Genomic DNA, 53801 nt, shown 5'->3' with positions numbered 1-53801 from the left:
TGGCGTGACCTCGGTCTATGTGACCCACGATCAGGTCGAAGCCATGACCATGGCGGATCGCATCATTGTGCTGAACGCCGGTCGGGTGGAACAAATCGGCACCCCGACCGAAATCTACGAGCATCCCGCCTCCACCTTTGTGGCCGGGTTTATGGGCGCCCCGCCGATGAACCTGCTGACCGCGCAGATCACCGGTGGCAGCTTGCAGCTGGACGCGCAGACAACCCTGCCGATCACTGCGCCGGCGGCGGCCAATGGCAGCGTGCTGGTCGGCTTCCGGCCCGAAGATGTGCAGCTTGGCGGTGATGGCTCCACCGTGTTGCATGTCGAAATCATCGAAGAGCTCGGCGCCAATCGTCTGCTGCATGGCACCGTCGGCGGTCAGGCCTTCTCGCTCAGCGTTGGCAAGGATGAACAGGCCAGCACCGGCCCGCAGGCGATCACCCTGCCCGAGGATCGCGTGCATTTCTTCCAGCCCGACAGCGGCACCCGGATCTGAGCAGTCATCCACGACTCAAAAAGCCGACCGCAGCATATGCGGTCGGCTTTTCTGTTTGGAGCGAGGGTCTTCTTCAGACCTTTGCCGGCGGCGGGCCGAGTTTCTTGCGCCATTCCGCGATCGCCTTGATGCGGGTGGTCATTTTCCCATTGAGATCAAGCATATCCTTCATGGTCTTCATCTTCTTGACGTCCGCTGAACCGGCCCCTTTGGAGGCCCAATCCGACATCGCCTTAAAGATTGCATCGGCTGTTTTCTTCTCGGTGCTGCCGGCGGGGTAAAGCTTGGCGATATTGCCCACGTTCTGATTGATGTCGCGCGCGGCCTTGAGGATGTTTTCTGAGAAGAACTTCAATGCCTCCGCCTCGTCGCCGTTGGAATTGCGCTGGTTCTGGGCCACAAACAGCGCGCCTTTCTTCAGCGTTGCATCCAGGTTCTTGCCCAACACATTGAGCGAGCGCACCGCGTCGGTCATCTCCTTGCCTTGTTTGCCGACGATCTTCTTGTTGAGGTTATATTGCGCCTCGCCACTGCTGACGATCGCCTCCAGATCCTTTTCCAGCACGTTCAGACTGTCGAGCTTCATCTTGGATCCGGTTTTCTTCAACTCCGCCTTCCAGGCCGTGTCGATCACCTTGACGTAAGCCGCGCAGGATTTCTTGGCCGCCGAGAGCGCCTTGCTAAGATCTTCCAGCGCTTTCAACTGCTTGTCCAACGGGTCCTTCTTGTCCCGCTTGCCAGCAACATAGGCGTCAAAGGCTTTGTCCATCGCCTTGAAGCTACTGGCGGGTCCGCTTTGACCGATGGATTTCATGAATCCGTCGCTTGGTTTTTTTGACTTGGTGTTCTTTTCAAACGCTTTTTTCGCGCGATCCCACTCCGCGGCCCAATGTCCTGCTTCAACAGCCATCCTGTTCCTCCTTAGCGATGTCCTGAGGGCTGACCGAGGCGAAATTGCCCCGCGCCGTCCCATGTCTCGGCAAGTAGTACGAGCGGCGCCTGCGTTTCCGTCGCGGCGCTTTACGAAAAAAGATCACGTCCGACGAAAGCAGGCGATGGGTACATGATGCGCGGCGGCCACAAGAAAAGCCGGCGGTTTTTCAACCAGCGGCTTTCTCAAGCAAAACAATGCTTTGCGATGGTACCCAAGGCCGACCGAAATCTCGAACGGCTCCCAGCGCGTGACCGTGACAAGGTTCGGCTGACCTTCCCGAATTTCCTCGCTGATAGTGATCACCCGATAGCCAACCGAGACGTGCTGCCGGACGCCATCGACGATGTCTTGAAAGATCTCGCTGGCGCGGGCGCTCTTGCCGAACCGAACAACAGCGCGCCCGACGCCGTCGGAATCGACGCGCGCAATTTGCACAACGCCGACCTGATCGTCCCAATTGTGCCCGACCAATACCGCACCGCCGTCAAGCAGACGGTCGAGAACCACGGCATCAGCGTCATGGGAAAGCACTTCATCGCCAAACCAGCGCCGCACCGGCGTCGTGCTCGAGAAGGCAAGCTCGACCGTGCGCGCCTCGACGTTGATTTCGCGCACCTAACCCATGCGGCGCATCGCACCGCCTTCACTGCGCGCGTTGATTTGCTCGGCAGTGACTTCACGGGTCAAAGACCGTCCGATAACGTCACTCGCCTTTGTCGGGGTCTGGGTCGGCGTCTGGATCGGTTTCTCCGGTGCCGGTTTTGGCTGGCTGTCCCCTGCCCTGACCTGCCCCGCATGGTTTTGGGCGATCCCGACCAGCTAAACATAAGGAACCCGCCGGGGTAGCTCTTCATTCGCTGATTGTTGACGCCATGCCGCGCCCGGGGCTTGGCGAGCACCTCAGCCAAGCCGTCGTTTTCCTCGACCAGCGGATTAAATTTGGTCTCGAGCCACGTCGTCAAGTCGCCCTGGCTGGGCTGCATCATCATTTGGGAAACAGGATTGAACCCGATCCGAAACGCCTGTGCGGCAAGCGCGGTCTGCGTCTTGCCAACCTGCGCGCCCCACATGAGCGAGATCCGATTGCAGCGCGGATCTGCCGTCATGTCGATGACTTCGCGCTGATACCGCGCGTTGTCGAACCGCATCGGCCCCGGCACCGCATTGCCGATGGGAATTTTGATATTCTGTTCAGCCCACTCCGACGGCTTTAGGTCAGGTGGCGGGCGTAGAAACGCCCGGGCGCGCCGGGTGCTGCGGACAAGCGCCCGCGCATTGGAGAAATCAGCCCGGGCGTTCACTCACTGTCCGCCCCCTCGTCGCCATCTTCCTCGTCGTCTTCGACTTCAAGATCGGTTTCGTGGAGCAGGTCGGAATCCGACAGAACCAAGAGGATCTGATCAACTTCGTCGATCAGCACCTCTTTCATCTTGGTCTCGTCGCTCTCGCCGATCAGGCGGCGCGCGGCACGGCTGGGCAGCACATTGCGAAATCCCGCCCGCACTTCGCCAAATGCCTTTGTCATGGCGCGGTCGAATTGATCGACGGGCACAAGCTCGTTTCGAGCCTTCGATAGATCAAGCTCGGCTTGCTCGGTCTCGGCTCTCAGCTTGCGTAGGATCAATTCGTCTTTCGTGGCCGGACCAGACTCAACAGCCTGTGCGTGAATATCGTCGTCGCGCCAATTCCGAACCTTGGCAGTGTTGAATTGCCAAGCGCGCCCCCGCGCGCCGCGCTGGATCACCGGGCAACCACGGCGCACCCAATCGTCAATGGTCGGCAACGCAACGCCGTTGATGTTGGCAAGATCAGCGCGGTTTACTACCTGCCCCTTATATTGCTTATTATTATCAGACACTTGAGGCCCTTTCGGTAAATTTCAGCCAAACCTCGGCACGGGTGCCGACTTTATGTCTCAAAGCGAGTTTGTCGTTTTCACTCAATCGCTTACGCGATCTATATAATAAACAACCCCATCACCCGGCGGCACGCACACATAAATTTCGGCGCATCTGCATACCCACAGACGTCACCCCCCGGGGAAGGACCCGCGAAAGGGTCTGGAGACCAGAGCAAACAGCCCGGCGCCGATCTGTCCTGGCGTCGGCATCAGCCAGCCCAGCAGGGTCACAAGCAAGAACCACGGCGGCGGATCTTCGCGGACAATGATGGTCTGGACGCTCTCAGTCCTGACACGGGTGTCACCTGCGCTCTGCTCGATCGTGCGTGCTTTGGTGCCTTCGATCTGTTGATCCGTGACGGTTGTGCGCCCGACGGTCTGGGCATTGGTGCGCCCGGCCTGGACGTTCGCGGCAATGCTGGGCCCGCTGCCGATTGCCCCGCCCACGACCCCGGCAACTTTGGAGCAAGAGCCCAGAGCAGCGCAGATCAACAGAAGGGACAGCCAGCGCATCAGGTCAGCCCCTTGAGGCAAAGCGCTTGTTTGCTGTCGGCGCGGCGATTGGCGAGCCCGCGCACACGTTGGCCGCCTGCGATGACCCAGCGGCGCAGTTCATCACACGCGGCGCGATACCTGCCCGCATTGGCAAGCCGCATCATGGTCGAGCGACAGACAGACGGCGCACCAACGTTATAGGCCAGTTCCAGCATGGAGGCCTGAACGCCTGGCGGGATGTTCGTGTTTGTCATGCAAGGCCGGATTTCGGCATAGAACGCGCGAACGTCACGCTCGAGCCGTTCGACACAATCGGCCATGGTCGCGGTGTCGCCCATCTGGACGCCATGCGTGTCGCCAAAGCAGATCGTCGGCACGCCCACGATATCGCGGTAAGCCTCGAGCCTGACGCCTTCCCACTTGGCGACGAACGGCGTCGCAAGGGCAAGGACAAGCGCACCAACTCCAAGCCCGACCGCTGCCCGTGATCGGATCGCGCCGCTTGTGTCCCGCCGGAACTCTGCCAGCATGTCCGACAGCCCCGCCTGTGCGATCAAACGTGCCGGAATTGCAAGCGCGTTGACCACCAAAGCCCCCGCCGCAAAGATCACCGGATCGATACCCAACAGGCCCGGTGAAACAAACGATAGGAACACCGGCACCGCCGACAGAAGGCAGGCCAGGACAATCAATCTGATCGACCACGCACCTTTCGCGGTTTGTTTCCAGTTTTGAATGAGTTGCATGGCAAAATCTCCTTTCGCCCCAGATCGGGGCACTACCCCGGTTACCTGCGGTGAAGGATGTCGCGGATCTCGCGCACGTCCGTTCTGACGTCTGCGAGTGCCTCGCGGTCTTCGTCTCGCTGCCGGTCACGATCTTCCAGCGACCGTTGCAGCATTTCGATCTGTTTTTGATTGGTGAAGATACGGCGCACCAACCAGATACTGCCGGACGCCACGCCGGTGATCCCAGTCACCGCAAGCCCGGTGGATGCCTGTTCAATGCGTTCGATAAGCGACATGCGCGACCCTCTGCCCGTTTTGGGCAACGTCGCGCGTTTAGATCGTCGGTTCCTCTGGCGGTTTTTCTTTGGCTGTGTTCGTAGTGCTTATTGAAATGAAAGAGCTCGAATCGACTGGTCACACGCAAGGGCTTTGATGCTGTCACCGCCCCGCAGGCATCGCTGTGTTAAACAGATTGGTCAAAAGGGAGTTCGGACCTGTAAGAAATTCATTATCAAATACAGCACTGCGCATGAGGCAAAGGTTTGACAAAAGGATTTAACTCTCGATCCCTTCAATCCTTCTTGTGTTTTGCACCTTTTTCAGGATCGGCCCATGCACTTTTTGCTATCAGTGACTCGACTCTTTTCTCTACCACTTTCAAACGTTGCTCTTGCTCGCGCAGCATATCTTGAAATATTTTCTGTCCAGCAGATCTCATCCCTTTAAGTTCATTGAACACTAGGACGTCATCATCGGATACAATAGATGGGGGCATATCTTTGTGTCGAGGTTCGTGAAGATCGTAACCTGAGCGATTTAGTAGTTTGCGATCACGCTCAATGTCGCGTGAAAAATAGGCAACATCAGTCAAGATTTCCTGAACCTTTTGCCTTACGGGTTCTATCGGGCGGACTCGACCGTCATCTTTACAGTATTGAATTGGCCTATCTACTGTGTTGTCAAACTCACTCGCTTTGCCCCGAAGGTATTCTATTCTCTTTATTGTTGAATAATGATCGAAGAGGTTGTGGAATCCATTTCTAATCACATCGACTTCTTCTAAAAACGGAGCCATTGCTTTGTTTTGTATATCTATAGCTCGCAACGATTCAACCTTGTGACCGAGCCAGATAAAGAAGAACGCGGCGAGTATCAGAGCAACTTCCACGAGAGGTTGGTCCAAGAAATGCCCCACAGCTCTGGCAGCTTCATCAACTAGATGCCCAATCGTCCTGCTCTCACCAGAGCTAAGGTTACTAACGATTGAGTCGGCAGCCACAGTCATTAGCAGAAACGCGATACCAATGGGTATATTGATCGGCTTTCGCAGCACTGAAAGGAGCTTGTTCTTAAGAAATTCAACCATGCGATTCTAATCCCACAAATAGCTTACTGGTGTCCATAGGCATGAGGTGCCCCTCAGTGTTCAGAGCCAATATCGAAGGGAAACTGCGGCAGCCCACACTACCGGGTTGCTAGGGTCAGGATTCATAACCAATAAATGACGAGAGCCGCGAGCGCGATGGCAGAGAGAAACACCTTGGGGCAGCGGTCATAACGGGTCGCGACACGCCTCCAATCCTTAAGCCTACCGAACATGATTTCGATCCGGTTGCGACGCTTGTATCTGCGCTTGTCGTATTTGACCGGCGTTTTGCGTTTCTTCCTGCCTGGGATGCAGGCGCGTATCCCCTTGTCCTGTAACGCTTCTCTGAACCAGTCAGCATCATAGCCGCGATCCCCGAGCAGCCATTTGACCTTTGGCAGGCCGCGCAGCAGGGCCCTTGCGCCGATGTAATCGCTCACCTGTCCGGCGGTAACGAACAGGTCGATTGGTCGTCCCTTACTGTCGCAGATGGCGTGTAGCTTGGTGTTCATGCCGCCTTTGGTCCGACCGATCAGGCGGCCACGCCCCCCTTTTTGGCGGCCATGCTGGTCGCTGTTCGGTGGGCCTTCAGGTATGTTGCGTCGATCATCACGGTCGTTTTCTCACCGTGTTCCGCCGCCAGTCCGGCCATCATCCGCGCAAAGATGCCCTTTTCGCTCCAACGCTTCCAGCGGCTATAGAGCGTTTTATGCGGGCCATATTCCCGCGGCGCATCCCGCCAGCGCAAGCCATTGCGATTGATGAAGATAATCCCACTCAACACCCGTCTGTCATCGACCCTTGGCTTTCCGTGCGACTTTGGGAAGAAAGGCGCAAGTTTGCCCATTTGCTCATCGGTCAGCCAGAAAAGTTCACTCATGTCACCACTCCTTTTCGGAGCCGTGAATCATGCAGAGAGGCCGAAATCAATGCATCCTGACCCTAGATGATGATCGCAGGTCATACCTCGCTGGTGGGGATGAAATTCCTTATGCCTACTTCGCAAGAACAGCTGAGCATAACTGCAACGCTGGCAAAGGGTCTCAAATTTCGAGCCGCCTGCGCCAATAATCCGCCTGATCCAGCAGCCCTTGCGCGGTCTTTATTTCGATTCCCATGTCACGACCGATCTCGGCAACGGATGCGCCGGCGTCCCACTGGCGCAACGCGTGATCAGCCATGTACGCCTTGCGCAGCCCGTGGCAGCTCGGCAACTCAAGGATGCAGTTTGCGTGGCTGTGGCTGAGCTTTAGCGCAGTCTCAATCCCAATCATGGATGCGATCCGGTGATCCTCGGGGATGCTGCCCGGAACATAGAGCTGACGCCGCCATTTCCGCGCGCCGGTCGCCCGGGTGCCCTCGACCAGGCGCACCGCATTGCGGCGCCCGATAACCTCGGCAATCTCATGCACGCTCTCGGGTAGCGGCACATTGCGGCCCCGGCCGGCGGCAAACTCTGCCAGAGGATACCGGACCACAGCGGGTAAATCGGGCTGATACACCGCGGGAACAGATGCGGCGGGTTTCCTCTGCCCCGCGCGTTGCGCCTGGTCGAGCAGTTTGCGCAGGTTCGCCACTTCGTGTTTCAGATCATCGACAGTACCCATAGCTCAAACCTTTGCCCGTGTGACAAGGATCTCCATGCCCTGCGCTGCCAAGATCGCTTTCTTGAGCTTGAACACGTCAGTTTCGTGGCCTTTGCGATCCTCGATCACGGTCACGCCGAGGCGGTTGTCGACATAAACAAAGTCTGCGCGATAGACGCGCTGCTTTGCCCCGCTGTCGGTCATGATCGGGCCGTCACGTCCGGTCAGGCCGATATCGACCTGGCGACGCAGACCGCAGATTTCGCCTGCCTCCTGTAGCAGTTTCAATTCCTGCCAACGTTGGGCCTCTGTCTTGCTGTCATGGGTGATACCGTCTGCCGTGGTGGTCCGTTTGGTGCCGCGCACCCGGCGTTTATCTTCCCCTACCGAGGGGAGTTGGGCGTCCCTGTATTCCTCTGCTGTCATGCGTTTCGTCATTGCGATGCCTTTCTCTTCTTGGCCTCTGCCTCCATTCGTTCTCGAAGATCCTGCTCGAAGAACTGCGCGAGCGAGATTGTCTGAACCCACCCTCCTGTTTTGCCCGTGTCGGTGCTGCGCGACCGGCGCGGCAAGCCCATGACGCCGGCACGTGATCCAATCGCAGAGCGGTGCGAGTGTCCGAAATGCTGCGCCATTTCTGTCGAGTTGACCCCGGCGAGCCACATCCGGCGAAACGTCTCGTTGTCACAGAGCTGTTTGCGCACTTTCGCGCGGCTGGGCAGACCAAGTGTGCGCGCCTTGGAGCTGACCGCCTGCCGGGTCACGCCCAGCGCCTGGGCAATGCGTTCTGTTGGGATATCCTCGCGAGCCCATAGCGGAGCAAGCGTTTCACGGGTGATGTTCTTGAGGGGCTGTGCGGTCATGATGGTCACCCCATGCCCAGACATTCTTTGTACATATCGAGTACCGCCTCTTCCTCGGCGATATCGTTTTCATCGCGCTTGCGCAGGGCAATCAGCTTGCGCAGCACCTTGACGTCGTATCCACGCCCCTTGGCCTCTGCCATGACCTCTTTCTGTTGCTCGACAATGGCCTTCTTCTCTTCGTCCAGGCGCTCGAACCGTTCGACGAATTGGCGCAGCTCAGTCGCATTGGCCCGATAGGCGTTATCCTCGGCATTCTCCCTGACGGTGCGGTCTTCGGCGGTCTCCCGCATGTGGGTAACCTTCTGCCCAGCAATCTGGTCAGCAGCCATGGCGAACAGACGCGCCGGCACCTCGGTGGCGACGATCTCACGGCGTCCGACGTGATCAGATGCGGTCACCACGCCCAGCGCCTCGAGTGCCTCTATCAGGCGGGATGCTTTGTTGTACCCTATGGCGAGAGACCGCTGCACATGTGTCGTGCTGGCCTTTTGGTCCTCTATGAGGATCTGAGCCGCTTTCGCCAGGAGCGCGAAATCAACCGGGGTCTTTTGCAGTTCCTTGTATGCGTCAACCACGGCGCTTCCTTTCCTGTTCTGCTTTCAGGAGCTGACCGGCGAACTTAAGCGCGCTTGCCATATCTCCGGCATGTGGGTGTTGTTGTGGTTTCCGGCTCAACCAGTTCTGCGTTTGATGGGCCGCATAGATCTCATCGAGCGTGTTGAGCCGCGTCTTGCGCTCGACGGTAGACACCGGGCCTTTGCACGGTTGCGGGGCACGGATCATGCAATCACCGGCCACAAGGTCGACCGTGACAACCACAGCGCCGAAACGGTGCCCGTGTGTGGCAGGATCAGCGTGCACACTCATTGCGCCACCTCGAGCATTGCCCGTGCGTCTGCATCCGAAATCTCGAGCCCAGCGCGACGGCAGTCCTCGGCGGTCACGGTACGGGCGGCGAGGCACTTGGTGACCGTGTCGCGGCTGATCTTGCCGAACATGAAATGCCCGGAACCAGCCTTGCCAACCTCACGGATCGTCTTGCCCCACTGCTCGGCGAATGCAGCCGCGTCAGCGCTGGGCGTGGATTTCTGGGCCGGGATGTAAGCCCGCCAGAAGTCATCCGCGAAGAAACGCTCGCTGCGCCGGATGTACCTCGGATCATTGCCCTGCTGCTCGGCGGCATAGGCGCGGGCAGCGTCGAGGATCTGGTCAGATGTGGCACCGTTGGTCAGGGCCTTGCTGATCGCCTTGTGAGTTGCCTGCGCTGTCCCCAGCTTGGGAAACACGCGCTCGAACTCCTTCAACAAATCATCAAGCGTGGGCGCGGGTTCAGCCGCGCAACTTGTTTGTTTTTCTTTTTGTTTGTTGTTCTTTCTTATGGGGCCGGTTTTTCCGGCGGGCGGGGTCAACCGGCGGGCGGGTTTTTCCGGCTCACGGTGAGAGGGTTCGACCGGCTGCGCACCGGTAGCCGGTTTTTCCGGCTCACGGTGATTTCCGCTTTCCCCCGCATCTTGTGGCTCGCTGCCCCCGGCTGACACTGCATCTGGTGCCTGCGGTTCGTCGAACACTTCCCAGATATAGCCCTCCAAGCGCCCGTTTTCGCCGTTCCTGGCGTGAACGCGGAGATAGCCCGCCTCGATCACCTCGCGGCGGATGCGCTGCCACTTGTCTTTTTTGCAGCCAAGAATCCGCTGGCATTCGGAAACGTAGAACGTCCAACTGTCGCTGCACGACATGATGTAGCAAAGCAGGAGCCGCGCCTCTGGCGAGATCTCCACGTCGCGGATCAGAGCGTTCGGGATTGTCGAGAATGCGGTACGGCGGCGAATGCTGACCGATGCCTCTTTCCTGGCCGTCATGACCGCCCCCTGACCTGCGCCCAGATCTGCGCCCAAAACCGAAGGGTGAAAGCGCGGTGATCCCGCGCCGACTGAGGTTTCGGCGGATCTCTCAGGATGCCGTGTGTGATCTCTCGCGCGCGCATCGTCGCGGCGTTCTCAAGCCGGGTGTCGCGCCGCTCCTTTGCGGCCTTCACGGCTGCGCAGGCCTGCTCTCTGGGATTCATGCTCATGCCCTCCCTATAAATTCGGTGCGCCCGTGGTCCTCTGCTGTGAACAGATGCCAGGCGCAGTTGTCTTTTCCGGTGTGCTTGCTGCCCTCGATCCATTTGACCCGCCCGACCGAGACGATCTTGCGGCAATGGCGCAGGTAGGGCTTTGCCTGCTGGGTGTGGCTCCAATCCGCATCGAACAGCAGCCACGTCGGGCTGATCTGAACGCAACGCATGATCAGTGGATGCAGGATCTCGCGCGACCAGGGCGGGTTGGTGATAATGAAATCTAGGGGTCGCAGCGGGCGTTGCAGGGGCAGCCAACACAGGGCGTCTCCCTGCCCTACGTCCCCGCGCCCCGGATTGATATCGACTGCCTCAGCGCACGCCCCGCCGATCCTCCGCAGATGGTCGATCAGCTTGCCGTTGCCGGCGCAGGGCTCAGCGAACCGAAACCGGGCGGGCAGATGATGCTTAAGGACCGGGACCGCGTTCCAGGGCGTGCGATACAGATCGTTCTTGCGGCGTTTGAAAGAGCTGCGCTTACCCATGGGCGGCACCTCCTGAGAATAGCTGACGGTGACGGGGTGGCCCGCCTCTGGCGCCCGCCCGCGCCCCGGTGAACGTGCTTGTCAGGCTCCAATTGACCCTCAGGCCGCGCCGGGTCCTGACGCCAGCACGTTCTTGGTGTTCCGCTGTCCCGTGATGTTCAGCGGGGAAGTATCCCGGCGCGCGTTCGCAATTGATGGAAAAACCGCCAGAGGCGCAGGTAAACGAATCGCCGGATGCTTGGGGTTCGTGCAATCGTGGGATGCGCGGCGGGGTTGCAGCCCCACCGCGCGCATTCATCCCGCCAACAGAACAGGAGACAGCAGGATGAAAGCTGTTGAACCGCGTGGAGCGGCATTCAAAACCATTAATCATTTGCGCCAGCCCCCTCGAAACGAGGCAGGACGGACGCTGGCCACGTACACCTCTCGCGCGAAGGATGCGAGCTGATGGGTATCACGCTGGACACCGCGAAAGCCGCGCTGGATCTTACGACTTCTGGCGCAACGACAATCCAAGCGATCTTCGGAACTATCCGGGCGCTCGAGAAGAACGCGCAGACGCCGCAAGCGACACCAGAACCGGAGATCGCGGGTGCCCTCGAAACCTTGAAAACACAGGTACTCGAGGCGCAAGAGCAGAACATAGCGCTGCGCAAGGCGGTACTCGAACTTGAGCAGGAGTGCCTCGAGCTGAAACGCGCAACGGACAAGTTTAAGGGCTACGAACTGTGGAAAACGCCCGCTGGGCATCTGGTCTACAAATCGGGCGCAGGCATAGAGCCCGTCCACTACCTTTGTCCCAGCTGCTATGACGCAGGAATTAAATCGATCCTGCACGGCAATGGCGCATTGAAGGCCTGCAAGCACAACTCGCATCATGGCAGCTTTCGATTTGAGCCGCGAAACCCAAATTCGGGCTGGGCTGCAAAACGGCGCAGGTGACCGCAGCCCGCTCATGCCGCCACCTCGGTAGCCTGCGCAAAAAACTCAGGCGCGCCGGGGTCAGTCAGCATGACGAGCAACGCGATATGACTGGCGGGGGCTGTGACGGCACCCCACCAGTTCAGTGCGGTTTGAAATGATACATCGCAGAACAGCGCCACCTCGCGCGGGCTGTGGAACCGTGCACGGAAGTATGACGACCAAAGATCAGGCGCGCTGACCTTTAGGGCGTGGGGGTCAAACTGATTTGACCAAGACTTTTGCCCAGCGCCACGCACATCATCACCGCATGGCACATCATTGTTCACAATCAGAGTTAGCCGCGGGCGGTTCATGCGACCACCTCTGGTGCGTCCGCAGGTGCGGGATTGTCGGCCATGTAGCGGCGGATCTTGTCCACGGTGTGCAGCGTCGGGCTGGACTGCCCCGCCTTCCACGCTTTCCACTGGCGCCAGTTGGCGCCGATGGCTTGACGCAGGATGTGCTGCGGGCTTCGGCCAACAGCAGCCGCATAGGCTGTGATCTCTTCGAGAAACTGTTCCATGCCCCTTAATGGGGTTTATTTACCCCATCAGTCAAGGGTCATTTTACGCCATGCGCGACGCTCAACAATGGGGTAATTTACCCCTCATGCAACAGACGTTTAGGGACGCATTTCTTGCGGCGATCAAAACCACCGGCAAATCTATGCGACAGGTCGCTCTGGACGCAGGCGTTTCCTATGAGCAACTCAAAAATCTCTCGCAGGGCAAGAGTAAGTCAACCAACGTTGACGATGCCATCCGCATAGCTGCATCCTTTGGGGCCAGCCTCGAAAGCTTCTTGGAAGGGAATACCGCCCCCTCTGTTCGCCCTACTATCGCCATCGCGGGCACAGTTGGCGCGGGAGCGCAGGTTCCGGTGTTCGATGCCTACCCGAAAGGTGGTGGCCCGCAGGTGGAATGCCCTCCAGGCCTGTCCCCGCATGGCATCGTTGCTGTTGAGGTTGAGGGAGACAGTATGGAGCCGGTTTATTCGGACAGGGACTTGTTGTTTTACAGCCGAAACGGTCACGACAGCGTTCCATCGGACATCATCGGACATCGCTGTGTCTGCGAAGACGAGGACGGCATGGGGTGGGTCAAACAAGTAAAGGCCGGAGACGAACCCGGCCTATTCCATCTTATCTCATTGAATCCCGGCGCGAACAATATCTGGAACATACGCCTAAAATGGGCAGCTCGGGTCCAGCTCCACTGGCCAGCCGACTTGGCCAAAAAGGCATGAAACATCCCTTCATGCGTCACGTCTAGATCGAGCTGCTTGGCGGCTATGCGCAGTTAGCGAAATTTGCAAAGTCGCACTACTGCTTGGATCCTTTATTGACTGCTTGGATAATCAATGCACTAAAGAAGATTTTTGCATTGGTTCGCATTTTTTATAATTTCTGAGATTGGTCAACCTTAACGCTGGAGCAGACTGTTATTTTTCAGTGACCGGATTTACCTATCCAAGATCGAACCCAGTTGCCATCGGAATAGAGCTTTCAGGTGCCCGCCATGTTATTTTTCTCCCTGCCTGTGGAACATGCAAGGAAAATGACGTTTCATTCCCCCCTAAATTCACAGTGTATGCCCCTTCATCCGGCTTATTCCAGAGCCATTTTACCGTTCTACCCTCGCTCCCAACTTCATTAGCACTCAGCGGCTTCCGAAAGGACTTGAGATACGTTCCAAATGTTCGATAGTGCCGAGTTATCAGATAGGGCAAAGCAAAGCCGCCTACACCGTTTCGATTCTGAAGAACGACTTCAAAGAAGGCGTCCAGATTTGAGGCGTATGTATTGGATGTTTCGGGCCGCCCCTCTTCACCCATCCACACAACACCCATTTGCATGTCGAATGTCTCTTGGGGACCAGCATGTTTGACCTCCTGGAAACTCTCGAATGCACTCTTGCTGCCGATCCAGCAAGAGTGCTTCTGTCGAACAACTTGACCATCTGCAATCTTGTAAAGTTTGAATTCACTTTGTGAAGCTAGCAGGAAATCGACCGATTTTCGTTTATTCTTGTGGAACTCCAACAGATATTTTTTCACATCTTCGACGGAGGCGTTACCATACACATGTTCAATGGCTTCATACCCGAACTTGACAACCCCTGCGAAAGCAATTGTTAGATCTGAAGAAATTGGCAACACCTTGAGGGTAAAGTTTGAGAAATTGTCGGCCTTCACGTCCAGTGGGTCAGTGGATTTGGTATCAGAAAAAAATGATATTTGCGCCTTCTCTCTAGTTGCATAAATTAGAGTCATTCTTTTCTTCTCTTTCATTAATTCTGGCGGTTACTGGAGGAAGAGATATTCCTCTAGATGTCCTGAACATTGGTTTTGTCGAGGTAAGCGTGACGGCCCTCGTGTGTAAAATACCGCGAAACTTCTATGTCGGCACTACGAAAAGCTCAGGGTTATTTCCCATTCGCTTCATGCTTACAGACCCATTAAGCGTGCGGTTCGCAATATGTATGCTAATTTGATCACTGGCAACACGGTTGATGTCGCGGCGTTTCCATCAGATCCAGAATCTGACGTTGCAGGGCTTCTGCGGGAAGGTCAGCTCAGGGCTGGAACAGCCCACCCCGGCTCTTGATGAGTCTGCAAGCATCGAGTGGGGTTTTTTTACCCCGGGCACCTTGACGGGGTAATTTTACCCCATTACGGTCACTTCATCAACCGATGGAGGATTGAATGCAAGACCTTACCCAAACCGCTCGACAGATCGCCGGCTCGCCCGAGGAGCACCTCGACGAAATCCACCTGTTCACATCCGCATGGGCCACGATGAAGGCGGCGCGCGGCCAGGGCTTCAACCCTGCGCGCTTGCGTCCCCAGCATCTTATTGAACGCCCAGCGCCCACACCAGAACCGACCGATATGGTTCTGGATCGTGTCGGCCAGAAGGTCCGCGCGATCATGGATGAACGGGGTATCCTGCCGCACCGCCGCCATGCGGCGTAGCGCCCGGCGTTCCCGAAACGCCCCTCCGTTCTTTGCGACCTGCGCGGCGCATATCGGGCAACCCCCACGGGCACCACCCGCCCCACCCTGATACAGAACGCGGCAAGGATTTGAGGATTGGCTTTGCCGCGCATTCCAGAGGTTTCGCACCCGTCTTGCGGTGCGGATCGGGCGCGGGCGGTTCAATCCTCCAAATTGCACGCCGCCCGCGCATTTTCCCGAGAGACAGCATGACTCCTTACACTGCCGCACAGACGCTCAACGCAACGCCTCTACTCGACCGCGCCCGCACGTTTCGTGATCTTGGCGGCAACATCTGGCGCCCTGATCATGACCCTTGGGTTTATGAGGAAATGCTCTGGATGGTGGAGTTGCTCGGCATCCGCGTCGACGCTCCCACAAGGGGGCAGGCGATTTCGCTTTGGATCAAGACGGCCAAAGACCGCGTCACCAAGCGCGCGACCGACGGTCGCCCAGATTGCCCCTTTAACGGCCAATGCCCAGCGCCAGACAAGATCCCCGTCGAGGCGTGAAACCTGCCTACTACGAACTGACGGGGAGTTCTGCCTCCCCGTCCCTTTCTCACACCCTGTGGCTTTGGCCACAGCGGCCGGGGCTGTCTCCGCCACTCACGCAAACAAGCGCGCCCCGGGCAAAATTACAAAGGTGATCCACATGGCAAAGATTCTGATCGGTTGTGAAACCAGCGGCATCGCCCGGCGCGCCTTTGAGGCCCGTGGCCACGACGTATGGTCTTGCGACATTGAAGCGGCAGAGGATGGCTCGAACCGACATATCCGCTGCGACATTCGCGACGGCATCCTTGACGAGGGCTGGGATCTTTTGACCGTGATGCACCCGCCCTGCACACGCCTTTGCCGCTCTGGACGCCGATGGATGAGCGGCCCCGGCAAGTGGACACGGCCCCGTCAGCTCCCCAAGGGAAAGACCTGGCAAGATATGCGCAACGAGTTCGAGGAGGGCGTCAGCATCTTCACTGCTTGTTGGCGCGCTCCAATTGATCGGGTAGCTATCGAAAACCCGGTTATGAACGACCTTGCCAAAGATCGAATGCCCACCGACTTGCCAGAACCGCACCTTGTGCAGCCGTTTTGGTTCGGCGAGCCGATCTACAAGGCAACGGGATGGTATCTGCGGGGCCTCTCCCCCTTAGTTGCTACCGACCACCTTATTGAGCCTGAGCGGGGCTCAGAGGCCTGGAAGGAGTGGAGTCGCATCCACCGCCTGCCGCCCAGCGCTGAGCGCGCGCGCCTCCGAAGCCGCTCCTTTCCCGGAATGATGCAGGCCGCCGCCCATCAATGGGGCGATGAGGCATCCGCACGACATGCCGCAGCTGCGGCTTAGTTCGATCGAAGTCTATGCGATCTGCGTCAACTGAAACGCCTAAGGAGACTTGCCCATGGTAAGCTTTGCACCTGCCGCCCTGCGCGAGGCCAATGCCGCTGCATATCTTGATCTTTCGGTCTCGAAATTTCGTAGCTTGGTGAACAACGGCGCGCTACCTGCGCCAGTGCGATTGGCCGACGGCATCGAGCGCTGGCGGTCTGGCGATCTATTGGCAATTCTCAATGGATCCGCCGACAAGCCACAAAGTGAAGACATGGAATGAAACCGCCAAAGCCCCGGTTAACCAAGCCCAAACTCAAGTGGAAGCTGAACCGACGCGGAACTGCCTGGATGGCCCTCTATAGGGTGACGTGGACTGAGGCAGGAAAGCGCAAGGAAAAGACGATCACGCTTGATTGGCAAGGCGACCCGCAGCGCCTCGATGATCTGTATTGGCAATGTGCCAGTGGCAGGCATGAGGCACAGGAGCGACCCGCCAAGCATACTTGGGGCGAGATCGTGAGGCTATGGCGAGAGGACCCCAAAGTTCAAAAGCGGCTGGCAGATGGGACCAAGCGTAGCTACCGCCGAGAAATGGATAGTCTATTAGACAAGAATGCCGGCAAGGAAATGCGAAACACCACTCGCAAGGGTTTGCGGTCTGTGCATGGCAAACTTGCGGAGACACCGCGCAAGGCTGATTGGCGGATCCAGATCGTTTCTCTGCTGTGGAATTACGCCAAGAACAAACAGGACTGGCCCCTCGGGGAAAACCCAGCCTCCGGTTTCGATCTTTATGGTGTCAGTCGGCCATTCGAACCGTGGCCGGAGTGGATGGTCAAAGCCGCGGAGAACGCGCCACCGGCTGTCAAAACCGCCGTGTATGTCCTTCGAGGAACTGGTCAGCGTCCCAGCGCGGCGGTATCCATGCGCTTCGACCAGTTTGCAGGATCATACATGACGGTCACCGACGAAAAGGGCGATCAGTCTTTCGAGATATACTGTCCCGAATCCCTACGCTTCTACATCAGCGGATTGCAGAAGGCCGGCGCGCACCTCATGGCTCGGAATTTGACGCAACCCCTCGGGTATGATGCGGTTCAGAAACAGTTCGCGTCTTGGCGCAAGAGTTTGGGTGAAGAGGCCAAATCGTACACCCTCCATGGCCTCCGAAAGCTCGCGATTATCGAACTGGCTGAGGCTGGCGCGACTGATGCCGAGATCCAGGCGGTTACGGGGCAGAGTGCTGAAATGGTCGCCTACTATCGAAAGAAAGCAAGTCGAAAGAAGCTCAGCCGCACTGCACAGAAGCGTCGGGACCAGAACAAGAACGGAACGTGACTGTGGGTATCACGTGTGGGTAACACCGGGACACACGTCGCCCAAAGAAAAACCGCCGATCTTGCGACCGGCGGTTTTCTCAAGCGAAAGCAATGCTTTGCGATGGTACCCAAGGTCGGACTCGAACCGACATGATGTTTCCATCGGGGGATTTTGAATCCCCTGCGTCTACCATTCCGCCACTTGGGCCTGCGCCGTTTCCTAGCGTTGCGCGACGATAAGGTCCAGAGGCAAAATCACGCAAGAGTGCAGAAATGCGCCACAGGGATCAGTGTTGAGTTGACGCCCGGATGGTGCCATGCGACCTGATCTTGAACGATCTCCGACAGGATAATTGACCCCGAGATGTTGCGCCCCCTTTACGACCGGACCATGGCTCTTGCGGATCATCCCCACGCTTTGTGGTGGCTGGCTGCTGTATCCTTTGTGGAAAGCTCAATCTTTCCGATCCCGCCCGATGTGCTGATGATCCCTATGATCCTGGCCCGCCCCTCGCGCGCCTGGCTGATTGCACTGGTCGCGCTTGCGGGCTCTGTTGCCGGAGGCATGCTCGGGTACCTGATCGGCGCGGTGTTTTATGACAGCATCGGCCAGCCGATCCTCGAATCGCTGGGCAAGGCCGACAAGATGGCTGAGTTCAACTCGCGCTTTAACGACTTTGGCTTCTGGGCTGTGCTGGTCGCGGGGATCACGCCCTTTCCCTACAAGGTCATTACCATCATGTCGGGTTGGACCGGCATGCCGATCCTCACCTTCCTGGCGACCTCGATCCTGGCGCGGGCGCTGCGGTTTTTTCTGGTGGCCGGTTTGTTGTGGAAATTCGGCGCGCCGGTGCGGGTGTTCATTGAAAAACGGCTTGGCCTGATCTTTACCGTCTTTTGCGTGCTGCTCTTTGGCAGCTTTCTACTGCTGAGGTATCTATGACATTCAGTCGATTTCTTGTTCTTCTGGCGGCGGCGGGCTCCGCAGCGCTGCTGCTGGGGGCCTTTGGGTTTCAGTATATTGGCGATATGGCGCCTTGCAAAATGTGTCTCTGGCAGCGCTACCCCCATGGGGTTGCGATCGGCATCGGCGTGCTTGCGCTGCTGATCCCCGGTGCATTCCTGCCTTATCTTGGTGCCCTGGCCGCGCTGACCTCAGCCGGCATTGGCGCATTTCATGCGGGGGTGGAACAAGGCTGGTGGCCCGGGCCGACCACCTGTACCTCCGGTCCGATCAGCGGGCTGAGCGCCGACGAGTTGATGAACCAGATCATGAACGCGCCGCTGGTGCGCTGGGACGAGATCGCCTGGCAGATGTTCGGCCTCTCCATGGCCGGATGGAACGCGGTGATCTCGCTGGCGCTGGCGGCCATCTGGTTTGCGGCGGCGCGCCATTCACGACGCGGCTAAGGTCGGACGTCGGACACACTTCCGGGGCAAGGCGGAGGCGCCCTGCCCTCTACACCCGGCTGTCCTTCTTGGTCGCCAGGAGCAGATTGGTCTCGCTGCTCACCACACCTTCGAACATGCGGATCTTGGCCAGGGCTTCGTCCAGGGTTTCCAGCGTTTCGGTGCCAAGCTCCACAATCAGATCCCAGCGCCCGTTGGTGGTGTGAATGGCGCGCACCTCCGGCAGGCCTTGCAGCTGTCGGGTGATCCGCGTGGTGCCGCGCCCCTCGATGCCGATCATCATCAAGCCGCGCACCGGATCACGCAGCACGTCCTCCTTCAGAACCACGGTAAAGCCGATGATATCGCCGCGCGCTTGCAGCCGTTCGATTCGGCTGCGCACCGTGGTGCGTGACAAATTCAGCTGGAGCGCCAGATCAGAAAGAGAGCTGCGCGCGTCGTGGCGTAAGGCCGCCAGAAGCCGTTCATCCGTTTTGTCCATGCGTTGATCCGTTTTGAGCGTTCATTGCGCACTATGTGCAAAATGAACGCTGTTTTCCACCTCAAAACGGCGGAACATTCTGGGAATAGCTGTATTGGAGCCGCATCTATGTCTATCCGTCACTGTCTTCTTGTTGGGGCGCCCGTCGATAGCGGCAAGCGCCGTACCGGTTGCCTCATGGGGCCGGACGCCTATCGCACCGCCGGGCTGGCCGCCGCGTTGGAGGGGCTCGGACATACTGTCGAGGATCTCGGCAATATCCGCCCCGCGCCGCATGCGCAGGATGTGGAGGGCGGCAAGCTGCATCAACCCAACCTGACCCGCGCCTGGACAGAGAGCCTGTCGGAGGCGGCGGAATCCGCAATGGCGCGCGGCCTGCCGATCTTTCTGGGCGGCGATCACGCGCTGGCGCTTGGCACCGTGCGGGGGGTGGCCAACCATGCGGCTGCACTGGGACGGCCGCAATTCGTGCTCTGGCTGGATGCCCATAGCGATTACCACACGCTGGAGAGCAGCGATTCTGGCAATATCCATGGCACCCCGGTGAGCTATTTCACCAATCGCGCGGCGTTTCCCGGCTTTCCGCAGGTGCCCCATCCGGTGCCGCCGGAAAACGTCTGCATGATCGGCCTGCGGTCGGTTGATCCGGCCGAACGCGCCGCGATGGAGCAGGTTGGCATTCGACGCCACGACATGCGCGACATCGACGAGAATGGCATCGTGCGTCCGCTGACCGCGTTTCTGAAAGATGTCGCGGCGCAAAACGGCTTGCTGCATGTGTCTTTGGATGTGGACTTTCTCGACCCCAGCCTCGCCCCCGCCGTCGGAACCACGGTTCCGGGCGGCGCCACCGTGCGCGAGGCGCATCTGGTCTGCGAGATCCTGCATGACTCCGGGCTGATGAGTTCGATGGATCTGGTAGAGCTGAATCCCTTCCTCGACGAGCGTGGCCGCACCGCCCATCTGATGGTCGATCTCTGCGCCTCTGCGCTGGGGCGCCGGGTGTTCGACCGCCCCACGCTCAGCTACACCACATGATCATATGAAAGACGCGACATGACCCAACCTTCCAGCAAAGCGCTCGTGCCTTTTGTCAGTGTCGACAATATGATGCGGCTCATTCATCACCTTGGCATAGAGGATATGCTGCGCGATCTTGCCAGCTATATCGAGGCCGATTTCAAACGCTGGGAGCTCTTCGACAAGACCCCGCGCGTCGCCAGCCATTCCGACGTCGGAGTGATCGAGCTGATGCCGACCTCGGACGGCGAGGCTTATGGGTTTAAATACGTCAACGGCCACCCCAAGAACACGTCGGAGGGGTTGCAGACCGTCACCGCATTTGGCCTGCTCGCGGATGTCTATACCGGCTATCCGGTGCTCCTGACCGAGATGACGCTGCTGACCGCGCTGCGCACGGCGGCGACCTCGGCGCTGGTGGCAAAACACCTCGCGCCCAAAGGTGCGGATACCATGGCGATGATCGGCAATGGCGCGCAATCGGAGTTCCAGACCCTGGCGATGAAGGCCATTCTCGGCCTCAAATCCGTGCGTCTTTATGACAAGGACCCCGCCGCGACCGCCAAATGTGCGCAAAACCTTGCGGGGCTTGGCCTGAACGTCACCAAGTGCAACACGCCCGAAGAGGCGATCGAGGGCGCGCAGATCCTCACCACCTGTACCGCCGACAAGCAATGCGCGACGATCCTCAGCGACAACATGGTCGGCAGCGGCGTGCATATCAACGCGATCGGCGGGGGTTGTCCCGGCAAGACGGGACTGGCGCCGGGGGTCCTGGAACGTGCCGAGGTCTTTGTCGAATATCCGCCCCAGACGCGTGTCGAGGGCGAAATTCAGCAGATGCCCGAGGATTTCGCCGTCACCGAGATTTGGGAGATGATCGCGGGCCGCAAGACAGGACGCCGTGACAGAAGCCAGATCACCCTCTTCGACAGCGTTGGCTTCGCGATCGAGGATTTCTCGGCCCTGCGCTACATCCGCGACCGGATCAAGGACACCGATTATTTTGTCGATCTGGATATGTTGGCGGACCCGGACGATCCGCGTGATCTCTTTGGCATGGTGCAGCGGGCGAAACCCTGACCTCGCCCGGCGGGGCTCAGGCCTCCAGCTCGCTGTCCCAATAAAGGTAATCCATCCAGCTTTCATGCAGGAAGCCGGGCGGGAATTTCCGCCCGGTGTTGCGCAGCTCCTCGGCACCGGGGCGGCGGGGTGGCTTGCGCAAGGACATGCCGGCACGGTGCAGCGGCTTGGAGCCCTTCTTCAGATTGCATTGGGAGCAGGCCGCAACCACATTCTCCCAGCTGGTCACACCGCCTGCGGCCCGTGGCACCACGTGGTCAAAGGTCAGATCCCCCCGCGCGCCGCAATACTGGCAGCAGAATTCATCCCTCAAGAATAAATTAAAGCGCGTGAAGGCCACGCGCTTTTGGGGTTTGACATAATCCTTGAGTACCACAACCGACGGTATTCGAATTTCGGTGCTCGGACTATGCACCACCTCGTCATATTCCGCCACGATGGCGACCCGATCCAGCCAGGCGGCCTTGACCGCGTCCTGCCAGGACCACAGCGACAAAGGGTAATATGACAAGGGACGATAATCCGCGTTAAGCACCAGCGCCGGATGCTGTTTCAGAGCGCCCGGCTCCCTTACGAATTCAGTCCTGAAGTCTCCGTCCATAAACGTCTTCCTCGCCCTGCTTGCCTCATGCGGCACCAGAGCGGGGAACCCGCCCCAGCATATGATAACTATATCTCGTGGTAGAGAGCTGACAAGCCCCAATGCGTCACCAGATATCGTGTGACATAGGATGCTTTCGTTACAGCAGCGTGACAGTTATCCACAGCTGCATTTTTAGGCAACTCGCATCGCCCCCGGAGGGCACGCCCTTGCAACGGTGCTTGCGCCAGCGGGGCCAGCGGCTTAGGACCTCTGCCATGGCCCGATTGATCCGCTTCAACAAACCCTTTGATGTCCTGCCGCAATTCACGGATCAGGGCAGCGAGGGCAGCCCGCGCCCGACGCTCAGCGCCTATATCGACTGTCCCGGCGTCTATCCCGCGGGCCGTCTGGATCGCGACAGCGAGGGTTTGATGTTGCTCACGGACAATGGCCGCCTGCAAGCCTGGATCAGCGATCCCAAGCACAAGCTGGAGAAAACCTATTGGGTGCAGATCGAAGGCATCCCCGCTGACGAGGACCTGAACAAGCTGCGGCAAGGTATTGACCTGAAAGACGGAAAAACACGCCCGGCCAAGGCGCGTTTGATTGCGGAGCCAGAGGGGCTCTGGGCGCGAACCCCGCCGATCCGGGAGCGCAAATCGGTGCCAACCAGCTGGTTGGAGTTGAAAATCTCCGAGGGCAAGAACCGGCAAGTGCGCCGGATGACGGCGGTGATCGGCTATCCGACCCTGCGTCTTATCCGCGCGGCCATCGGGGCCTGGACGCTGGAGGGGCTGGCGCAAGGCCAATGGGACGATCTGGAGGCGCCGCGTGTTCCAGGCCCGCCGAAACCCTCGTTGAAACCGCCGCGCCGCAAGGCGACAGCCAAAGCCGCGCCACGCAAAACGGCGGCAAAAACAGTTGAAAACGGCGCGGCGAAACCGATGTCACCACGCCGTAAACCGCGTTCAAAATCAAACCGTTGAGGTTACAAGCTCAGCTTGTCGCGCATGAATGCCAGTGCCACGCTCAGCCCGTCCGGCGCGATGCCGTGGCCGGTGCCTTTCATGACATGGGCAAAGACGTCCTGAAACCCGGCCTCTTGCAGCGCTTCTGCGGCGGCAGGCAGCGATTGCGGCGGCACCACATCGTCCTGATCGCCATGCACCAGTAGTACCGGCATGCGGCTCACCACCTCGTCGCTGAAGGTTTCCGGCGACAGCAAGCGGCCCGAGAAGGCAACGATCCCGGCGACGGGATCCTCGCGGCGCGGGGCGACATGCAGCGACATCATGGTGCCCTGGGAAAAGCCAAACAAAACAACCTGTTCGGGCAGCAAGTCCTCGTCCACCATCAACGCATCGAGAAAGGCGTTGAGGTCATCCACCGCCGCCATCATGCCGCGCATTGATTCTTCCTCGGAGGAGCCATCAATCCACGGAATCGGGAACCACTGAAAGCCCATCGGCGCGCCCGCGCAGGATTCGGGCGCGTCGGGCGCCACGAACAATGTGTCCGGCAGATGCTCCGCCAGCGGATCCGCCAGCCCCAGAAGATCGGCGCCATTGGCCCCGTAGCCATGCACAAATACCACCGCCGAGCGGATATCACCGGAGAGCGGCTCTTTGCGGCCGGCCGTCAAAACACGAGTCATCGGATCCCTTCCCTGTCCTTTGCCACATGGTAATAGGCCCACAAGAGCCGCGCCGCAACAGAGCGCCAGGGCGACCAGGCCTGAGCCATCTCGCGCAGCGCGCGTTCCTTGGGACGCTCGGGCAGATCAAACAGCAGCCGCGCGCTTTCCTGAAGCGCCAGATCGCCGGGGGCAAAGACATCCGCATGGCCCAGTGAAAACATCGCGTAGATTTCGGCGGTCCAGATGCCGATGCCGGATACCTGGGTCAGCTCGGCAATGACATCCGCTGTAGGAACATCGCGCAAGGCTTTGAAATCAATACGGGCCTCGGCCAACGCGCGGGCGTAGCGGATCTTCTGACGGCTGAGCCCAGCTGCACGCAGATCCTCGTCACTGGCCCAGAGGATCTTGCGCGGACCGGTGAGCTTTGCCGCCTTGAGCCGGGTCCAGATCGCATTGGCCGAGGCGACCGAGACCTGCTGGCTGACGATCGCGCTCAGCAGTTGCGCAAAGCCATCAGGCTTGCGGCGCAGGGGCAACGGACCGGTCAGCTCCAATGCGGTGGCAAAGCGCGGATCCTGCGCGGCAAGCCATGCCGCGCCCTCGGCCACGCAATCGGGCGTCTGGATGATGCGGCCAGCGCCCATCAGACCGCTCGACTTGAAATTGTATCAAGGCATATCACGCCGCTTGTTCCTTCACCTGTTCAGGTTTACGCAATTGCCATGACTATGACCGCTCACGCCCCGAACGACCAGATTGCCAAGCGCAATGTTTTGATTCTCGTGCTCGCACAGGCTTTCCTGGGCGCGCAGATGCCGATGATCTTCATCGTCGGCGGGCTTGCGGGGCAGTCGCTGGCGACCAACCCCTGTCTCGCGACGCTGCCGATCTCGCTGATTGTTGCGGGCTCGATGCTCTCGGCGACGCCGGTCTCTGCGATCATGCAGCGCTACGGGCGCTCGGCCGGCTTTGCGCTGGGGGCTGCCGGGGGCGCGCTTGGCGGTCTGATTGGGGGATATGGGCTCTATCTTGGCTCCTTCCCGGTGTTCCTTCGGGGAAGTTTGCTCACAGGTTTGTACATGAGCGCGCAGGGATTTTACCGTTTCGCCGCCGCCGATACCGCCTCTGATGAATTCCGGCCCAAGGCGATTTCCTACGTCATGGCGGGGGGCTTGCTGGCGGCTGTCATTGGTCCGCAGCTGGTGAAACTGACAAGCCAGGCTTTTGTGATTCCGTTCCTCGGCACCTATATGGCGGTGATCGCGGTCAATATCCTGGGCGTCGGGTTGTTTGCCTTTCTGAAAATTCCCCGTCCGGTCGCCCCGTCCGAGGATGCGCCCAAGGGCCGCAGCCGTATGGAGCTGATCAAGACGCCAAAAATCGCGGTGGCGGTGATTTGCGCGATGGTGTCCTACGCGCTGATGAACCTGGTGATGACCTCGACACCGCTGGCCGTGGTCGGCTGTGGCTATTCGCAAAATAACGCCGCCGATATCGTGACCAGCCACGTCTTGGCGATGTATGTGCCGTCCTTCTTTACCGGCCATCTGATCGCGCGTTTCGGGGTGGAGAAGGTGGTTGGCGCCGGTCTGGTGATCCTCGCGGCCGCCGGGGCTGTCGCGCTGCAAGGTGTTGAGATCGAAAACTTCTTTATCGCGCTGATCCTGCTGGGGCTGGGCTGGAACTTTGGCTTTATCGGTGCAACCACCATGCTGGCGGGCGCCCATGAATCCTATGAGCGCGGCCGGATGCAGGGGCTCAATGACCTGATGGTCTTTGGCGGTGTGACCGTGGCATCCCTGGCCTCAGGCGGGTTGATGAACTGCTCCGGCGGCAACCCGGTCGAGGGCTGGTCGGCGGTCAATATGGCGATGGCGCCCTTCCTGGTGCTGGCGGGCGGAGCGTTGCTGTGGTTTGTGCTGAAACCCGAGGCGGAAACCGCCTGAGCCGATCACCAGCGCCCGGTTCCGGCCTGCCACATCAGCGACAGGCGTTTGCGAAATTCGCTCACGCCCAGGGCGCCGGCGGCAACGCGCTGAGGCTCCGCCCTGGCCTGTTTCAAAATCGCCTCTGCCTGCCATCCGGCCAACAATGCCGGACGCGCGCCTGGCGAGATCAAGGCGCGCGCGCGCCGCGCGTCTGACAGCCGGTCCAAGCCCCGTTCCGCCAGGGCCCGGACCCCGGCGCTGGAGCCATCCAGCAAGGGTATGCGCTTTTGTGCTTCCAGCTCCGGCACCGCTGAGAGGTAATTGGCGAGCCCCGCCGCATAGGCGTAATCGCGCACCACGCGGTCCTGAGCCGCGCCGATCGAGGCCGCCGCCATCCACATCAGGCCGCCAGCGGTTGCGTCGATATAGGCGTCCAGCGCAGCGTCATCTTCAAACGGCTCGCGGTAGATATCCCAGCGGCGCGCCTCGGCCATGGCGTCGATCACCTGTGCGGCCTCGTGGTTCACCAGCCGGGCCAGCGGCGTGGCGACATAGTGCCGCCGCACCGGCCCGCCTGCGGTGATTTCCGCACCGATATCGCGCCACCATTGCACCCGCATTTCGGCGATCATGCTCTCTTGGCTGGCCCAGGGCGCGCGCGAGATCTCGACGTTAAAGGCATAAAGCGCGAACAACAGCGGGCGCGCCTCAACCGGGGCCGCCATCGCCGCCATAAAGCGGTTGGGGTCGCTCTTCTGGACGGTTTCGGCGCAGGCGATCAGGTCGTCGTCAAACTGCATCCGCTGCCTCTGCCGCGTCGCGCAACAGCTTCCAGTTCATCGCGTCAAGCAGCGCATCAAAGGAGGCATCTATTATGTTGGCGCTGACGCCCACCGTGGACCAGCGCCGGCCGCTGGCGTCTTCGCTGTCGATGATCACGCGGGTCACCGCTTCGGTGCCGCCCTGGGTGATCCGCACCTTGAAATCGACAAGCCGCATATCATCCAGCATCTGCGAATAGCGCCCCAGATCCTTGCGCAGCGCCTTGGCGAGCGCATTGACCGGCCCGCGGTCGCTGCCGGTCTCGTCCAGCGATTCGCTGACCGAGAGCAGCTTGTTGCCATCGACCTTGACCACCACCACGGCCTCCGAGAGGCTGACCATCTTGTTGTACTTGTTTTTTCGCCGCTCCACCGTGACCTTGTAACGCTTCACTTCAAAGAACTCGGGCATCTGGCCCAGCTCCTCGCGCGCCAGCAGCTCAAAGGAGGCCTGCGCGGTGTCGTAGGAATAGCCCTCGGATTCGCGGATCTTCACCCGGTCGAGGATGCGCCCCAGCGCCGGGTCGCCCTTCTCGATCTGAAGCCCCGCCTCGGCCAGACGTTTGCGCAGATTGGACTGCCCCGCCTGGTTCGACATCGGGATCACCCGGGCGTTGCCAACCAGCCGCGGTTCGATATGCTCATAGGTGGAGGGATCTTTCAGGATCGCGCTGGCATGCAACCCGGCCTTATGGGCAAAGGCGGAGGCCCCCACATAGGGCGCCTGTTTCTGCGGCACCCGGTTCAGGATCTCGTCCAGCATGCGGCTGATACTGGTGAGCCGCTCCAGCGCGGCCAGATCTACGCCGATGTCGAACTGGCTGGCATAGGGCTCCTTGAGCAACAGCGTCGGGATCAATGTGGTCAGGTTGGCGTTGCCGCAGCGTTCGCCCAGACCGTTCAGCGTGCCCTGAACCTGCCGCGCGCCAGCCTCGACGGCGGCAAGCGAGCAGGCCACGGCGTTTTCGGTGTCGTTATGGGTGTGGATGCCCAGATGATCGCCGGGAAGCCCCGCCGCGATCACCTCGCCGACAATGCGATGTACCTCGCTGGGAAGGCAGCCACCATTTGTGTCACATAGAACAATCCAGCGTGCCCCGGCCTCCAGCGCCGCCCGGCAGGCCGCCAGCGCATAGTCAGGATTGGCCTTGTAGCCGTCAAAGAAATGCTCCGCGTCAAACAGCGCCTCACGTCCCTGCCCGACAATATGTGCGATGGATTGGGCGATATTGTCGAGGTTTTCCTCCAGCGAGATCCCAAGCGCCGCCGTCACATGATAATCATGGGACTTGCCCACCAGACAGACCGAGCCGGTTCCGGCGTTCATCACCGCGGCCAGTACCTCGTCATTGGCGGCGGAGCGCCCTGCCCGTTTGGTCATGCCAAAGGCGGTCATCTTGGCGCGGGTGGCGGGGGCCTCGTCGAAAAAGGCGCTGTCGGTGGGGTTCGCCCCGGGCCAGCCGCCTTCGATATAATCCACGCCGAGAGCATCAAGCGCCTGAGCGATCTGCTTCTTTTCCGAGGTGGAAAACTGCACGCCCTGGGTCTGCTGCCCGTCACGCAGGGTGGTGTCGTAGAGATAGAGCCTCTCGGTCATCACAGCCCCTCCAGTTTGGCAGCGTCAAAATCGGCACCGGGCATGAGGTCTACACCGGTCTTGGACATGCGCACCTCGACCCCCGCCGCAAGCAGCGCGGCCTTCATTGTATCAACGGCGGAGAAATCCTTCGTCTCCATCGCGGCTGCGCGCAGCCCGGCGAGCTTCTCTGCAAGGGGAGCAAGATCAACGTTCTGAACCTCCCACCCCGCCAGGTCTGCTGTCAGCAAGCCCAACAGCTGCCCCGAAGCCAGCAGACCGGCGGCGTCGCCCGAGGTTGCCAATTTATGCATCTCAGCGATTGCACCAGCGGTATTCAGATCATCTGCCAGCGCGTCAATGACCGCGGCAGCAGCGCTGGCGGCGGGTTCGATGCCCGCCGTCAGCGCACGCCACTTGCGCAACGTGGCCTCGGCCTCAGCGGCCTTTCTCTCGGTCCAGTCCATCGGCTTTCGGTAATGGGTGCTGAGGAAGACAAAGCGCACCACCTCGCCCGGCACACCCTTCTCCAGCAGGTCCCGCACGGTAAAGAAATTGCCCAGCGACTTGGACATTTTCTTGCCCTCGACCTGCAACATCTCGTTATGCATCCAATAGCGTGCGAAGTCTCCCTTGGGATGAGCGCAGCAGCTCTGGGCGATCTCGTTTTCATGGTGCGGGAACATCAGATCATTGCCGCCGCCGTGGATGTCGAAGCTCTCTCCCAGGAGATCATAGCTCATGGCCGAGCATTCGATATGCCAGCCCGGACGCCCGCGCCCCCAGGGGCTGTCCCATCCCGGCAGATCCTCGGAGGAGGGCTTCCACAGCACAAAATCCATCGGGTTTTTCTTGTATGGGGCGACCTCGACCCGGGCGCCTGCGATCATATCATCGACCGAACGACCGGACAGCTGGCCATAGCCCTCTTTCCAACTGTCCACCGCAAAGAGCACATGGCGCTCGGCCGCATAGGCGTGTCCCTTGGCGATCAGCTCCTCGATCATGGCGATCATCTGCGGGATATAGGCCGTTGCGCGCGGCATATGGGTGGGCTCCAGCGCGCCAAGCGCCCCCATGTCGTCGAGAAACCACTGCGAGGTCTCGGCTGTGATCTCGGAAATCGGGCGCCCGCTCTCTTTGGCACGGGCGTTGATCTTGTCATCCACATCGGTGAAATTGCGCGCATAGGTCACGTGATCGGCGCCGTAGACATGGCGCAACAAGCGAAACAGCACGTCAAAGACCACAACCGGGCGCGCGTTGCCAATATGGGCCCGGTCATAAACGGTCGGGCCGCAGACATACATCCGCACATTGTTGGGATCAATCGGCGCAAAGGCCTCTTTCGTCCGGCTCTTGGTGTTGTGCAGTTTGATCGTCGTCATGTCAGCTCCTTCGACAGCAAGTCGGCCCGGCAGGTCAGCCCATAGTTCACAGGGACCAACAGCACTGCGCGCAGCGCGGGCTTAGCAACTTGTCACATGGAAGGGAACGACAGAAACCAGCCCGCTGAAATTCAGCAGGCAATACAGATGGTAATGAGGGTTTCAGAATACGCCATGACTTGACGATAGCACGATTGTGTTCTCCGGCCAAGCCCTGATGGGGTCAGAACCGAAAGGAGGCGGTGAGCGCCAATTGTCGGTACTCGGGCGAAAGGGAATATTGCCCGTTCTCGTCTTCTCCGCTCAGCAGGCTGCCACGCAGATGCAGTTGCGGCGTCACCGCCATATCCCAGCCGATCCCGATGGCATAGCTGGTCGCCTGCCCGGCAGCGGAGCCAATCTCCGGTGCGGCCACAAGACCGGCGAAGGTGATGGCGCCGGGCGAAACGATCAGCGTCGGACTGCGAAGGGAGAGCGGCTGCGCATCAGTGTTCGAAACGGCGTTTGAAACGGCGGAAAAATCGCCCAAGCTCTCGCCAAGACCCGGTACAGTTGCAGGGTCAGAGGTCGCAGCCGTCATTGGCACGGCGACAGCATCGCTGCGCGGCTGCGCTGCCATCGCCTGATGGGGTGTAATCATCTGCGCGCCGGCGGTGCGCTCGTCAAAATCCACCGGTGCAAGAAAACGCCGGGACCAGCTTTGATCCTGCGCCTGCACCGTGCCTGCTGCCAATCCCAACAGCACAGAAATCAACCGGGCGCTGCTTGCGGAAGTATACCTCATCGGTGCAGTTAAAGACATGGCTTGCGCCCTTTGATGAGGCGCCTGTGCGCCGTTGTTTCCCGGGGTGAAACGCCCCGTATTCCCTCCTCTTCATTCTGTCGGATCATGATTAACAATGCGTTGATTTGCCCTCTAGATGGTGACGAAGCCGCACGAATTTATGACTGGATATCGCTGCGCGCTCAAAGCTGTGGCCAGATGGGGCGACGCGGGATTATAGGGCGCGGCGCATACGGCGCGAATGCAGGCGGGCCTCCGCATTCACGTCCTGCGCCAAGGTATTCTTATAAAACGAAAAAGACCCCCTCCACATCGGAGGGGGTCAGGTTCGCCGATCAGGCTCTTCTCATTGACCGCCCGGTGTTTTTTCTTGCCTGGTCCTTCTCGGCGTATGGGGTGAGCGCACCCACCCCAGACAGGTGTCAAAGGCCCGGGATGTGCCTTTGATCCATGCCAGGGCCGACCCGCAGATCTTGCCCTGTGTTTCGTCGGGGAAAGAGACCCACTGGGCCTCCATCCCCTGCGCATCTTCCCCCGAGGTGGCTTTGATGCGGTGTCGTGACCGGCGCGGCGCGCCGGTGATCCGTTAGCTACACCCCGAGGTCGATCCGCAGGTGTTGCATTTCATGCAGGTGCCGTTGCGCACCAGCGTGTAGTTGCCGCATTCGCCACAAGGATCGCCCTCGTAGCCCTGCATCTTGGCCTTGGTGCGCGCATCCAATCCGGTCGGTGCAACGGAGTCGGAGGTTTCCGGCACCAATGTTTGCAGCGCCGAGACCGGATCCGCGCCGCCCTTCAGCGGAGCCATCGCGCCGCCGCCTTGCAGCACCACCAGCTCTTGCGGCAGGCGTTTGCGCAGATAACCGGTGGAGGAAATCTGCTTCAGCACCTCCAGGGATTTCGAAGCCGCGCTTTCGCTCACTTCGGAGAGGTTGGAAATCCCCTCCTCCGCCTCGCCCCTTCCCAGATCGTCAAAGCTGGCGCCTTCGGGTTTGACATGCGCCAGATCGGTACGGTCGAGATAGGACACAGCCAATTCACGGAACACATAGTCAAGGATCGAGGTGGCGTTCTTGATCGAGTCGTTGCCCTGCACCATGCCGGCGGGCTCGAACTTGGTGAAGGTGAAGGCGTCCACGAACTCCTCCAGCGGCACGCCATATTGCAGACCCACGGAGACGGCGATGGCGAAGTTGTTCATCATCGCGCGGAAGCCTGCGCCTTCCTTATGCATGTCGATGAAAATCTCGCCGAGGTTGCCATCCTCATATTCACCGGTGCGCAGATAGACCTTGTGCCCGCCGACAACCGCCTTTTGGGTATAGCCCTTGCGGCGCTGCGGCATCTTGGTGCGATGGGATTTCATCACCTCCTTGATGACGACCTTCTCGACGATCTTCTCGGCCAGAACCACGGCTTTTTCCTGCGGCGTGCCGCTTTCCAGGATATCTGCGGCCTCGTCGTCATCCTCGACCAGCGCGGCGGCCAGAGGTTGGCTCAGCTTGGAGCCATCGCGATAGAGCGCATTGGCCTTGACGCCCAGCGACCAGCTCAGTTCGTAAGCCTTCTGACAATCCTCGATGGTGGCGTCATTGGGCATGTTGATGGTCTTGGAGATCGCCCCGGAGATAAAGCTCTGGGCCGCGGCCATCATCTTGATATGGCTGTCAACGCTCAGATAACGCTTGCCTTTCTTGCCGCAGGGATTGGCGCAATCAAAGATCGCGTAATGCTCCTCCTTCAGATGCGGTGCGCCTTCCAGGGTCATGGTGCCGCAGACGTGGTCATTGGCGGCCTCGATATCGGCCTTGGTAAAGCCAAGGTGGCGCAGCAAATCAAAGGTCGGATCATTGAGCTTGGTCGCCGGAATGCCCAGCACGCCGGTGCAGAACTCTTCGCCCAGGGTCCATTGGTTGAACACAAAGCGGATATCAAAGGCGCTCCCCAGCGCGGCATCCACCTTGGCCAGCTCGTTGGGGCCAAAGCCATGACCGGTCAGCGAGGTATGGTTGATCCCCGGCGCATTGCCGATGGAGCCATGGCCGACCGCATAGGAAACAATCTCTTCGATCTGGGCGGAGGAATAGCCCAGCCCCTCCAGTGCGCCGGGCACAGAACGGTTGATGATCTTGAAATAGCCGCCACCCGCGAGTTTCTTGAATTTCACCAGCGCAAAATCAGGCTCGATTCCGGTGGTGTCGCAATCCATCACCAGACCGATGGTGCCGGTGGGCGCGATCACCGAGGTCTGCGCGTTGCGATAGCCGTATTTCTCGCCAAGGCTCACCGCCTCGTCCCAGGCGCTCCGCGCCAGGTCGGTCAGTCGCGCATCGGGGCAGCTCTGGATATCCAGCGGCACCGGTTTCACGGTCAGCGCCTCATAGCCTGCAGTGGCGCCATAGGCGGCGGTGCGATGGTTGCGCATCACCCGCAGCATATGGTCGGCGTTCCGAGCATAGCCCGCGAAGGGCCCCAGCTCGGAGGCGACCTCGGCGGAGGTGGCATAAGCGACGCCAGTCATGATCGCCGTCAGCGCACCACACAGCGCGCGCCCCTCGTCGCTGTCATAGCCATAGCCCATGTTCATCAACAGCCCGCCGATATTGGCATAGCCGAGACCCAGCGTGCGGAAATCATAGGACAGCTGCGCGATTTCCTTGGAGGGGAACTGCGCCATCATCACCGAGATTTCCAGCGTCAGCGTCCACAGGCGGCAGCTGTGCATGAAGTCCTCGGCCTGAAACACGCCCTCCTTGAGGAAGGTCAGAAGGTTCAGCGACGCCAGGTTGCAGGCGGTGTCATCGAGGAACATATATTCGGAACAGGGGTTGGAACCCCGGATCTCGCCATCTGCCGGGCAGGTGTGCCACTCGTTGACGGTGTCGTGGAACTGGATGCCGGGATCGGCGCAGGCCCAAGCGGCGTGGCCGACTTTTTCCCAAAGATCACGCGCCTTTACCGTCTTGGCAACCGAGCCGTCGGTGCGGTTGATCAGCGCCCAGTCGGCGTCCTTTTTCACCGCATGCAGAAACGCATTGGTGACCCGGATGGAGTTGTTGGAGTTCTGGCCGCTGACGGAACTATAGGCTTCGGAATCCCAATCGGTGTCATAGGTCGGGAATTCGATGCTGTCATAGCCCTGCTTGGCGTAATCCAGCACCCGTTTGACATAGGTTTCCGGGATCGCGACCTTCTTGGCCTCGCGGATCGCCTTTTTCAGCCCCTCGTTCTCGGCCGGATCATAGGCATCCTCGGCCAGCCCGTCCCAGCTGCGGATCGCGGTGAAAATGCCGTTCAGCATCTTCTCGTGCATCTTGGAGCCGGCAACGATGGAGGCAACCTTCTGCTCTTCCAGCACTTTCCAGTCGATGAACTGCTCGATATCGGGGTGATCGGCATCGACGATCACCATCTTGGCCGCGCGCCGTGTGGTGCCGCCAGATTTGATCGCGCCCGCAGCCCGGTCACCGATTTTCAGGAACCCCATCAGGCCGGAGGATTTACCGCCGCCCGAGAGTTTCTCGCCCTCGGCCCGCAGATGGCTGAAGTTGGTGCCGGTGCCGGAGCCATATTTGAACAGCCGCGCCTCGCGCACCCAGAGATCCATGATGCCGCCGTCCTGCACCAGATCATCCGAGACAGACTGGATGAAACAGGCATGCGGCTGCGGATGTTCATAGGCGCTGTCGGATTTGGTCAGCTTGCCGGTCTTATAGTCCACATAGTGGTGCCCCTGCGCCGGGCCGTCGATGCCATAGGCCCAATGCAGACCAGTGTTGAACCATTGCGGCGAATTGGGCGCGGCGCGCTGCGAGGCCAGCATGTAGCGCATCTCGTCGAAATAGGCGCGCGCGTCTTCCTCGCTGGAGAAATAGCCACCCTTCCAGCCCCAATAGGTCCAGGCGCCCGCGAGCCGGTCAAAAACCTGCTTGGAGGAGGTCTCGCCGCCGAACTCGACATCCGCATCGGCAGGCACGGATTTCCACAGGAACTCGGGCACGCCTTTTTCGCGGACTTTTTTCAGGCGCGAGGGAACACCGGCCTTGCGGAAGTATTTCTGCGCGATGACGTCGCTGGCCACCTGGCTCCAGCTGGAGGGCACTTCGATGCCTTCCTGGCGGAACACGATGGTGCCATCGGGATTGCGGATCTCGGAGGTTGCCCCGACAAAATCCAAAGACGCATATGCATCCTGTCCCGCTTTTGTAAAACGACGTTCTATCTTCATGGTTACACCTGTTCCCAAGAGTCCCGATTTTGTTTTCGGTGCCACGGCACCAGCCTTGATCGCCGCCAGCGACCTGCGCAAATACCGTTGGCTCGGCGCAGGTATATCCTACGCTCGCGGATCCTACACCGATCCGATATTAACGGTTTTGCGCAAAGCACTGTGGTTGGAAAGGCGGCTCACTCATCACAAGATTTAGTGGCTCTCTCCAGCGGCACCCACAATGTCGCGTAGATTGACCCAGAGCGTCAACGTCAAATTTAAAATTTTACGGAGCAGATTTGTATTGACGGTTTTAACGCTTTCGAGGGTCAAAACCGCGCTGTGATTCATCCACAGCAGGGCTGCGATAACTGCAAATTCCTGCATGAGTTAACCAGGTCTAAAAACTGACGATCTGAGAGGGGCTTGCTGCACCAAGGGCGCTCGCCGCCCTGCGGCACCGCCCGATCTGAGGCGCCGACGGGAGGAGTTATCCCCGCCGCGTCGGGCGGGGATATACTGCGACACTCTGGCAACGTCCTGGCATGACGCAGGGCCCCAATCGCAAAAAAAAACAGCGCTGGCCTTCGCGTTCCGACGTTAAATCACGTCAAAGGGTAAGCAAAGGGTAAATACAACATCTGGCGGTGACACAACAGGCGCCCGCAAGCCCTCGAAGTGATTCTAGAAAGCTGCCGCAAAAGGAGAGTGTTCATACGTCAATTCCCCATAAGTAGGGGGAGAGCCACCGACCGTATATCGGCAGAGGCACCCCAAGAAGGGGGGGGTATTTATGACATGGGAAGGAAGGAAAAGAAGTGGTCGGGGCGGCGAGATTCGAACTCACGACCCCCTGTACCCAAAACAGGTGCGCTACCAGACTGCGCCACGCCCCGGACCGTGCGCCTTCCTATCTGCGATGATCTGGTTTGAAAAGCCCTAACAGGGCCAAATTGCGTCCTGGGATGAAAAAACTTCATGGCGCATCTGGCTGCCCAGGGTGATGCCGTATTTGCGCACGATCCCCGCGTTCACCTCCAGCACCACGAGCACGTCATCGCCGCCCGGAATCGGCGTCAGATCGCCCGGCACCGCGCCCTCGTGGATATGGGTGACCGTTCCATCCGCGCCCAAGAAGATCATATCAAGCGGGATCAGTGTGTTCTTCATCCAGAAGGCAACACGCTGGGGGTGTTCATAGACAAAGAGCATACCATTGCGCTGGGGCAGCGCGCGGCGATACATCAATCCCTGCGCGCGTTCTTCGGCACTATCCATGATTTCGACGCGAAACTGCGCCTGCCCCCAGGGGCCGCGCAGATCCACCGCATCTTTTTGACAGGCCGCCTGCACCGGACCCGCCGCAAGCGCCAGCAGCGCAAACCCAATCGCGGAAAGGGTGCGCCGAACCGGGGTCACTCTGAGGCGTTCCGTTCAGCTATGGCCATTTCCCAGGCCAGGACTTCCACCGCCATGCGGCCCCGTTTGCCGTCCACGACCCGCATGGCCAAGGCCTCGCCGGATTGCAGATCGGCGAGGCCGGACTGGCGCAGGATTTCCACATGCAGGAACACGTCTTCGTTGCATCCAAACAGATTGGCAAAGCCAAAGCCCTTGGCCTTGTCGAACCATTTGACACGCGCCGGCTCCAGCGGGCAGCTGCTGATCTCGGCCGCGTCCATTTCGGCAAGGTCGCTCAACAGCGGCGTGTCTTCCCGCTCCGGCGGGGTGATCGCGATGACCTCCACCGCCTGGACGCCGCGGTCGGTGCGATGGGTCACAACCTCGATGCCAGCACCATCGGCGATGGAACTCTGACCAAAGTTTCTCAACACATTGATGTGCAAGAGAATATCTGGCCCACCATCGGGCGAGACAATAAACCCGTACCCTTTGGCCGGATCAAACCACTTCACTAGTCCATGGACATGTTGCAAGCTGCTTAGATCTTCGGCCACTTGAGAATACCACCGATTTTAGTTCGTTCGTGTTAGCGATGCCTATTTACCTGCGCGATTTTACGATCGGATTTCAAGAGCAAAAAAGTCAGGAGATGCGGAAATCGTTAACTGACCTTATATCGCTAACAATCATGGGCACAGCCGCTGAACCTGCCAGTCCTCTTCGGCCGTGGCGCGGCGCCAAACGAAGCGATCATGAAGGCGAAATGCCCCATCTGCCCAGAATTCGATCTCGATCGGAGTGAGTCGGAAACCTCCCCAGAAATGGGGACGTTTGGGATTCGGTCCCTTTTGCGCCGTGACCTTGGCCACATCGGCCATCAAAGCGCTTCGGGACGACAATGGTTGCGATTGACGCGACGCCCAGGCCCCCAAACGGCTTTTTAGTGAACGAGACTGAAAGTAAGCATCGGCCTGCGGTCCCTCCTCTTTTGCAACGTGGCCGCGAACCCGAATTTGGCGGCGCAGAGATTTCCAGTGCATGACGAAAGCGGCGGTGCCGCTCGACGCGATTTCCTGGCCCTTGGCACTCTCGTAATTGGTGTAGAACACAAAGGCAGAGTTTTCGATTTCCTTAAGTAAAACCATGCGCGCATTCGGCATGCCCGAGGCATCCACAGTGGCCAGCGCAATCGCGTTGGGGTCGTTGATTTCGCTCTTTTCGGCTTCCGCGAGCCAGCGGCGTGCGATGTCAAAGGGATTGTCGCCCGCAAAGAGTCCGTCGTTGTCAGCCATGTGCCTGCTCCTTCTGGTTTGCCCGGAACTTAGGAGCCTTTGGGCGCGAATGAAAGCCAGCACAACAGCGTCCACCCTTGATGCAGGGGTCACGGCGGGCTAAAGGACATTCCATTCAACGATCACAGGCGGAGAACCTGCATGTCTAGTCAACTGATGGCCGGTAAGCGCGGCCTGATCATGGGCCTTGCCAATGACAAATCTATCGCGTGGGGCATTGCCAAAGCCTGCGCCGAGGCCGGGGCGGAGCTTGCGTTCTCCTATCAGGGCGACGCGCTGAAGAAGCGGGTCGATCCGCTTGCGGCGCAACTTGGCAGCGATATCGTGCTGCCCTGCGATGTCTCCGACGAGGCCTCCATGGATGCGCTCTTCGCGGCGCTGGCGGAAAAATGGGGCAAGCTGGACTTTATCGTTCACGCCATCGGCTTTTCCGACAAATCCGAGCTGCGCGGCCGCTATGTGGATACCAGCCGCGACAACTTCACCATGACCATGGATATCTCGGTCTATTCCTTCACCGCCGTTGCCAAGCGCGCCGAGAAGCTGATGACCGAAGGCGGCTCCATGCTGACGCTGACCTATTACGGCGCCGAGCAGGTGATGCCGCATTATAACGTCATGGGTGTGGCCAAAGCCGCGCTGGAGGCTTCGGTCAAATATCTGGCGGAGGATCTGGGCAAAGACGGGATCCGCGTCAATGCGATCTCTGCCGGCCCGATCAAGACGCTGGCGGCTTCCGGCATTGGTGACTTCCGCTACATCATGAAATGGAACGAGTATAACTCGCCCCTGCGCCGCAATGTGACCACCGATGACGTGGGAAAATCCGCGCTCTATCTGCTGTCGGACCTGGCCTCCGGCGTCACCGGCGAGAATTTGCACGTGGATGCGGGCTATCACGTGGTCGGCATGAAGGCCGTGGATGCCCCGGATATCGAGAAAGGCTGACCCAGATGAGCACCAAGGACACAAGCCGCCTGCCCCATGAAAAAGGGTTTCACATCTCCTGGGACCAGATCCACCGGGACAGCCGCGCGCTGGCCTGGCGGTTGGATGGTCTGGGCCCGGACGATGGCCATTGGCGCGCCGTTGTGGCGATCACGCGCGGCGGCATGGCCCCGGCGATGATTGTCGCCCGCGAGCTGGACATTCGCACCGTCGATACCATCAGCGTCAAATCCTATCACTCCGGCGGTGGCAAGGCCGATCAGCGGCGCGAAGCGGAAGTGCTGAAGAGCCCGGATGCCGCGATGATGGGGGATGGCACCGGCATTCTGATCGTCGATGATCTGGTTGACTCGGGCAAGACGCTGGAACTGGTGCGCGAGCTTTATCCGCAGGCGCATTTCGCCACCGTCTATGCCAAACCGCAGGGCGAGCCGCAGGTGGATACCTTCATCACCGGCGTGAGCCAGGACACCTGGATCTTTTTCCCCTGGGATATGGCCCTGCAATATGTCGAGCCCTATCGCGGCACCGATTGATCCGCTCAAGCGTCTCACCCTGTCAAAGCGCGCCCCAACCGGCGCGCTTTTTCTTTGCGCGGCGGGGCCTTGTGCCCCTTGCAAGTGTCGCGTGAAATCGCCCTAATGCCGCTGGCCGAACGGCTTGCTCTCGCCCCAGATCAAAGGATGCCCCCGATGACCCGCACCAGAACCGAAGCCACTTTCGTCTCGCCGATCGTGGAATCGCGGCGCTGGCTTCAGGGGCTCGCCTTTCCCGAGGATCAACCGCTCTTGAACCTCAGCCAGGCCGCCCCGGCGGATCCGCCCCCTGATGGTCTGCGTCAGGCCATGGCCGAGGCCGTGCTCACCCAGACCAGCGCGCATCTTTATGGGCCGGTGCTGGGCAATGATGATCTGCGCGCGGCATTGGCTGGGCAGATGCAACGCCACTATGAGGCGCCCTTCACGGCGGCAAATATCGCCATCACATCGGGCTGCAATCAGGCCTTTGCCGCCACCATCCAGAGCATCTGCGGCGAGGGCGACGAGGTCATCCTGCCGACGCCCTGGTACTTCAATCACAAAATGTGGCTGGACATGCAGGGCGTCACCACCCTGCCCCTTCAGGTCGGCGGTGACATGCTGCCCGACCCTGCCCAAGCCGAGGCGCTGATCACCGCGCGCACCCGGGCCATCGCCTTGGTGACGCCGAACAACCCTTGCGGTGTGGAATACCCCGCCGAGCTGCTGGATGCGTTCTTTTGCCTGGCGCAGCGTCACGGGCTGACCCTGATCGTGGATGAGACCTATCGCGATTTTGACAGCCGGAGCGGGCCGCCCCACCACCTGTTTCAACGCGAGGATTGGCCCGGCACTCTGGTGCATCTCTATTCTTTCTCAAAGGCTTATCGCCTCACTGGTCACCGGGTTGGTGCGATTGTGGCGGGGCCGGAGCGGTTGGTCGAGATGGAGAAGTTCCTCGACACCGTCACCATCTGCCCGGCGCAGCTCGGCCAGATCGGCGCGCGCTGGGGGATCGAGAACCTCGACGATTGGCTGGCCGGTGAACGGGTCGAGATTCTGGACCGGCGCGCCGCTATTGAGGAAGGTTTTGCGCCGCTCGCGGCAAAGGGCTGGCGGCTTCTGGGCAGTGGCGCCTATTTTGCCTATGTCGAACATCCCTTCACGCAGACATCGGATGAGATCGCGCAGCGCCTGTTGCGCGCCAAGGGCGTATTGATGCTGCCCGGCAGTATGTTCACCCCCGAGGGCGCGCCGGAAGGGCAGCGCCAGTTCCGCATTGCATTTGCCAATGTGGATCGCGACGGCATCAAAGAGATGCTCGCCCGTCTCGCCGCGTTTGACGGCTGAGCCAACAGCACGAATACTACATATCCGCCGCCCTCTCTGCTTGCCCCTCGGCAGGCAGACGCGTATTCAGGGCGGCGACAGGACATAGCCGATCCGCTCGGCAGAACAGGGCCGCCCGGGCCGTCGAACGCTCCGGTGCGCCGCAAAAAGACGACACAAAGGGCCGCAGGCATGAAAAACCTTTCCAAGACCTTCGTTTGGATCCTCATGGGTCTGTTGTTCGTGGGGCTTGCCGGCTTTGGCGCGATCAACGTGACCGGCACCAATCGCACGCTCGCCACCGTTGGCAGTGCCGAAGTCACGGTGGACGAATATGCCCGCGCGCTCCAGCAGGAACAGCGCGCCATTCAGGCGCAGTCCGGCCAGGCGGTGCCGCTCTCGCAGCTGATCACAATGGGCGTTGATCGCGGCGTGCTGGCGGGGCTTGTCTCTGCCGCGGCGCTGGACAACGAGGTGCATAATCTGGGCCTCTCGGTCGGCGATCAGACCCTGCTGAAGGAAATCACCCAGATCCAGGCCTTTCATGGCCCCGACGGCAAGTTTGACCGCGACACCTATAAATTCGCACTAGATAACGCCGGTCTGAGCGAGAGCGGTTTTGAAGCCGACATCCGCTCCGAGACCGCCCGCACCCTCGTGCAGGGCGCCGTCACCGGCGGTGTCAAAATGCCGGCGATTCTGGGCGAAACGCTGACGGATTATATCGGCGCGCGGCGCAGCTTTTCCTATGTGCGCCTCTCCGCGGATGATCTGGCGCTGACCACCGCCGAGCCGGGCGACGAAGAGCTACAGTCCTATTATGACACCCATAGCGACATCTTCACCCTGCCGGAGACCAAGGTGATCACCTATATCACTCTGCGCCCCGATGCGCTGGTGGATACGGTCGAGGTGGACGAGACCGCGCTGCAAGATCTCTATAAAAAGCGCGACGCGGAGTTCAACATCCCCGAGCGCCGCCTGGTTGAACGCCTGGTCTTTGCCGATGAGGACGCCGCCAAAACCGCCAAGGCACAGCTGGATGTCGCTGGCACCACCTTTGAAACCCTGGTGCAGGACCGTGGTCTGACCCTCGCCGATATTGATCTCGGCGATCTCTCCAAAGAGGCGCTCGGCGCGGCGGGTGATGGCGTGTTTGCGGCTCAGATCGGTGACGTCGTGGGCCCGTTCCCCACGGATCTGGGACCGGGGCTGTTTCGGGTGAATGGTGTTCTGGAGGCCAAGTACACCTCTTATGAGGATGCGCTTCCCGAGCTGCGCGAAGAGCTGGCGCTGGACCGCGCCCGCCGGGTGATCGAGAGCCGCTCCGAGGAGATCGACGACCGGCTCGCGGGCGGTCAAACCCTTGAGGAGCTCGCCGCCGAAGAGGAGGGCGTTGAACTCGGTCGCATCGACTGGACCGCCGACAGCACCGACGATATCGCCGCCTATGACACCTTCCGCGAGGCGGCTCAGGCGGTCACCATGGATGATTTCCCGGCCGTCGCCTTTCTCGACGATGGTAGCCTCTTCGCGCTGCGCCTCGACGAGGTGCTGCCCCAGCGTCCGCAACCCTATGACGCCGCCCTGCCCGCCGTGACCGCCGCCGTCAAAGCCGAGCGCGTCGCAGAGGCGCTCAATGCCGAGGCCGAGGTGCTGAAGGACGCCGTCGACGCCAATGACGGTCAATTCCCCGAAGACCGCGATGTGGTGACCCAAACCGGCCAGACCCGCACCGCCTATATTGACCAGACGCCGGTGGATCTGATGACCGAGGTCTTTGAGATGACCCCGAACGAGACCCGCGTTGTCTCTGATGCCGAGGCCACGGTGGTCGTGCGCCTCGACGAGATCCTGCCGCCCGATACCAGCGATGACATGACCTTCCTGTCGCAGGCGCTGAGCGAGCAGCTCGATCAATCGCTGTCAAACGAGATCTTCACGATCTACATGCAGGCGGTGCAGGCCGAGGCCCGTCCGCAGATCAATCAACAGGCCGTGAATGCCGTTCACGCGTCCTTTCAGTAACCCCTCAAGTTCTAGGCGCACCCCCTATGGCCCTGATCCCCGAATTTGACAGTTTCGCCGCCGCCTATGAGGCCGGTGAAAACCAGGTGGTCTATACCCGGCTCGCCGCCGATCTGGATACGCCCGTTTCCCTGATGCTGAAGCTCACCGGCGCGCAAAAGGATGCCTTCATCCTCGAGTCGGTGACCGGCGGGGAGGTGCGCGGGCGCTATTCCATCATCGGCATGAAGCCCGACCTGATCTGGCGTTCCCGGGGCAAGACGTCAGAGCTCAACCGTCAGGCGCGCTTTGACTCCGAGAGTTTTGAAGAGCTTGCCGGCAATCCCCTCGACACGCTTCGCGCGCTTCTGGCCGAGAGCCGGATGGATCTGCCCGACGATCTGCCGCAGGCCGCCGCCGGGCTGTTTGGCTATCTTGGCTATGACATGATCCGCCATGTGGAGCATCTGCCCAACGTGAACCCCGATCCGCTTGGCCTGCCCGATGCGGTGATGATCCGCCCCTCGGTCGTGGCGGTTCTTGACGGGGTCAAGGGCGAGGTCACCGTGGTCTCCCCCGCCTGGTTCAGCGATGGCCAATCGCCGCGCGCCGCCTATGCGCAGGCCGCCGAGCGGGTGATGGATGCTGTGCGCGATCTGGAGCGCGCCATGCCCGCCGAGACCCGCGACCTCGGCGATGCACTGGAGGCCGGTGCGCCGGTGTCCAATTTCACCAAGGACGGCTACATGGCTGCGGTGGAGAAGGCCAAGGACTATATCCGCGCCGGTGATATCTTTCAGGTGGTGCCTGCGCAGCGCTGGACCCAGGACTTTCCGCAACCGCCCTTCGCGCTTTATCGCTCACTCCGGCGCACCAACCCCTCGCCCTTTATGTTTTATTTCAACTTCGGCGGCTTTCAGGTGGTTGGCGCCAGCCCGGAAATCCTGGTGCGGGTCTTTGGCAATGAGGTCACCATCCGCCCGATCGCCGGCACTCGCCCCCGTGGCGCGACGCCCGAGGAAGACAAGGCGCTGGAACAGGACCTTCTCGCCGATAAGAAAGAGCTGGCAGAGCATCTCATGCTGCTGGATCTGGGTCGCAATGATGTGGGGCGCGTGGCCAAGATCGGCACCGTGCGTCCGACCGAAGAGTTCATCATCGAGCGCTACAGCCATGTGATGCATATCGTGTCGAATGTGGTGGGCGAGCTCAACGAAGACAAAGACGCGCTGGATGCCTTCTTTGCCGGCATGCCCGCAGGCACCGTATCCGGCGCGCCCAAAGTGCGCGCGATGGAGATCATCGACGAGCTGGAGCCGGAAAAACGTGGTGTCTACGGTGGCGGTGTTGGCTATTTCAGCGCCGGTGGCGATATGGATATGTGCATCGCCCTGCGGACCGCCATCGTGCAGGATCAAAAGCTTTATATTCAGGCCGGCGGCGGCGTTGTCTATGACAGCGATCCAGACCGTGCATAAATCCAACGCCATCCGCCGCGCGGCCGCAGATGCCGCCCGTTTTACCGGCAATGGCAATCGCTGACGGTGAACGCCGCAGGCCCTGATGCGCTGAGGGATTTTGGGTCTTTCCGTAAAACCGCTCCGCAGGATCTGCGCAGCGGTTTTGCTTTGTTGGCGGTCTTATCGTGCCCTGATGATCACGCGCTCTTGACGATGGGGGCGCCGCTTTCGGCTTCGAGTTCAAGCCAGACCGTATCCTGTTTGTCCTCGGCGCTGCGCAACTTGAACTGGCCAACCAGATCGGCGAGTTGAACGGCCTCGCGATTCATGACCTGGATGGCCTGGTCGGAGGTTTCGACCATCGACACATTTTCCTGGGTGACCTGATCCAGTTGCGACACCCCGATGTTGACCTCGCTGATCCCCTGCGCCTGTTCCGAGGCTTCGTTGGAGATGCCTGACATCAGTTCTGTGATATTGGTGACATGGCTGATCACCCCGGTCAGCGCCTCGCCGGTGCCATTCACCCGTGCGACACCTTCCTGCACATGGTTGCTGCTGTCCTCGATCAAGGTCTTGATTTCATTCGCCGCATCAGAGGCCCGATGCGCCAGCACCCGCACCTCCGAGGCGACCACCGCGAAACCGCGCCCGACCTCTCCTGCGCGCGCGGCCTCGACCCCGGCATTCAAGGCCAGCAGACCGGTCTGAAAGGCGATATCGTCAATCACCCCGATGATCTGAGAGATCTTCTCGGAGGAGGCTTCGATCGCATCCATTGCAGTGACCGCCCCTTGGACGACTTCGCCGCTGCGCTCCACTTCGCTTCGGGCCTGTGCCACCGCGCCTTCGATCTGTTGTGCGTTCTCCGCAGATGTACGCACGCTGGCTGTCATCTGTTCCAACGCGGCGGCGGTTTCCTCCAGCGTGGCGGCCTGGCTTTCGGTCCGGCGCGACAGGTCATGGGAATCTGCGCTGATCTTATCCGATTGCGCCCGAATCCGTCGGCTGGCATCGACCACGGCGGCAACCAGTTCGTTCAGGCGATCCACCGTTTCATTGTAATGGATGCGCAGCGGGTCATAGGTTTCGTTGAACGGTTCTTCGATGCGGTCACCCAGATCACCGTTGGAAAGGCGCTTGAGCCCATCGCGCAACCGAAGGATGATCTTTTCGCCTTGGCGGCGCTGTTCGGCCTGCTCTTCAAAAGCGGCAAGCACCCGATCTGACACCGCATCAATATCGCGCGCAATGTCGCCAAAGTCATCACCGCGCATGATGTCAGCGATCTTGAGGCCGAAATCGCCCTCGGCGACCTCCTTGAGTGCTGCCCGCATGCGTTCGATCGGCTTGGTGATACTATTGGTGATATTGCGCACATTCAGCAGCATGATCACAATCATAAATCCCGAAAACAGCACATTCCCGAGCAACATCGCATCGTCGTGTTTTTTCGCTTTCTGCGCAGACGAGGATGCAATGCCCTGAATTCGCTCGCTCAGCGGCGCCAGGTCGGCTTCGAGCTTATTGAAAGCGGACATAAAGTCCGGGAGTGCCGCAATCGCCTGTTCTTTGTTTTCAAACGACAGGTTGGTGATTTTTTTGGCGTGGTTAATGAAAATCGGGAAGTCCTTTGCCACCACGTCGATCTCTTCGCGCAGCTCATCGCTCATGTTGATGGACTGGAGATTGTTCAGTGCGCGGGTCAGCGTATCCGCATCCTCGTCAAGCTGTGCAAGGATCGCCGCCCGTTGTTCCGGCGGCGTAGATTCGCCAAGGACCAGGGCCTGAAACACGGTTGCCTCAATGGCGTCGTGGAGCATGTCCATCGACATCTCTTTCATCAAGGTCTGGCTGAGGCTGATCTGTTTGACCAGTTCTTTCTCGCTTTGCCAGAGGCTGTAGATCGCCATGGCTGACAGCACGAGAACCGCAAAAATACAAACAATGCCGGATACCATCAACCGGACTTTCATGTGGATGTGGCGAAACATGCGGGCACCCTTCAAGAGTCAATTCATGCCGCCAAGATTGTCAAAGCGCCTTAACAAATGGAGAATGGAATTTCTTATTTGCGATTCAATATTGGTATCCGCGCGAAATGGCGCGAAATACCCTATTTATAAAGATCTGCGGTTATTTTGCAGATTATTCCGCAGTCGGGTTTTGCAACCGTTTCAGGCTGGCGGAGACCGGCACCAATGTCACCCGCTCGGCGCGATCCTGAAGCCCCCAGATCAGCAGCGCCGAGATCGTATCCGGTTTCAGCCGCCCCAGCATGATCACCGCGCCTTCCTGTCCGGCCCGAAAGGCCGCCTGATCGAGAAAGCGCCGCATCGCGCGGGGATCCTGGCCGGCACCATCAAAGTCGCGGAACACAACCCCGGCGGGCACGCCATCACGCAGCGCCATTTTCTGCACCGTATTTAGCCCGTTGTCCTGCAACACCAGCCCATAGCCGAGATCGCCCGCAATATCGGACACCTGGTCAGCGAGGGCGCGATTGCCCTGAACGCCGCTGGTGACCCCTTCGAGCAGGCCGATCGTCTCTGGCAAACGATCAAACCAGACCGGCAAGGCGGTCTCTGCGTCCTGGGGACCGGCATCGCGGGGCAGATCCGCCAGTACCATGACCTCGAAGCCATCGGCGCGCCGCTCTGCCATGCGTTTGGCGGCCATGGGATCGCTGGGATCCACCGCAAAGGTCAGCGGATAGGGGAATTCCGCCAGGGCTTCCGCACCAACCGCGCCTTCCTCTTCGATCAGGACGATCGACATCAGCGGCAGGCCGGGCGTCACCGCCGCCGGTTCGCTGTTGCGCTCAAAGGGCGTGCTCTGCGGATCGGCGAGCGGCAGGGCACTGGTGTCGCGTTCGGTCAGGGGCACGACGCGGGTGCCGATCCGGGGCCCCTCTTCGGCGCTGTCGCCGGTGGCCTGCGGCAGGTCGGCGATGCGCAGATCCTTCTCGTCGGTCGCCAGACCAGAGTCGGCCTCGGCATCCGTCTCGCCCTGGTCCGAACGCAGGACCGGCGGCGCTGCGGGGGTCGTGATGCTCGGCGGCAGGGTTGCCTCCGGCGCATCAAAGGTCTCGGGGAGCAGGGAGCCGGGCAGCTCGACCTCGGCGATGGGATCCGCATCAGAGGACGGCGACTGCGCCGCGGGCAACTCGGTGCCTGCCTCCGGCGTCGGCATGCTGGGCTCCGCCACTGTGTCCGTCAGAGTGTCCGCCGGCGGCGCGGCGGGCGCTGTGGGGACCTCTGGTGTTTCGTCCGTGCCAGGCTCTGGCAGGGCGGCGCGCTCTGCGGTTGCGGGGGGCTCAGCGGTATCGCTGGTGTCGGCGGCAATTTCTGGCGCGGTGCCGGTGCTTTCATCGCCGTCCACATCGGCCACGCCCATGGTGGCTTCTGGCTGGCTGGCGCTTTCGGTGACGATATCAGCGAGGGAGCCTTGATCCTCGATCCCGTCGGAGGAGGGACCAGAGGGGCCAGTCGGGGCTGTTTCGACCAGATCCGCATCATTGCGCGGGGCGCTTTCCGGGGTCGGCGTGTCCTGTCGGGGCGTCAGAACCAGATCGGGCACCTCGCCCGCAACGCCAACCACCGGCAGCGGTGTTGACAGCGACCAGACCGCCGCGCCGGTCACCGCGACCAGCGCTCCCGCACTCACGCCACCCAGAAATCCTCGCATGCCTGTTCGCCTCTTCTTGCCCGTTCTGCGCGTTTTTTGGATGGTCGGCCCCGGATATGCATGATCGCATATTGGATGTGCTCTTGACGCTGCCGCGCATCCCTGAACATGTATGGTTCCGTTCACTATATCTCGGCGCGGTGCCTGCCCGCCACCCATAAAAGACCCTGACAAGAGCGTTCCAAGATGTTGCTGCTAATCGACAACTACGACTCCTTCACCTACAACCTCGTGCACTATCTTGGCGAGCTGGGCGCCGAGATCGAGGTCTGGCGAAACGATGCGTTGGATGTGCAGCAAGCCATGGCGATGAAGCCCGCGGGCATCTTGCTCAGCCCCGGACCCTGCACCCCCGATGACGCCGGCATATGCCTCGCACTGACCGAGGCCGCTGCCGAGACCCGCACGCCCTTGATGGGTGTTTGCCTCGGCCATCAGACCATCGGTCAGGCCTTCGGCGGCAAGGTCGTGCGCTGTCATGAGATCGTGCATGGCAAGATGGGCACGGTACAGCACCACGATATCGGCCTGTTCAAAGGGCTGCCCTCTCCTTTTGCCGCGACGCGCTATCATTCGCTGGTGGTGGAGCGCGAGAGCCTGCCCGATTGCCTGGAAATCACCGCCGAGCTGGAAGATGGCACCATCATGGGGCTTCAACACAAGGAGCTGCCGATCCATGGCGTGCAATTCCACCCGGAATCGATCGCGTCTGAACATGGCCACGCCTTGCTGCAAAATTTCCTGAACGATATGAAAGTCCCGGCATGACGGATCAGCTGAAACCTCTGATCGGCATTTCAGCCGACCGCCCGCTCACCCGCGCCGAAGCCGAGATCGCCTTTACCGCGCTGTTTGAAGGCGAGGCCACCCCGAGCCAGATCGGCGGGCTTTTGATGGCGTTGCGCCCGCGCGGGGAAACGGGGGGTGAATATGCCGCCGCCGCCTCGGTCATGCGCTCCAAATGCAACAAGGTCGTGGCGCCGGCGGGGGCGATGGATATCGTCGGCACCGGCGGCGACGGCAAGGGCACGCTCAACATCTCGACCGCCACGGCCTTTGTGGTGGCTGGCACCGGCGTGCCCGTGGCCAAACACGGCAACCGCAATCTGTCGTCCAAATCCGGCGCCGCGGATGCGCTCAGCGAAATGGGCATCAAGGTCATGGTTGGCCCCAAGGTGGTCGAGGCCTCGCTGCAAGAAACTGGCATCGGTTTTATGATGGCGCCGATGCACCACCCGGCGATTGCCCATGTGATGCCGACGCGGCAGGAACTCGGCACCCGGACGATTTTCAACATCCTCGGCCCGCTGACCAATCCGGCGGGCGTCAAACGCCAGCTCACCGGCGCCTTTAGCCGTGATCTGATCCACCCGATGGCGGAAACGCTGGGCCAGTTGGGCTCCGAGAAAGCCTGGCTGGTGCATGGCTCCGACGGCACCGATGAGCTGACCATCACCGGCATCAGCTGGGTCGCCGGGCTGGAAGAGGATGGCAGCATCCGCGAGTTCGAACTGCACCCCGAAGAGGCCGGCCTGCCGGTTCATCCCTTCGAGTCGATCGTCGGCGGCAGCCCTTCAGACAATGCCCAGGCGTTTCGCGCGCTCCTGAATGGTGCCCCGTCTGCCTATCGCGACGCGGTGCTGCTCAATTCGGCCGCCGCGCAGGTGGTCGCGGGCACGGTTGCGTCGCTCAAGGACGGCGTTGCCCGCGCGATCGAGAGCATCGACAGCGGTGCCGCGCTGAACAAGGTCACCGAGGTCGCCCGGATCACCTCCGAGGCCGCGTAATGGGTCAGGCCCAAACGCAGATCTCCCCCGAGGTCGCACTCGGGGGCTGGGCGCAGCTGCCCTTCTTTTCCGAGCGCTGGCCCGGGGTGCAATCCGCACTGGCGCAGGAGACCCGGCAGATCCTGCCCCCGGCCCCGCAGCGTTTCGCGGCGCTGGAGCTGACCCCCCCCGAGGCCACCCGCGTGGTCATCCTGGGCCAGGACCCCTATCCCACCCCGGGCCATGCGCATGGGCTGTCATTCTCTGTCGAGCCGGACGTGACGCCGCTGCCGCGCTCGCTGAGGAATATTTATCAGGAACTTTCCGACGATCTGGGGCGTTGTCCCCCGAATGGAGATCTGCGCCCCTGGGCCAGGCAGGGCGTGCTCTTGCTGAACACGGTGCTCTCGGTGCCGGCCGGCGCGGCCAATGGTCACAAGGCGCTTGGTTGGCAAGAGCTGGCCTATCAGGTGCTCGATCATAGCTCTCGCCGTCCAACGGCCTATGTTCTTTGGGGCAATCAGGCCCAGGCGCTCGCCAAGCATATCCGCCCCGGCGATCACCTGATCCTGAAGACGGCGCATCCGTCTCCACTTTCCGCCCGGCGCGGCTTTTTTGGCTCGCGCCCGTTCTCACAAATCAACGGCTGGCTCGCTGAACGCGGTGAGCCACCCATCCAATGGACCCCCTGAGGAGCAGCCGCAGATGACACAGACAATTCTGGACAAGATCAAGGCCTACAAGCTTGAGGAAGTCGCCGCCGACAAGGCCGCAAAACCCCTCAGCGCCGTCGAGGAGGAAGCCCGCGACGCCTCTCCGACTCGCGGCTTTGCCGAGAAGCTGCAACAGGCCACCCATGAGGGGTACGGGCTCATCGCGGAGATCAAGAAAGCCAGCCCCTCCAAAGGGTTGATCCGCGACGATTTCAACCCCGCGGAGCTGGCGCAGGCCTATGCCGCAGGTGGCGCGACCTGCCTTTCGGTGCTGACCGACACGCCGAGCTTTCAGGGCGCCAAGGAGTTTCTGATCGAGGCGCGCGAGGCGTGCGACCTGCCCTGCCTGCGCAAGGATTTCATGTATGACACCTATCAGGTCGCCGAGGCCCGCGCGCTTGGCGCCGATTGCATCCTTATCATCATGGCCACAGTCTCGGATGAGCAGGCAGCCGAACTGGAAGCCTGCGCTTTTGACTGGGGCATGGATGTGCTTTTGGAGGTGCATGACGCCGAGGAGCTGGACCGCGCCTGCCTGTTGAAATCGCCTTTGATGGGCATCAACAACCGCAACCTCAAGACCTTTGAAACCACGCTGGACACCACCCGGGATCTGTCGCGTCTGGTGCCGCCCGGTCGGGCCATTGTCTGCGAAAGCGGTTTGTTCACGCCCGAGGATCTGGCCGATATGGCCCGCTACGGCGCGCGCAGCTTCCTCATTGGCGAGAGCCTGATGCGCCAGGACGATGTCGCCGCCGCCACCCGCGCCCTGCTGGCCAATCCGCTGGTCGCTGGCGTCTGAAAGGAGCCATGTGATGTCGCTTACCCATTTTGACCAGAAGGGCGACGCCCATATGGTGGATGTCTCCGACAAGGCGGTGACCTCGCGCATCGCCGTCGCCGAAGGCTGCGTGAAGATGGCGCGCGAAACCTTTGATATCATTTCAGAAGGTCGCGCCAAGAAAGGCGATGTCCTGTCTGTGGCGCGGCTTGCCGGCATCATGGGGGCAAAACAGACCTCGACGCTGATCCCGCTCTGCCACCCGCTGCCGATCACCAAGGTCGCAGTAGAGCTGACGCTCGATCCCGACCTGCCCGGCATCCGGGTCGAGAGCACGGTCAAGACCACCGGCCAGACCGGCGTCGAGATGGAAGCGCTCACCGCCGTTTCCACCGCCTGCCTCACCGTCTATGACATGGCCAAGGCAGTGGACAAGGCGATGGAAATCAACGGCATCCGGGTGCTGCTGAAAGACGGCGGCAAATCCGGCCTCTACGAGGCATAGACCATGATATCTGTCACCGAGGCGCGCGCCGCCCTTCTGGATCTTGTGTCGCCCGTCGAGCTGGAGGTGGTGCCGCTGGCGCAGGCTGCGGGGCGGGTGCTGGCCGCGCCGGTCAGTGCGCGTCGCGATCAGCCGCCCTTTGATGCCTCCGCGATGGATGGCTATGCGGTGAACGCCGCCGAGGTCGAACTGCACGCCATGTTCAAGGTCATCGGCGAGGCCGCCGCCGGGCATGGGTTTCAGGGTCGTGTCGGCGCCGGACAAGCGGTGCGCATCTTCACCGGCGCACCGGTGCCCGAGGGTGCAAGTTTCGTGGTCATTCAAGAGGATGTGAGCCGCAAGGGTGATCTCATCACAATCACTTACGCGCCCGGCGACAATGCCAATATCCGCGACCGGGGCCGTGATTTCCGTTCCGGCCAGACGGTCGAGGCCCCGCGCCTGCTGCGGGCGCCGGATATCGCACTACTGGCCGCCATGAACATCGCCGAGGTTCCAGTGCGCCGCCGCCCGGTGGTGGCGCTGATGTCCACTGGCGACGAGCTGGTGATGCCCGGTGCGACCCCCGGCCCGGATCAGATCATCGTCTCCAATACCTTTGGGCTCAAGGCGATGCTGGAAGCACACGGCGCCGAGGTTCGCATGCTGCCGATCGCCCGCGATACCGAGGCGTCGCTGCGCATGGCCTTTGCTCTTGCCGAGGATGCGGATCTTCTGGTGACCATCGGGGGGGCCTCTGTCGGCGATCACGATCTGGTCGCGGGCGTGGCCCAAAGCCTCGGCCTGGAGCGCGCCTTTTACAAGGTCGCGATGCGCCCCGGCAAACCCTTGATGGCGGGTCGTCTAGGGGATCAGGCGATGGTCGGCCTGCCCGGAAATCCGGTCTCTGCCATGGTCTGCGGCCGGGTCTTTGTGGTGCCGATGCTGCACGCCATGCTTGGGCTGCCGACCGAGGCCGAGGTGCCGAAACAGGCGCCGCTCGCCGCCGCCCTGCCCGCCAATGGCCCGCGCCAGCATTACATGCGCGCGTGCTGGGATCAGGAGTACCTGCGCGCCTTTGACAGCCAAGACAGCGCGCTGCTGTCGGTGCTGGCCAGCGCCGATGTGCTGCTCCTGCGCCCGCCCCATGCCCCCGCCACAGAGGCGGGCGAGATGATCGACTATCTGCCGCTGTGATCTTCTCGGGATCTGCGGGATTTCAGGCGCAGGCATTCGCAGGCGTTGACACAAAACGGGAACATCACTAGAACATATTGGCAAAGCACCGTGCAGAGGGGATCGCTATGCTGACGAAAAAGCAACTACAGCTGCTGGAGTTCATCCATAAGCGCCTGCAAAGAGATGGCGTCCCGCCCAGCTTTGACGAGATGAAAGTGGCGCTGGATCTGCGCTCCAAATCCGGCATTCACCGGCTGATTACTGCGCTCGAAGAACGCGGATTTATCCGCCGCTTGGCCCATCGCGCCCGGGCCATCGAAATCCTGCGCCTTCCCGAGAGCCTCGGCGGCGCGCCGGAGGGTGGTTTTCAGCCCGAGGTAATCGAGGGCGGCAAACCCGATGCGCCCCCCGCCCCCAGCGCGATAACCACCTCCGGCGTGACCGAACTCACCACCATGGGCCGTATTGCCGCCGGTGTTCCGATCGAGGCGATCAATCAGGCCGCCGCCCAGGTGGCTGTTCCCAATGCCATGCTGTCCAGCTCTGGTCAGCACTACGCGCTGGAGGTCCGGGGCGACTCTATGATCGAGGCGGGCATCAACGATGGGGATGTGGTGGTGATCCGCGAAACCGGCACCGCCGACAATGGCGATATCGTCGTGGCACTGGTCGAAGGTCACGAGGCCACCCTGAAACGCTTCTTCCGCAAGGGCAACATGATCGAGCTGGAAGCCGCCAACCAGGCCTATCCCACGCGCGCTTACCCGGATGACAAGGTCGAGGTTCAGGGCCGTCTGGTTGGCTTGATCCGCACCTATTGACCCGACATTCCGCGCCTGTGGCCGCAGATCTTATTGCGACCACAGACGCGGGTGTTGAGGGTCTTCCGCAGCGGTGATTGCGCCCTGAGCATCAAAGGCAAGACCGCCGCTTTTGCGCAGCAATGCGGGTGTCAGCACAAGACAGTCGCCATCGGGCGGAGCCGCCTCCACCGTCAGGACAATCACGTGATGGGGCTGGCAGGTCTTGCTGAGCTGCTTGGCGCCGGTCTTGCCGATGGCATGAATGAACGTATGGCCGAGCGCGTTGATCTGTTGCAGCTTCCCGGCAGGATCCCCGGCCCAGCGGTCGAATGCCTCCTGTTGCGTCGCGCCATCGCCATCGTTTTCCAACCAGATCCCGGCAACGAAGCTTTTACCACTGGGGCGCGAGAGCGCGCGACCCTGCTCCGTCATCACACCGACCAGACCACCATCCGCCGAGATCAAAACCTTGGGGCGCTCTGACGCCGGCCAGGCGGCAAGTGCGGCGCAGAGCGGCAGCAGACCGACCCAGCGCAACCGCCCCTGCCAAAGCAGCAGGATCAATCCCCCCGCCACCAGGACCGGCAAGATCCAGGCGTCGGGTGCCACCACAAAGCCGCGCGCGCCGGGCCAGTTGGCCACTGTTTCTGCCACGGTCAGGATCCAGGCGATGCCCTGCGACATTATCCAGAACCCGATCGCGCTGAGGCCAAAGGGCGCAAGGCAGAGCGCCAGCACCGCGCCCGGCACCACCACCGCGCCCATGACCGGCACCGCAGCCAGATTGGCGATCAGCCCGTAGTGCGACAGGGTGTTGAAATGCGCCGCACCAAAGGGCGCCGTTGCCAGCCCCGCCACCAGGGAGGACAAGATCAGCGCGCCGCCCCAGCGCAAGGCTGCGCCCAATGATCCGCTCGCAGGAGGCAA

59 protein-coding genes, 2 tRNA genes and 3 pseudogenes are annotated in these 53801 nt (G+C 60.7%); 26 read left to right on the top strand and 38 right to left on the bottom strand.

Annotation, left to right across the window (positions count from 1 at the left end; all coding sequences use genetic code 11):
* Positions 1-499: pseudogene (gene ugpC / locus HCZ87_RS04780) on the top strand (sn-glycerol-3-phosphate ABC transporter ATP-binding protein UgpC); the annotation flags it as partial.
* A 73-nt stretch (positions 500-572) separates the two neighbouring features.
* Here the strand turns inward: ugpC and HCZ87_RS04775 are convergent.
* The 17 genes and pseudogenes from HCZ87_RS04775 to HCZ87_RS04695 all read right to left on the bottom strand — a co-directional run bounded on the left by HCZ87_RS04775 (position 573) and on the right by HCZ87_RS04695 (position 10975).
* Positions 573-1409 (bottom strand): hypothetical protein, encoded by an 837-nt coding sequence (locus HCZ87_RS04775; RefSeq protein WP_167642625.1) that lies wholly within the window; start codon positions 1407-1409, stop codon positions 573-575.
* 123 nt (positions 1410-1532) lie between these two features.
* Complete coding sequence (locus tag HCZ87_RS04770; protein WP_175582155.1) at positions 1533-2048, bottom strand: hypothetical protein; 516 nt, start codon at positions 2046-2048, stop codon at positions 1533-1535.
* A 68-nt stretch (positions 2049-2116) separates the two neighbouring features.
* Complete coding sequence (locus HCZ87_RS04765; RefSeq protein WP_368484083.1) at positions 2117-2734, bottom strand: phage terminase large subunit family protein; 618 nt, start codon at positions 2732-2734, stop codon at positions 2117-2119.
* Entirely contained in the window at positions 2731-3291 is a 561-nt protein-coding gene (locus tag HCZ87_RS04760; RefSeq protein WP_167642624.1) for a terminase small subunit, read from the bottom strand. The genes HCZ87_RS04765 and HCZ87_RS04760 overlap by 4 nt, the downstream gene beginning before the upstream one ends.
* A gap of 171 nt (positions 3292-3462) precedes the next feature.
* Positions 3463-3846 (bottom strand): bacteriophage spanin2 family protein, encoded by a 384-nt coding sequence (locus HCZ87_RS04755; RefSeq protein WP_167642623.1) that lies wholly within the window; start codon positions 3844-3846, stop codon positions 3463-3465.
* Positions 3846-4574, bottom strand: coding sequence for a lysozyme (locus HCZ87_RS04750; protein ID WP_217701942.1), 729 nt, complete (start codon positions 4572-4574; stop codon positions 3846-3848). Before HCZ87_RS04750 ends, HCZ87_RS04755 begins: the two co-directional genes overlap by 1 nt.
* A 41-nt stretch (positions 4575-4615) precedes the next feature.
* Positions 4616-4852 (bottom strand): hypothetical protein, encoded by a 237-nt coding sequence (locus HCZ87_RS04745; protein WP_167642622.1) that lies wholly within the window; start codon positions 4850-4852, stop codon positions 4616-4618.
* 275 nt (positions 4853-5127) lie between these two features.
* On the bottom strand, positions 5128-5922 hold the full coding sequence (locus tag HCZ87_RS04740; RefSeq protein WP_167642621.1) for a hypothetical protein: 795 nt from the start codon (positions 5920-5922) through the stop codon (positions 5128-5130).
* A gap of 122 nt (positions 5923-6044) precedes the next feature.
* A protein-coding gene (locus HCZ87_RS04735) for an IS5 family transposase (RefSeq protein ID WP_136720751.1) occupies positions 6045-6802 on the bottom strand; the annotation gives its coding sequence in 2 pieces (ribosomal slippage) (positions 6045-6478 and positions 6478-6802; 759 coding nt in all).
* A gap of 163 nt (positions 6803-6965) precedes the next feature.
* Positions 6966-7529, bottom strand: coding sequence for a hypothetical protein (locus tag HCZ87_RS04730; RefSeq protein WP_167642620.1), 564 nt, complete (start codon positions 7527-7529; stop codon positions 6966-6968).
* A gap of 3 nt (positions 7530-7532) precedes the next feature.
* Positions 7533-7946, bottom strand: coding sequence for a DUF1064 domain-containing protein (locus HCZ87_RS04725; RefSeq protein WP_167642619.1), 414 nt, complete (start codon positions 7944-7946; stop codon positions 7533-7535).
* Entirely contained in the window at positions 7943-8371 is a 429-nt protein-coding gene (locus HCZ87_RS04720; protein ID WP_167642618.1) for a hypothetical protein, read from the bottom strand. Before HCZ87_RS04720 ends, HCZ87_RS04725 begins: the two co-directional genes overlap by 4 nt.
* A gap of 5 nt (positions 8372-8376) precedes the next feature.
* Positions 8377-8664 (bottom strand): DUF2312 domain-containing protein, encoded by a 288-nt coding sequence (locus HCZ87_RS20950; RefSeq protein WP_167642628.1) that lies wholly within the window; start codon positions 8662-8664, stop codon positions 8377-8379.
* 78 nt (positions 8665-8742) lie between these two features.
* Positions 8743-8949, bottom strand: a pseudogene (locus tag HCZ87_RS20945) (DNA translocase FtsK); the annotation flags it as partial.
* Positions 8942-9241 (bottom strand): hypothetical protein, encoded by a 300-nt coding sequence (locus HCZ87_RS04705; protein WP_167642617.1) that lies wholly within the window; start codon positions 9239-9241, stop codon positions 8942-8944. The pseudogene HCZ87_RS20945 and the gene HCZ87_RS04705, both read right to left, overlap by 8 nt.
* Positions 9238-10233: a helix-turn-helix domain-containing protein gene (locus HCZ87_RS04700; RefSeq protein ID WP_167642616.1), complete on the bottom strand. Its 996-nt coding sequence runs from the start codon at positions 10231-10233 to the stop codon at positions 9238-9240. The genes HCZ87_RS04705 and HCZ87_RS04700 overlap by 4 nt, the downstream gene beginning before the upstream one ends.
* A gap of 208 nt (positions 10234-10441) precedes the next feature.
* A complete protein-coding gene (locus HCZ87_RS04695; RefSeq protein WP_167642615.1) occupies positions 10442-10975 on the bottom strand; it encodes a class I SAM-dependent methyltransferase in 534 nt (177 codons plus the stop codon).
* A gap of 447 nt (positions 10976-11422) precedes the next feature.
* Between HCZ87_RS04695 and HCZ87_RS04690 the strand changes: the two genes are divergently transcribed.
* The gene (locus HCZ87_RS04690) at positions 11423-11917 is read left to right on the top strand and encodes a hypothetical protein (RefSeq protein ID WP_167642614.1); all 495 of its coding nucleotides are present in this window, start codon (positions 11423-11425) and stop codon (positions 11915-11917) included.
* 11 nt (positions 11918-11928) lie between these two features.
* Here HCZ87_RS04690 and HCZ87_RS04685 read toward each other — a convergent pair whose 3' ends face one another.
* On the bottom strand, positions 11929-12252 hold the full coding sequence (locus tag HCZ87_RS04685) for a hypothetical protein (protein ID WP_167642613.1): 324 nt from the start codon (positions 12250-12252) through the stop codon (positions 11929-11931).
* Positions 12249-12461, bottom strand: coding sequence for a hypothetical protein (locus HCZ87_RS04680; protein WP_167642612.1), 213 nt, complete (start codon positions 12459-12461; stop codon positions 12249-12251). The genes HCZ87_RS04685 and HCZ87_RS04680 overlap by 4 nt, the downstream gene beginning before the upstream one ends.
* An 86-nt stretch (positions 12462-12547) precedes the next feature.
* Here HCZ87_RS04680 and HCZ87_RS04675 point away from each other — a divergent pair, with 86 nt between their 5' ends.
* Positions 12548-13183 (top strand): helix-turn-helix transcriptional regulator, encoded by a 636-nt coding sequence (locus tag HCZ87_RS04675; protein WP_167642627.1) that lies wholly within the window; start codon positions 12548-12550, stop codon positions 13181-13183.
* A gap of 219 nt (positions 13184-13402) precedes the next feature.
* Here HCZ87_RS04675 and HCZ87_RS04670 read toward each other — a convergent pair whose 3' ends face one another.
* The gene (locus HCZ87_RS04670) at positions 13403-14209 is read right to left on the bottom strand and encodes a hypothetical protein (RefSeq protein ID WP_167642611.1); all 807 of its coding nucleotides are present in this window, start codon (positions 14207-14209) and stop codon (positions 13403-13405) included.
* Positions 14210-14641: 432 nt separating this feature from the next.
* Between HCZ87_RS04670 and HCZ87_RS04665 the strand changes: the two genes are divergently transcribed.
* From HCZ87_RS04665 to HCZ87_RS04645, 5 genes are all read left to right on the top strand, one after another.
* Positions 14642-14911, top strand: coding sequence for a hypothetical protein (locus tag HCZ87_RS04665; RefSeq protein WP_167642610.1), 270 nt, complete (start codon positions 14642-14644; stop codon positions 14909-14911).
* Positions 14912-15141: 230 nt separating this feature from the next.
* Entirely contained in the window at positions 15142-15444 is a 303-nt protein-coding gene (locus HCZ87_RS04660) for a hypothetical protein (protein WP_167642609.1), read from the top strand.
* Positions 15445-15586: 142 nt separating this feature from the next.
* Complete coding sequence (locus HCZ87_RS04655) at positions 15587-16276, top strand: hypothetical protein (RefSeq protein ID WP_167642608.1); 690 nt, start codon at positions 15587-15589, stop codon at positions 16274-16276.
* Between the two features lie 55 nt (positions 16277-16331).
* On the top strand, positions 16332-16541 hold the full coding sequence (locus HCZ87_RS04650; protein ID WP_167642607.1) for an AlpA family transcriptional regulator: 210 nt from the start codon (positions 16332-16334) through the stop codon (positions 16539-16541).
* The gene (locus tag HCZ87_RS04645; RefSeq protein ID WP_167642606.1) at positions 16538-17599 is read left to right on the top strand and encodes a tyrosine-type recombinase/integrase; all 1062 of its coding nucleotides are present in this window, start codon (positions 16538-16540) and stop codon (positions 17597-17599) included. The genes HCZ87_RS04650 and HCZ87_RS04645 overlap by 4 nt, the downstream gene beginning before the upstream one ends.
* Positions 17600-17702: 103 nt before the next feature.
* On the opposite strand, the gene HCZ87_RS04640 is transcribed toward HCZ87_RS04645, so the two are convergent.
* Positions 17703-17788: transfer RNA gene (locus HCZ87_RS04640), tRNA-Leu, on the bottom strand.
* Between the two features lie 156 nt (positions 17789-17944).
* On the opposite strand from HCZ87_RS04640, the gene HCZ87_RS04635 reads away from it, so the two are divergent.
* Entirely contained in the window at positions 17945-18523 is a 579-nt protein-coding gene (locus tag HCZ87_RS04635) for a YqaA family protein (RefSeq protein ID WP_167642605.1), read from the top strand.
* On the top strand, positions 18520-18990 hold the full coding sequence (locus tag HCZ87_RS04630) for a disulfide bond formation protein B (RefSeq protein ID WP_167642604.1): 471 nt from the start codon (positions 18520-18522) through the stop codon (positions 18988-18990). Before HCZ87_RS04635 ends, HCZ87_RS04630 begins: the two co-directional genes overlap by 4 nt.
* A gap of 49 nt (positions 18991-19039) precedes the next feature.
* On the opposite strand, the gene HCZ87_RS04625 is transcribed toward HCZ87_RS04630, so the two are convergent.
* Positions 19040-19471, bottom strand: a complete 432-nt coding sequence (locus tag HCZ87_RS04625; protein WP_167642603.1) for an Lrp/AsnC family transcriptional regulator — start codon at positions 19469-19471, stop codon at positions 19040-19042.
* 108 nt (positions 19472-19579) lie between these two features.
* Here HCZ87_RS04625 and rocF point away from each other — a divergent pair, with 108 nt between their 5' ends.
* Complete coding sequence (gene rocF / locus HCZ87_RS04620; protein ID WP_167642602.1) at positions 19580-20509, top strand: arginase; 930 nt, start codon at positions 19580-19582, stop codon at positions 20507-20509.
* Positions 20510-20527: 18 nt separating this feature from the next.
* Complete coding sequence (locus tag HCZ87_RS04615; RefSeq protein WP_167642601.1) at positions 20528-21574, top strand: ornithine cyclodeaminase; 1047 nt, start codon at positions 20528-20530, stop codon at positions 21572-21574.
* Between the two features lie 16 nt (positions 21575-21590).
* On the opposite strand, the gene HCZ87_RS04610 is transcribed toward HCZ87_RS04615, so the two are convergent.
* Positions 21591-22175: an HNH endonuclease gene (locus HCZ87_RS04610; RefSeq protein ID WP_167642600.1), complete on the bottom strand. Its 585-nt coding sequence runs from the start codon at positions 22173-22175 to the stop codon at positions 21591-21593.
* A 257-nt stretch (positions 22176-22432) separates the two neighbouring features.
* Here HCZ87_RS04610 and HCZ87_RS04605 point away from each other — a divergent pair, with 257 nt between their 5' ends.
* The gene (locus HCZ87_RS04605) at positions 22433-23143 is read left to right on the top strand and encodes a pseudouridine synthase (protein ID WP_167642599.1); all 711 of its coding nucleotides are present in this window, start codon (positions 22433-22435) and stop codon (positions 23141-23143) included.
* A gap of 2 nt (positions 23144-23145) precedes the next feature.
* On the opposite strand, the gene HCZ87_RS04600 is transcribed toward HCZ87_RS04605, so the two are convergent.
* Together HCZ87_RS04600 and HCZ87_RS04595 are read right to left on the bottom strand one after the other, a co-directional pair.
* A complete protein-coding gene (locus HCZ87_RS04600) occupies positions 23146-23811 on the bottom strand; it encodes an alpha/beta hydrolase (protein WP_167642598.1) in 666 nt (221 codons plus the stop codon).
* On the bottom strand, positions 23808-24440 hold the full coding sequence (locus HCZ87_RS04595) for a DNA-3-methyladenine glycosylase (protein ID WP_167642597.1): 633 nt from the start codon (positions 24438-24440) through the stop codon (positions 23808-23810). Before HCZ87_RS04595 ends, HCZ87_RS04600 begins: the two co-directional genes overlap by 4 nt.
* Positions 24441-24518: 78 nt before the next feature.
* Here HCZ87_RS04595 and HCZ87_RS04590 point away from each other — a divergent pair, with 78 nt between their 5' ends.
* The gene (locus HCZ87_RS04590; protein WP_167642596.1) at positions 24519-25742 is read left to right on the top strand and encodes an MFS transporter; all 1224 of its coding nucleotides are present in this window, start codon (positions 24519-24521) and stop codon (positions 25740-25742) included.
* Positions 25743-25747: 5 nt separating this feature from the next.
* On the opposite strand, the gene HCZ87_RS04585 is transcribed toward HCZ87_RS04590, so the two are convergent.
* The 10 genes from HCZ87_RS04585 to pdxH form a co-directional block, all read right to left on the bottom strand.
* Positions 25748-26524 carry a squalene/phytoene synthase family protein gene (locus HCZ87_RS04585; protein ID WP_167642595.1) on the bottom strand — a complete coding sequence of 259 codons (777 nt, stop codon included), beginning with the start codon at positions 26522-26524 and terminating at the stop codon, positions 25748-25750.
* On the bottom strand, positions 26514-28142 hold the full coding sequence (cimA, locus tag HCZ87_RS04580; protein ID WP_167642594.1) for a citramalate synthase: 1629 nt from the start codon (positions 28140-28142) through the stop codon (positions 26514-26516). Before cimA ends, HCZ87_RS04585 begins: the two co-directional genes overlap by 11 nt.
* The gene (gene cysS, locus HCZ87_RS04575; protein WP_167642593.1) at positions 28142-29509 is read right to left on the bottom strand and encodes a cysteine--tRNA ligase; all 1368 of its coding nucleotides are present in this window, start codon (positions 29507-29509) and stop codon (positions 28142-28144) included. The genes cimA and cysS overlap by 1 nt, the downstream gene beginning before the upstream one ends.
* Before the next feature lie 223 nt (positions 29510-29732).
* Positions 29733-30263 (bottom strand): hypothetical protein, encoded by a 531-nt coding sequence (locus tag HCZ87_RS04570; RefSeq protein WP_217701940.1) that lies wholly within the window; start codon positions 30261-30263, stop codon positions 29733-29735.
* A 616-nt stretch (positions 30264-30879) separates the two neighbouring features.
* Positions 30880-34521, bottom strand: a complete 3642-nt coding sequence (locus tag HCZ87_RS04565) for a vitamin B12-dependent ribonucleotide reductase (protein ID WP_167642591.1) — start codon at positions 34519-34521, stop codon at positions 30880-30882.
* A 195-nt stretch (positions 34522-34716) separates the two neighbouring features.
* A complete protein-coding gene (locus tag HCZ87_RS04560; protein WP_167642590.1) occupies positions 34717-34890 on the bottom strand; it encodes a hypothetical protein in 174 nt (57 codons plus the stop codon).
* 432 nt (positions 34891-35322) lie between these two features.
* Positions 35323-35399 (bottom strand) — tRNA-Pro (locus HCZ87_RS04555).
* 43 nt (positions 35400-35442) lie between these two features.
* The gene (locus HCZ87_RS04550) at positions 35443-35880 is read right to left on the bottom strand and encodes a DUF192 domain-containing protein (protein WP_254868521.1); all 438 of its coding nucleotides are present in this window, start codon (positions 35878-35880) and stop codon (positions 35443-35445) included.
* Positions 35881-35918: 38 nt separating this feature from the next.
* Complete coding sequence (locus HCZ87_RS04545) at positions 35919-36461, bottom strand: cold shock domain-containing protein (protein ID WP_167642588.1); 543 nt, start codon at positions 36459-36461, stop codon at positions 35919-35921.
* 132 nt (positions 36462-36593) lie between these two features.
* Positions 36594-37199 carry a pyridoxamine 5'-phosphate oxidase gene (gene pdxH, locus HCZ87_RS04540; protein WP_167642587.1) on the bottom strand — a complete coding sequence of 202 codons (606 nt, stop codon included), beginning with the start codon at positions 37197-37199 and terminating at the stop codon, positions 36594-36596.
* A 141-nt stretch (positions 37200-37340) separates the two neighbouring features.
* On the opposite strand from pdxH, the gene fabI reads away from it, so the two are divergent.
* The 5 genes and pseudogenes from fabI to trpE all read left to right on the top strand — a co-directional run bounded on the left by fabI (position 37341) and on the right by trpE (position 43543).
* Positions 37341-38147 carry an enoyl-ACP reductase FabI gene (gene fabI, locus HCZ87_RS04535; protein WP_167642586.1) on the top strand — a complete coding sequence of 269 codons (807 nt, stop codon included), beginning with the start codon at positions 37341-37343 and terminating at the stop codon, positions 38145-38147.
* Positions 38148-38152: 5 nt separating this feature from the next.
* On the top strand, positions 38153-38683 hold the full coding sequence (gene gpt, locus HCZ87_RS04530) for a xanthine phosphoribosyltransferase (RefSeq protein WP_167642585.1): 531 nt from the start codon (positions 38153-38155) through the stop codon (positions 38681-38683).
* 156 nt (positions 38684-38839) lie between these two features.
* Entirely contained in the window at positions 38840-40015 is a 1176-nt protein-coding gene (locus tag HCZ87_RS04525) for an aminotransferase (protein WP_167642584.1), read from the top strand.
* A gap of 171 nt (positions 40016-40186) precedes the next feature.
* A complete protein-coding gene (locus HCZ87_RS04520; RefSeq protein WP_167642583.1) occupies positions 40187-42022 on the top strand; it encodes a peptidylprolyl isomerase in 1836 nt (611 codons plus the stop codon).
* A gap of 26 nt (positions 42023-42048) precedes the next feature.
* Positions 42049-43543: pseudogene (gene trpE, locus HCZ87_RS04515) on the top strand (anthranilate synthase component I).
* A gap of 115 nt (positions 43544-43658) precedes the next feature.
* Here trpE and HCZ87_RS20850 read toward each other — a convergent pair.
* Positions 43659-45455: a methyl-accepting chemotaxis protein gene (locus tag HCZ87_RS20850; RefSeq protein ID WP_217701939.1), complete on the bottom strand. Its 1797-nt coding sequence runs from the start codon at positions 45453-45455 to the stop codon at positions 43659-43661.
* 154 nt (positions 45456-45609) lie between these two features.
* Entirely contained in the window at positions 45610-47148 is a 1539-nt protein-coding gene (locus HCZ87_RS04505) for a divergent polysaccharide deacteylase family protein (protein WP_167642582.1), read from the bottom strand.
* Between the two features lie 186 nt (positions 47149-47334).
* Here HCZ87_RS04505 and HCZ87_RS04500 point away from each other — a divergent pair, with 186 nt between their 5' ends.
* The 7 genes from HCZ87_RS04500 to lexA all read left to right on the top strand — a co-directional run bounded on the left by HCZ87_RS04500 (position 47335) and on the right by lexA (position 52892).
* A complete protein-coding gene (locus tag HCZ87_RS04500) occupies positions 47335-47916 on the top strand; it encodes an aminodeoxychorismate/anthranilate synthase component II (RefSeq protein ID WP_167642581.1) in 582 nt (193 codons plus the stop codon).
* The gene (gene trpD / locus HCZ87_RS04495; protein ID WP_167642580.1) at positions 47913-48935 is read left to right on the top strand and encodes an anthranilate phosphoribosyltransferase; all 1023 of its coding nucleotides are present in this window, start codon (positions 47913-47915) and stop codon (positions 48933-48935) included. Before HCZ87_RS04500 ends, trpD begins: the two co-directional genes overlap by 4 nt.
* Positions 48935-49606 carry a uracil-DNA glycosylase gene (locus HCZ87_RS04490; RefSeq protein ID WP_167642579.1) on the top strand — a complete coding sequence of 224 codons (672 nt, stop codon included), beginning with the start codon at positions 48935-48937 and terminating at the stop codon, positions 49604-49606. The genes trpD and HCZ87_RS04490 overlap by 1 nt, the downstream gene beginning before the upstream one ends.
* Before the next feature lie 13 nt (positions 49607-49619).
* Positions 49620-50429 (top strand): indole-3-glycerol phosphate synthase TrpC, encoded by an 810-nt coding sequence (gene trpC / locus HCZ87_RS04485; RefSeq protein WP_167642578.1) that lies wholly within the window; start codon positions 49620-49622, stop codon positions 50427-50429.
* Positions 50430-50442: 13 nt separating this feature from the next.
* Positions 50443-50913, top strand: coding sequence for a cyclic pyranopterin monophosphate synthase MoaC (gene moaC / locus HCZ87_RS04480; RefSeq protein ID WP_167642577.1), 471 nt, complete (start codon positions 50443-50445; stop codon positions 50911-50913).
* A 3-nt stretch (positions 50914-50916) separates the two neighbouring features.
* On the top strand, positions 50917-52089 hold the full coding sequence (gene glp, locus HCZ87_RS04475; protein WP_167642576.1) for a gephyrin-like molybdotransferase Glp: 1173 nt from the start codon (positions 50917-50919) through the stop codon (positions 52087-52089).
* Between the two features lie 107 nt (positions 52090-52196).
* Positions 52197-52892: a transcriptional repressor LexA gene (lexA, locus tag HCZ87_RS04470; protein ID WP_167642575.1), complete on the top strand. Its 696-nt coding sequence runs from the start codon at positions 52197-52199 to the stop codon at positions 52890-52892.
* Between the two features lie 30 nt (positions 52893-52922).
* Here the strand turns inward: lexA and HCZ87_RS04465 are convergent.
* Positions 52923-53801, bottom strand: an 879-nt coding sequence (locus HCZ87_RS04465; RefSeq protein ID WP_167642574.1) for a ComEC/Rec2 family competence protein, incomplete at its 5' end; no start/stop codon positions are given.

Origin of the sequence: Phaeobacter sp. HF9A (genome assembly GCF_011806385.1) — a bacterium.
Classification (GTDB): Bacteria; Pseudomonadota; Alphaproteobacteria; order Rhodobacterales; family Rhodobacteraceae; genus Epibacterium.
The sequence above is the reverse complement of the archived record's forward strand: the minus strand, read 5'-3'. Positions and strand labels throughout refer to the sequence as shown.

Excerpts from the sequence above, each read along its gene's own strand:
- HCZ87_RS04775 (WP_167642625.1), bottom strand. The coding sequence starts at position 1,409 with ATGGCTGTTGAAGCAGGACATTGGGCCGCGGAGTGGGATCGCGCGAAA.
- HCZ87_RS04755 (WP_167642623.1), bottom strand. The coding sequence starts at position 3,846 with ATGCGCTGGCTGTCCCTTCTGTTGATCTGCGCTGCTCTGGGCTCTTGC.
- HCZ87_RS04750 (WP_217701942.1), bottom strand. The coding sequence starts at position 4,574 with ATGCAACTCATTCAAAACTGGAAACAAACCGCGAAAGGTGCGTGGTCG.
- HCZ87_RS04745 (WP_167642622.1), bottom strand. The coding sequence starts at position 4,852 with ATGTCGCTTATCGAACGCATTGAACAGGCATCCACCGGGCTTGCGGTG.
- HCZ87_RS04740 (WP_167642621.1), bottom strand. The coding sequence starts at position 5,922 with ATGGTTGAATTTCTTAAGAACAAGCTCCTTTCAGTGCTGCGAAAGCCG.
- HCZ87_RS04730 (WP_167642620.1), bottom strand. The coding sequence starts at position 7,529 with ATGGGTACTGTCGATGATCTGAAACACGAAGTGGCGAACCTGCGCAAA.
- HCZ87_RS04725 (WP_167642619.1), bottom strand. The coding sequence starts at position 7,946 with ATGACGAAACGCATGACAGCAGAGGAATACAGGGACGCCCAACTCCCC.
- HCZ87_RS04720 (WP_167642618.1), bottom strand. The coding sequence starts at position 8,371 with ATGACCGCACAGCCCCTCAAGAACATCACCCGTGAAACGCTTGCTCCG.
- HCZ87_RS20950 (WP_167642628.1), bottom strand. The coding sequence starts at position 8,664 with ATGCGGGAGACCGCCGAAGACCGCACCGTCAGGGAGAATGCCGAGGAT.
- HCZ87_RS04705 (WP_167642617.1), bottom strand. The coding sequence starts at position 9,241 with ATGAGTGTGCACGCTGATCCTGCCACACACGGGCACCGTTTCGGCGCT.
- HCZ87_RS04700 (WP_167642616.1), bottom strand. The coding sequence starts at position 10,233 with ATGACGGCCAGGAAAGAGGCATCGGTCAGCATTCGCCGCCGTACCGCA.
- HCZ87_RS04695 (WP_167642615.1), bottom strand. The coding sequence starts at position 10,975 with ATGGGTAAGCGCAGCTCTTTCAAACGCCGCAAGAACGATCTGTATCGC.
- HCZ87_RS04690 (WP_167642614.1), top strand. The coding sequence starts at position 11,423 with ATGGGTATCACGCTGGACACCGCGAAAGCCGCGCTGGATCTTACGACT.
- HCZ87_RS04685 (WP_167642613.1), bottom strand. The coding sequence starts at position 12,252 with ATGAACCGCCCGCGGCTAACTCTGATTGTGAACAATGATGTGCCATGC.
- HCZ87_RS04680 (WP_167642612.1), bottom strand. The coding sequence starts at position 12,461 with ATGGAACAGTTTCTCGAAGAGATCACAGCCTATGCGGCTGCTGTTGGC.
- HCZ87_RS04675 (WP_167642627.1), top strand. The coding sequence starts at position 12,548 with ATGCAACAGACGTTTAGGGACGCATTTCTTGCGGCGATCAAAACCACC.
- HCZ87_RS04670 (WP_167642611.1), bottom strand. The coding sequence starts at position 14,209 with ATGACTCTAATTTATGCAACTAGAGAGAAGGCGCAAATATCATTTTTT.
- HCZ87_RS04665 (WP_167642610.1), top strand. The coding sequence starts at position 14,642 with ATGCAAGACCTTACCCAAACCGCTCGACAGATCGCCGGCTCGCCCGAG.
- HCZ87_RS04660 (WP_167642609.1), top strand. The coding sequence starts at position 15,142 with ATGACTCCTTACACTGCCGCACAGACGCTCAACGCAACGCCTCTACTC.
- HCZ87_RS04655 (WP_167642608.1), top strand. The coding sequence starts at position 15,587 with ATGGCAAAGATTCTGATCGGTTGTGAAACCAGCGGCATCGCCCGGCGC.
- HCZ87_RS04650 (WP_167642607.1), top strand. The coding sequence starts at position 16,332 with ATGGTAAGCTTTGCACCTGCCGCCCTGCGCGAGGCCAATGCCGCTGCA.
- HCZ87_RS04645 (WP_167642606.1), top strand. The coding sequence starts at position 16,538 with ATGAAACCGCCAAAGCCCCGGTTAACCAAGCCCAAACTCAAGTGGAAG.
- HCZ87_RS04635 (WP_167642605.1), top strand. The coding sequence starts at position 17,945 with ATGTTGCGCCCCCTTTACGACCGGACCATGGCTCTTGCGGATCATCCC.
- HCZ87_RS04630 (WP_167642604.1), top strand. The coding sequence starts at position 18,520 with ATGACATTCAGTCGATTTCTTGTTCTTCTGGCGGCGGCGGGCTCCGCA.
- HCZ87_RS04625 (WP_167642603.1), bottom strand. The coding sequence starts at position 19,471 with ATGGACAAAACGGATGAACGGCTTCTGGCGGCCTTACGCCACGACGCG.
- rocF (WP_167642602.1), top strand. The coding sequence starts at position 19,580 with ATGTCTATCCGTCACTGTCTTCTTGTTGGGGCGCCCGTCGATAGCGGC.
- HCZ87_RS04615 (WP_167642601.1), top strand. The coding sequence starts at position 20,528 with ATGACCCAACCTTCCAGCAAAGCGCTCGTGCCTTTTGTCAGTGTCGAC.
- HCZ87_RS04610 (WP_167642600.1), bottom strand. The coding sequence starts at position 22,175 with ATGGACGGAGACTTCAGGACTGAATTCGTAAGGGAGCCGGGCGCTCTG.
- HCZ87_RS04605 (WP_167642599.1), top strand. The coding sequence starts at position 22,433 with ATGGCCCGATTGATCCGCTTCAACAAACCCTTTGATGTCCTGCCGCAA.
- HCZ87_RS04600 (WP_167642598.1), bottom strand. The coding sequence starts at position 23,811 with ATGACTCGTGTTTTGACGGCCGGCCGCAAAGAGCCGCTCTCCGGTGAT.
- HCZ87_RS04595 (WP_167642597.1), bottom strand. The coding sequence starts at position 24,440 with ATGGGCGCTGGCCGCATCATCCAGACGCCCGATTGCGTGGCCGAGGGC.
- HCZ87_RS04590 (WP_167642596.1), top strand. The coding sequence starts at position 24,519 with ATGACTATGACCGCTCACGCCCCGAACGACCAGATTGCCAAGCGCAAT.
- HCZ87_RS04585 (WP_167642595.1), bottom strand. The coding sequence starts at position 26,524 with ATGCAGTTTGACGACGACCTGATCGCCTGCGCCGAAACCGTCCAGAAG.
- cimA (WP_167642594.1), bottom strand. The coding sequence starts at position 28,142 with ATGACCGAGAGGCTCTATCTCTACGACACCACCCTGCGTGACGGGCAG.
- cysS (WP_167642593.1), bottom strand. The coding sequence starts at position 29,509 with ATGACGACGATCAAACTGCACAACACCAAGAGCCGGACGAAAGAGGCC.
- HCZ87_RS04565 (WP_167642591.1), bottom strand. The coding sequence starts at position 34,521 with ATGAAGATAGAACGTCGTTTTACAAAAGCGGGACAGGATGCATATGCG.
- HCZ87_RS04560 (WP_167642590.1), bottom strand. The coding sequence starts at position 34,890 with ATGCAGGAATTTGCAGTTATCGCAGCCCTGCTGTGGATGAATCACAGC.
- pdxH (WP_167642587.1), bottom strand. The coding sequence starts at position 37,199 with ATGGCTGACAACGACGGACTCTTTGCGGGCGACAATCCCTTTGACATC.
- fabI (WP_167642586.1), top strand. The coding sequence starts at position 37,341 with ATGTCTAGTCAACTGATGGCCGGTAAGCGCGGCCTGATCATGGGCCTT.
- gpt (WP_167642585.1), top strand. The coding sequence starts at position 38,153 with ATGAGCACCAAGGACACAAGCCGCCTGCCCCATGAAAAAGGGTTTCAC.
- HCZ87_RS04525 (WP_167642584.1), top strand. The coding sequence starts at position 38,840 with ATGACCCGCACCAGAACCGAAGCCACTTTCGTCTCGCCGATCGTGGAA.
- HCZ87_RS04520 (WP_167642583.1), top strand. The coding sequence starts at position 40,187 with ATGAAAAACCTTTCCAAGACCTTCGTTTGGATCCTCATGGGTCTGTTG.
- HCZ87_RS20850 (WP_217701939.1), bottom strand. The coding sequence starts at position 45,455 with ATGTTTCGCCACATCCACATGAAAGTCCGGTTGATGGTATCCGGCATT.
- HCZ87_RS04505 (WP_167642582.1), bottom strand. The coding sequence starts at position 47,148 with ATGCGAGGATTTCTGGGTGGCGTGAGTGCGGGAGCGCTGGTCGCGGTG.
- HCZ87_RS04500 (WP_167642581.1), top strand. The coding sequence starts at position 47,335 with ATGTTGCTGCTAATCGACAACTACGACTCCTTCACCTACAACCTCGTG.
- trpD (WP_167642580.1), top strand. The coding sequence starts at position 47,913 with ATGACGGATCAGCTGAAACCTCTGATCGGCATTTCAGCCGACCGCCCG.
- HCZ87_RS04490 (WP_167642579.1), top strand. The coding sequence starts at position 48,935 with ATGGGTCAGGCCCAAACGCAGATCTCCCCCGAGGTCGCACTCGGGGGC.
- trpC (WP_167642578.1), top strand. The coding sequence starts at position 49,620 with ATGACACAGACAATTCTGGACAAGATCAAGGCCTACAAGCTTGAGGAA.
- moaC (WP_167642577.1), top strand. The coding sequence starts at position 50,443 with ATGTCGCTTACCCATTTTGACCAGAAGGGCGACGCCCATATGGTGGAT.
- glp (WP_167642576.1), top strand. The coding sequence starts at position 50,917 with ATGATATCTGTCACCGAGGCGCGCGCCGCCCTTCTGGATCTTGTGTCG.
- lexA (WP_167642575.1), top strand. The coding sequence starts at position 52,197 with ATGCTGACGAAAAAGCAACTACAGCTGCTGGAGTTCATCCATAAGCGC.